This is a genomic window from Amycolatopsis nivea, assembly GCF_004522235.1.
GTDB lineage: Bacteria > Actinomycetota > Actinomycetes > Mycobacteriales > Pseudonocardiaceae > Amycolatopsis > Amycolatopsis nivea.
In genome coordinates this window covers 1-55649 of sequence record NZ_SDLT01000042.1, presented here as the reverse complement: position 1 = coordinate 55649, position 55649 = coordinate 1, and the positions used below count along the sequence as shown (strand labels likewise).

Annotated in this window: 53 protein-coding genes, 3 tRNA genes and 1 pseudogene (1 of these 57 running past the window's edge); 27 read left to right on the top strand and 30 right to left on the bottom strand. The window is 68.4% G+C overall.

Translation table 11 applies throughout. From position 1 onward, the window contains the following. On the bottom strand, positions 1-393 hold the 5' end (the start) of the coding sequence (locus tag EIZ44_RS36165; protein WP_134733611.1) for an enoyl-CoA hydratase/isomerase family protein. The gene continues 441 nt to the left of window position 1, outside the view; the window shows 393 of its 834 coding nt (coding positions 1-393); it begins with the start codon at positions 391-393; its stop codon lies beyond the left edge, outside the window. A gap of 122 nt (positions 394-515) precedes the next feature. On the opposite strand from EIZ44_RS36165, the gene EIZ44_RS36160 reads away from it, so the two are divergent. Further along, a complete protein-coding gene (locus tag EIZ44_RS36160) occupies positions 516-896 on the top strand; it encodes a winged helix-turn-helix transcriptional regulator (protein WP_037807737.1) in 381 nt (126 codons plus the stop codon). A 124-nt stretch (positions 897-1020) separates the two neighbouring features. Here the strand turns inward: EIZ44_RS36160 and EIZ44_RS36155 are convergent, their stop codons facing one another. Genes EIZ44_RS36155 through EIZ44_RS36145 form a run of 3 tightly spaced genes read right to left on the bottom strand, consistent with a single transcriptional unit; the run spans position 1021 to position 2431 of the window. Continuing rightward, positions 1021-1662, bottom strand: a complete 642-nt coding sequence (locus tag EIZ44_RS36155; RefSeq protein ID WP_134733609.1) for an AAA family ATPase — start codon at positions 1660-1662, stop codon at positions 1021-1023. A 1-nt stretch (position 1663) separates the two neighbouring features. Next, positions 1664-2029, bottom strand: coding sequence for a TFIIB-type zinc ribbon-containing protein (locus tag EIZ44_RS36150; protein ID WP_134663643.1), 366 nt, complete (start codon positions 2027-2029; stop codon positions 1664-1666). Positions 2030-2062: 33 nt separating this feature from the next. Next, on the bottom strand, positions 2063-2431 hold the full coding sequence (locus EIZ44_RS36145; protein WP_134733607.1) for a VOC family protein: 369 nt from the start codon (positions 2429-2431) through the stop codon (positions 2063-2065). A 94-nt stretch (positions 2432-2525) separates the two neighbouring features. Between EIZ44_RS36145 and EIZ44_RS36140 the strand changes: the two genes are divergently transcribed. Continuing rightward, positions 2526-2993, top strand: a complete 468-nt coding sequence (locus tag EIZ44_RS36140) for a CGNR zinc finger domain-containing protein (RefSeq protein WP_134733605.1) — start codon at positions 2526-2528, stop codon at positions 2991-2993. Positions 2994-4209: 1216 nt separating this feature from the next. Here the strand turns inward: EIZ44_RS36140 and EIZ44_RS36135 are convergent. Further along, entirely contained in the window at positions 4210-5508 is a 1299-nt protein-coding gene (locus tag EIZ44_RS36135) for a DUF445 domain-containing protein (protein WP_037807530.1), read from the bottom strand. A gap of 29 nt (positions 5509-5537) precedes the next feature. Here EIZ44_RS36135 and EIZ44_RS36130 point away from each other — a divergent pair, with 29 nt between their 5' ends. Together EIZ44_RS36130 and EIZ44_RS36125 are read left to right on the top strand one after the other, a co-directional pair. Continuing rightward, on the top strand, positions 5538-6704 hold the full coding sequence (locus EIZ44_RS36130; protein WP_134733603.1) for a pyridoxal phosphate-dependent aminotransferase: 1167 nt from the start codon (positions 5538-5540) through the stop codon (positions 6702-6704). A 441-nt stretch (positions 6705-7145) separates the two neighbouring features. Beyond that, positions 7146-8585, top strand: coding sequence for a hypothetical protein (locus EIZ44_RS36125; RefSeq protein ID WP_134733601.1), 1440 nt, complete (start codon positions 7146-7148; stop codon positions 8583-8585). A 438-nt stretch (positions 8586-9023) separates the two neighbouring features. Here EIZ44_RS36125 and yczR read toward each other — a convergent pair whose 3' ends face one another. Then, positions 9024-10463: a MocR-like transcription factor YczR gene (gene yczR / locus EIZ44_RS36120; RefSeq protein ID WP_037807524.1), complete on the bottom strand. Its 1440-nt coding sequence runs from the start codon at positions 10461-10463 to the stop codon at positions 9024-9026. Between the two features lie 61 nt (positions 10464-10524). Between yczR and yczE the strand changes: the two genes are divergently transcribed. Further along, positions 10525-11166 (top strand): membrane protein YczE, encoded by a 642-nt coding sequence (gene yczE, locus EIZ44_RS36115; RefSeq protein WP_134733599.1) that lies wholly within the window; start codon positions 10525-10527, stop codon positions 11164-11166. Here the strand turns inward: yczE and EIZ44_RS36110 are convergent. Next, positions 11163-11696: a Clp protease N-terminal domain-containing protein gene (locus tag EIZ44_RS36110; RefSeq protein WP_134733597.1), complete on the bottom strand. Its 534-nt coding sequence runs from the start codon at positions 11694-11696 to the stop codon at positions 11163-11165. The genes yczE and EIZ44_RS36110 overlap by 4 nt on opposite strands. After that, entirely contained in the window at positions 11696-11905 is a 210-nt protein-coding gene (locus tag EIZ44_RS36105) for a hypothetical protein (protein ID WP_009071860.1), read from the bottom strand. Before EIZ44_RS36105 ends, EIZ44_RS36110 begins: the two co-directional genes overlap by 1 nt. 471 nt (positions 11906-12376) lie before the next feature. Between EIZ44_RS36105 and EIZ44_RS36100 the strand changes: the two genes are divergently transcribed. Both EIZ44_RS36100 and EIZ44_RS36095 read left to right on the top strand, forming a co-directional pair. Further along, complete coding sequence (locus EIZ44_RS36100) at positions 12377-13141, top strand: PP2C family serine/threonine-protein phosphatase (RefSeq protein WP_134733595.1); 765 nt, start codon at positions 12377-12379, stop codon at positions 13139-13141. Positions 13142-13200: 59 nt separating this feature from the next. Next, positions 13201-13884 carry a DUF998 domain-containing protein gene (locus EIZ44_RS36095; RefSeq protein WP_037807517.1) on the top strand — a complete coding sequence of 228 codons (684 nt, stop codon included), beginning with the start codon at positions 13201-13203 and terminating at the stop codon, positions 13882-13884. On the opposite strand, the gene EIZ44_RS36090 is transcribed toward EIZ44_RS36095, so the two are convergent. Next, positions 13862-14890, bottom strand: a complete 1029-nt coding sequence (locus EIZ44_RS36090; RefSeq protein WP_134733593.1) for a D-cysteine desulfhydrase family protein — start codon at positions 14888-14890, stop codon at positions 13862-13864. The genes EIZ44_RS36095 and EIZ44_RS36090 overlap by 23 nt on opposite strands. Positions 14891-14938: 48 nt before the next feature. After that, on the bottom strand, positions 14939-15544 hold the full coding sequence (locus EIZ44_RS36085; protein ID WP_167754380.1) for a DinB family protein: 606 nt from the start codon (positions 15542-15544) through the stop codon (positions 14939-14941). Positions 15545-15610: 66 nt separating this feature from the next. On the opposite strand from EIZ44_RS36085, the gene EIZ44_RS36080 reads away from it, so the two are divergent. Genes EIZ44_RS36080 through EIZ44_RS36070 form a run of 3 tightly spaced genes read left to right on the top strand, consistent with a single transcriptional unit; the run spans position 15611 to position 18415 of the window. After that, positions 15611-16987 (top strand): amidase, encoded by a 1377-nt coding sequence (locus EIZ44_RS36080; RefSeq protein ID WP_134733589.1) that lies wholly within the window; start codon positions 15611-15613, stop codon positions 16985-16987. Continuing rightward, complete coding sequence (locus EIZ44_RS36075; protein ID WP_037807509.1) at positions 16954-17532, top strand: TetR/AcrR family transcriptional regulator; 579 nt, start codon at positions 16954-16956, stop codon at positions 17530-17532. Before EIZ44_RS36080 ends, EIZ44_RS36075 begins: the two co-directional genes overlap by 34 nt. Before the next feature lies 1 nt (position 17533). Continuing rightward, positions 17534-18415 (top strand): oxygenase MpaB family protein, encoded by an 882-nt coding sequence (locus EIZ44_RS36070; protein WP_134733656.1) that lies wholly within the window; start codon positions 17534-17536, stop codon positions 18413-18415. On the opposite strand, the gene EIZ44_RS36065 is transcribed toward EIZ44_RS36070, so the two are convergent. After that, entirely contained in the window at positions 18391-18927 is a 537-nt protein-coding gene (locus EIZ44_RS36065; protein WP_205673412.1) for a CGNR zinc finger domain-containing protein, read from the bottom strand. The two genes, EIZ44_RS36070 and EIZ44_RS36065, sit on opposite strands and share 25 nt — an antisense overlap. A 54-nt stretch (positions 18928-18981) precedes the next feature. Between EIZ44_RS36065 and EIZ44_RS36060 the strand changes: the two genes are divergently transcribed. Then, on the top strand, positions 18982-19839 hold the full coding sequence (locus EIZ44_RS36060) for an alpha/beta fold hydrolase (protein WP_134733585.1): 858 nt from the start codon (positions 18982-18984) through the stop codon (positions 19837-19839). Here the strand turns inward: EIZ44_RS36060 and EIZ44_RS45815 are convergent. The 3 genes and pseudogenes from EIZ44_RS45815 to EIZ44_RS36050 all read right to left on the bottom strand — a co-directional run bounded on the left by EIZ44_RS45815 (position 19798) and on the right by EIZ44_RS36050 (position 21666). Next, complete coding sequence (locus tag EIZ44_RS45815; protein WP_240691511.1) at positions 19798-20337, bottom strand: amidase family protein; 540 nt, start codon at positions 20335-20337, stop codon at positions 19798-19800. The genes EIZ44_RS36060 and EIZ44_RS45815 overlap by 42 nt on opposite strands. 74 nt (positions 20338-20411) lie before the next feature. Next, positions 20412-21158 (bottom strand): annotated as a pseudogene (locus EIZ44_RS45810) (amidase family protein); the annotation flags it as partial. 247 nt (positions 21159-21405) lie between these two features. Then, positions 21406-21666 (bottom strand): DUF397 domain-containing protein, encoded by a 261-nt coding sequence (locus EIZ44_RS36050; RefSeq protein WP_037712143.1) that lies wholly within the window; start codon positions 21664-21666, stop codon positions 21406-21408. 481 nt (positions 21667-22147) lie between these two features. On the opposite strand from EIZ44_RS36050, the gene EIZ44_RS36045 reads away from it, so the two are divergent. Beyond that, a complete protein-coding gene (locus tag EIZ44_RS36045; protein WP_037807502.1) occupies positions 22148-22384 on the top strand; it encodes a hypothetical protein in 237 nt (78 codons plus the stop codon). A 545-nt stretch (positions 22385-22929) separates the two neighbouring features. Here the strand turns inward: EIZ44_RS36045 and EIZ44_RS36040 are convergent. Continuing rightward, complete coding sequence (locus EIZ44_RS36040) at positions 22930-23778, bottom strand: SAM-dependent methyltransferase (RefSeq protein ID WP_037807500.1); 849 nt, start codon at positions 23776-23778, stop codon at positions 22930-22932. A 120-nt stretch (positions 23779-23898) separates the two neighbouring features. On the opposite strand from EIZ44_RS36040, the gene EIZ44_RS36035 reads away from it, so the two are divergent. Next, entirely contained in the window at positions 23899-25053 is a 1155-nt protein-coding gene (locus EIZ44_RS36035; RefSeq protein ID WP_167754378.1) for a glycosyltransferase, read from the top strand. Here the strand turns inward: EIZ44_RS36035 and EIZ44_RS36030 are convergent. Further along, the gene (locus EIZ44_RS36030) at positions 25013-25867 is read right to left on the bottom strand and encodes a helix-turn-helix domain-containing protein (RefSeq protein ID WP_037712135.1); all 855 of its coding nucleotides are present in this window, start codon (positions 25865-25867) and stop codon (positions 25013-25015) included. The two genes, EIZ44_RS36035 and EIZ44_RS36030, sit on opposite strands and share 41 nt — an antisense overlap. Positions 25868-26150: 283 nt before the next feature. On the opposite strand from EIZ44_RS36030, the gene EIZ44_RS36025 reads away from it, so the two are divergent. Then, on the top strand, positions 26151-27068 hold the full coding sequence (locus tag EIZ44_RS36025; protein WP_134733580.1) for an MBL fold metallo-hydrolase: 918 nt from the start codon (positions 26151-26153) through the stop codon (positions 27066-27068). A 56-nt stretch (positions 27069-27124) separates the two neighbouring features. After that, positions 27125-28561: an NADP-dependent phosphogluconate dehydrogenase gene (gene gnd, locus EIZ44_RS36020; protein ID WP_043840368.1), complete on the top strand. Its 1437-nt coding sequence runs from the start codon at positions 27125-27127 to the stop codon at positions 28559-28561. 55 nt (positions 28562-28616) lie between these two features. Here gnd and EIZ44_RS36015 read toward each other — a convergent pair whose 3' ends face one another. The 4 genes from EIZ44_RS36015 to EIZ44_RS36000 all read right to left on the bottom strand — a co-directional run bounded on the left by EIZ44_RS36015 (position 28617) and on the right by EIZ44_RS36000 (position 33082). Beyond that, the gene (locus tag EIZ44_RS36015) at positions 28617-29339 is read right to left on the bottom strand and encodes a Clp protease N-terminal domain-containing protein (protein WP_134733653.1); all 723 of its coding nucleotides are present in this window, start codon (positions 29337-29339) and stop codon (positions 28617-28619) included. A gap of 187 nt (positions 29340-29526) precedes the next feature. After that, on the bottom strand, positions 29527-30699 hold the full coding sequence (locus EIZ44_RS36010) for a 4-hydroxybenzoate 3-monooxygenase (protein WP_134733579.1): 1173 nt from the start codon (positions 30697-30699) through the stop codon (positions 29527-29529). Positions 30700-30711: 12 nt separating this feature from the next. Continuing rightward, the gene (locus EIZ44_RS36005) at positions 30712-31935 is read right to left on the bottom strand and encodes an NAD(P)/FAD-dependent oxidoreductase (RefSeq protein ID WP_134733577.1); all 1224 of its coding nucleotides are present in this window, start codon (positions 31933-31935) and stop codon (positions 30712-30714) included. Positions 31936-32002: 67 nt separating this feature from the next. Beyond that, positions 32003-33082 (bottom strand): erythromycin esterase family protein, encoded by a 1080-nt coding sequence (locus EIZ44_RS36000; RefSeq protein ID WP_134733575.1) that lies wholly within the window; start codon positions 33080-33082, stop codon positions 32003-32005. A gap of 89 nt (positions 33083-33171) precedes the next feature. Between EIZ44_RS36000 and EIZ44_RS35995 the strand changes: the two genes are divergently transcribed. Then, positions 33172-33852, top strand: coding sequence for a MerR family transcriptional regulator (locus tag EIZ44_RS35995; protein ID WP_134733573.1), 681 nt, complete (start codon positions 33172-33174; stop codon positions 33850-33852). Positions 33853-33998: 146 nt separating this feature from the next. Here EIZ44_RS35995 and EIZ44_RS35985 read toward each other — a convergent pair whose 3' ends face one another. Further along, complete coding sequence (locus EIZ44_RS35985) at positions 33999-35120, bottom strand: 5-methyltetrahydropteroyltriglutamate--homocysteine S-methyltransferase (protein WP_037807479.1); 1122 nt, start codon at positions 35118-35120, stop codon at positions 33999-34001. Between the two features lie 75 nt (positions 35121-35195). Here EIZ44_RS35985 and EIZ44_RS35980 point away from each other — a divergent pair, with 75 nt between their 5' ends. Both EIZ44_RS35980 and EIZ44_RS35975 read left to right on the top strand, forming a co-directional pair. After that, entirely contained in the window at positions 35196-36536 is a 1341-nt protein-coding gene (locus EIZ44_RS35980; RefSeq protein ID WP_037807478.1) for a nucleobase:cation symporter-2 family protein, read from the top strand. 254 nt (positions 36537-36790) lie between these two features. Further along, positions 36791-38221 carry a pyridoxal phosphate-dependent decarboxylase family protein gene (locus tag EIZ44_RS35975; protein ID WP_134733571.1) on the top strand — a complete coding sequence of 477 codons (1431 nt, stop codon included), beginning with the start codon at positions 36791-36793 and terminating at the stop codon, positions 38219-38221. A 370-nt stretch (positions 38222-38591) separates the two neighbouring features. Here EIZ44_RS35975 and EIZ44_RS35970 read toward each other — a convergent pair whose 3' ends face one another. Further along, entirely contained in the window at positions 38592-39122 is a 531-nt protein-coding gene (locus EIZ44_RS35970) for a hypothetical protein (RefSeq protein ID WP_134733569.1), read from the bottom strand. Positions 39123-39270: 148 nt separating this feature from the next. On the opposite strand from EIZ44_RS35970, the gene EIZ44_RS35965 reads away from it, so the two are divergent. Together EIZ44_RS35965 and EIZ44_RS35960 are read left to right on the top strand one after the other, a co-directional pair. Next, the gene (locus tag EIZ44_RS35965; protein WP_240691510.1) at positions 39271-40278 is read left to right on the top strand and encodes a rhomboid-like protein; all 1008 of its coding nucleotides are present in this window, start codon (positions 39271-39273) and stop codon (positions 40276-40278) included. 117 nt (positions 40279-40395) lie between these two features. Beyond that, a complete protein-coding gene (locus EIZ44_RS35960; protein ID WP_134733566.1) occupies positions 40396-43101 on the top strand; it encodes a sensor domain-containing protein in 2706 nt (901 codons plus the stop codon). Here EIZ44_RS35960 and EIZ44_RS35955 read toward each other — a convergent pair. Continuing rightward, a complete protein-coding gene (locus EIZ44_RS35955; RefSeq protein ID WP_037807467.1) occupies positions 43095-43895 on the bottom strand; it encodes an arylamine N-acetyltransferase family protein in 801 nt (266 codons plus the stop codon). The two genes, EIZ44_RS35960 and EIZ44_RS35955, sit on opposite strands and share 7 nt — an antisense overlap. 157 nt (positions 43896-44052) lie before the next feature. On the opposite strand from EIZ44_RS35955, the gene EIZ44_RS35950 reads away from it, so the two are divergent. Beyond that, positions 44053-44886: a hypothetical protein gene (locus tag EIZ44_RS35950; protein WP_037807464.1), complete on the top strand. Its 834-nt coding sequence runs from the start codon at positions 44053-44055 to the stop codon at positions 44884-44886. A gap of 301 nt (positions 44887-45187) precedes the next feature. Here EIZ44_RS35950 and EIZ44_RS35945 read toward each other — a convergent pair whose 3' ends face one another. The 5 genes from EIZ44_RS35945 to EIZ44_RS35925 form a co-directional block, all read right to left on the bottom strand. Then, positions 45188-46921, bottom strand: coding sequence for a glycoside hydrolase family 9 protein (locus tag EIZ44_RS35945; RefSeq protein WP_240691509.1), 1734 nt, complete (start codon positions 46919-46921; stop codon positions 45188-45190). 205 nt (positions 46922-47126) lie between these two features. Beyond that, positions 47127-47200, bottom strand: a tRNA-Phe gene (locus EIZ44_RS35940). 31 nt (positions 47201-47231) lie between these two features. After that, positions 47232-47305: transfer RNA gene (locus tag EIZ44_RS35935), tRNA-Asp, on the bottom strand. 14 nt (positions 47306-47319) lie between these two features. Continuing rightward, positions 47320-47392, bottom strand: a tRNA-Glu gene (locus EIZ44_RS35930). 292 nt (positions 47393-47684) lie between these two features. Further along, positions 47685-47936 carry a hypothetical protein gene (locus tag EIZ44_RS35925; RefSeq protein WP_037807458.1) on the bottom strand — a complete coding sequence of 84 codons (252 nt, stop codon included), beginning with the start codon at positions 47934-47936 and terminating at the stop codon, positions 47685-47687. 451 nt (positions 47937-48387) lie between these two features. On the opposite strand from EIZ44_RS35925, the gene EIZ44_RS35920 reads away from it, so the two are divergent. Continuing rightward, positions 48388-48807, top strand: a complete 420-nt coding sequence (locus EIZ44_RS35920) for a hypothetical protein (RefSeq protein WP_037807455.1) — start codon at positions 48388-48390, stop codon at positions 48805-48807. Positions 48808-49394: 587 nt separating this feature from the next. Here the strand turns inward: EIZ44_RS35920 and EIZ44_RS35915 are convergent. After that, positions 49395-49598 (bottom strand): cold-shock protein, encoded by a 204-nt coding sequence (locus tag EIZ44_RS35915; protein ID WP_003097368.1) that lies wholly within the window; start codon positions 49596-49598, stop codon positions 49395-49397. Between the two features lie 457 nt (positions 49599-50055). On the opposite strand from EIZ44_RS35915, the gene EIZ44_RS35910 reads away from it, so the two are divergent. The 4 genes from EIZ44_RS35910 (at position 50056) to EIZ44_RS35895 (ending at position 52788) form a co-directional block, all read left to right on the top strand. Next, on the top strand, positions 50056-51264 hold the full coding sequence (locus EIZ44_RS35910; protein WP_134663772.1) for a L,D-transpeptidase: 1209 nt from the start codon (positions 50056-50058) through the stop codon (positions 51262-51264). A 171-nt stretch (positions 51265-51435) separates the two neighbouring features. Then, positions 51436-51729, top strand: a complete 294-nt coding sequence (locus EIZ44_RS35905) for a hypothetical protein (protein ID WP_037807446.1) — start codon at positions 51436-51438, stop codon at positions 51727-51729. A 7-nt stretch (positions 51730-51736) separates the two neighbouring features. Next, positions 51737-52282, top strand: a complete 546-nt coding sequence (locus EIZ44_RS35900) for a SigE family RNA polymerase sigma factor (RefSeq protein ID WP_037807444.1) — start codon at positions 51737-51739, stop codon at positions 52280-52282. 5 nt (positions 52283-52287) lie between these two features. Next, entirely contained in the window at positions 52288-52788 is a 501-nt protein-coding gene (locus EIZ44_RS35895; protein WP_134733562.1) for a hypothetical protein, read from the top strand. 343 nt (positions 52789-53131) lie between these two features. On the opposite strand, the gene EIZ44_RS35890 is transcribed toward EIZ44_RS35895, so the two are convergent. After that, a complete protein-coding gene (locus EIZ44_RS35890; protein WP_134663774.1) occupies positions 53132-54490 on the bottom strand; it encodes an MFS transporter in 1359 nt (452 codons plus the stop codon). Between the two features lie 204 nt (positions 54491-54694). On the opposite strand from EIZ44_RS35890, the gene EIZ44_RS35885 reads away from it, so the two are divergent. Continuing rightward, the gene (locus tag EIZ44_RS35885; RefSeq protein WP_167754377.1) at positions 54695-55273 is read left to right on the top strand and encodes a PaaI family thioesterase; all 579 of its coding nucleotides are present in this window, start codon (positions 54695-54697) and stop codon (positions 55271-55273) included. Positions 55274-55649: the final 376 nt, after the last annotated feature.

The window sequence follows — 55649 nt, the reverse complement described above, 5'->3', positions numbered from 1 at the left end:
CGCGAAGGCCAGGTCCGCGGCCGCGACGAACTCCGCCCCGCCGCCTCGCGCCAGACCGGCAAGCTGCACGATCGTCACCTGCGGCTGCTGCCGCAGAAGTTCGCCCAGCGCTTGGAAAACGTTGAGCCCCACGGGAATCTCGGGAGCGAACTGGTCGAACGCGTCCGGAGTGTCGACCAGAGACATGTCGACGTGCGCGATGAAGAAGTCCGGATCGGCACTGTCGAAAACGATCACGCGCGCGGAATCGTCAGCTCGCAATGTGAGCAGCAGCCGCCTGAGGTCCGCCATGAGAGCGACGTCGAGGACGTTGACGGGCGGGTTGTCGATGGTGACGCGGACGATGCCGCCCTCGCGGCGAACGCGCAGGGTCGGGTAGTCGTCGGGGTGCATTCGGGTCTCCGATACGTATCCGGCAGGCAGCTAGGTTCCTGATGTATACCTAGGCTCGAACGCGGATCGACCAGCGTCAATAACGCACTTTGGGCATCGCAAGGATCATGGAGGATACCGAGATGGCCGCTCCCGACACCGGCACTGTCTACCGGGCCGACTGTCCCAGCCGCCCGATCCTCGACCAGATCGCCGACAAGTGGTCGATGATGGCGATGGCGGTCCTGGAGGAGCCGCGCCGGTTCAACGACATCAAACGTCGGCTGGAAGGCGTGACCCAGCGGGTGCTGACCCAAACCCTGCGCAGGCTGGAACGCAACGGCATGATCGTGCGGCGAGTACTGCCGACGTCCCCGGTCGGAGTCGAGTATTCCCTTACGCCGCTTGGCGAATCACTGCGCGAGCCGTTCGGCAGGCTGTACGACTGGACCGTCGCGCACACCGGCGAAATCCACGAATCCCAGCAGCGCTACGACGAACGGCTCCGCGCGGAACAATCGTGAGGCGTCGCTAGGTCCGACCCAGCCAAAATCCTGCTCACGCCCTGATCTCTAGGTCCGACCCAGCACACGCACTGATCCTTAGGTCCGACCCAGCTCACGCGCCGATTCCTAGGTCCGACCCAACTCACGCGCCAGTCCCTAGGTCCGACCCAATTCTGGCCCGGACCCACTTCTCCACCGCCGTAACGACGTCGTCGAGCGGAGCCTCCGTCGTGTCGATGGACTCGACCTGCCCGCGTATCCACAGGTTGAACTCGAGCATCTCCTCGATCCGCGGCTCGTCCCATTCCCGCCACGCCGGCCGGGCGCGCAGCCGGAGCCGGAGGGTCTCGTTGTCCGCGACCAGCGCCAGATAGTGCACATCCGAGAAGAAAACGCGCTCTGGCAACGGTTCCAGCTCCTGCGGCGCGACCGTCCCGCACAGCACGACCGGCCGTCCGTTCTGGTGCAGCATCGCCGCCATCCGCAGCCAGGCCCCGCGAAACGCCGGGTTGCCGGGGACGTCGTCCTGCAGCGCGCCGGTCCACAGCACGTCCTGCTCTAGCACGACGGCCTCACCCGCCAACCGCTGCGCCAGCTTCGGCCCGACTGTCGATTTGCCGCCCGCGCTCGGCCCCGTCAACGCGAACAACGGCAGCCGCCGGAACTGCCACCGGTGTCCGCACTCCACACACCGCAGAAGGTCCGCCTCGACCTGTGGACAACTCGCACGGTCGCCACAGGCCGGACAGATCCGCAGGTCAAGCGCTACTGGAACGGTGGACAACTCAGTCGAAGAGATTCTCGAGGAAGCTGCGCTTGCGTCGTCCGCCGTACGGGCGCGGCGAATCCCCGTAGCCACCGCGGTACGGCCGCGGCGAGTCCGCGTGTCCGCCTCGGTACGGGCGCGGCGAATCGGCGTGCCCACCCCGGTACGGCCGGGGCGAATCCGAGTGCCCGCCTTGATAAGGGCGCGGCGAATCGGGACGGCCGTAAGGCGGTGGCTGCTGCCGGTAGAAAGCGCTCTCGGCACCGGCGATCTGCTCCAGCTCGCCGCGGTCGAGGAAGATCCCGCGGCAGCCGTCGCACTGCTCGATGTGGACGCCGTTCTTGTCGACAGTGCGCATCATGTTCTGACACTTCGGACAAATCACGCAGCCGACCCTACGCGGATTCGCCGCGCCGTGTCAGCAGGCGCAGAGGCAGAACGGGTGGCCGACCGGATCGGCGTACACGCGGAAGGTCTCCGGGGAATCGTCGAGCAGCTTCGCGCCCAGCCCGAGAATGCGCTGGTGAGCGGCCTCGAGATCGGGAACGTCGAGGTCGAGGTGCGCCTGCTGCGGCTTGTCCTGCGACGGCCATTCGGGCGCGCGGTAATCAGCCACCCGCTGGAATTCCAGCCGAACGCCGCCGCGCGGGTCGACGAGCGTGGCCCAGTGGTTGTCCGGAGCGATCTTAGGTTCGTCCCACTCAAGCAGGGAGCGGTAAAACCAGGCGAGTGCCCCTGGGTCCGGACAGTCGAACGCAACGCCGCCGAAAGTCGGAATCGCACCCATGTTGCGGCCATCCTCTCCTAGTCTCGTAACCAGTAAATGTAGTATGGAGGTTAGTGAGCCAGGTCGCAACCAATATCGCCCGTACACTGGGCAGGTGCACACCGACGCTTCCTTGGTGGTCGCCTTCCTGAACACCGTCGACATCGAACAGGGCGACGACCTGCTGGACGATCCGGAGCTCTGGCGACAGTGGGCCGCTGACCACGACGTGTCACCGAACGATCCCGCCGAAGCCCGCGCCGTACGCGACAGCCTGCGCGCCGCCGTCGGCGATCCGCGGCTGCCCGCGACCACGTTGGACGTCCCGCTCCGCTTCACCCTCACCGAAACCGGCCCGACGCTGCTCACCCCCGACGCCGTCACCGCGACCCTGGCCGCGACCACCCGCCTAGCCATCCGCGGCGACTGGGTCCGCCTGAAAATCTGCCCCGCCGACGACTGCCTGTGGGCCTTCTTCGACGAATCCCGCAACCGCTCCCGCACCTGGTGCTCGATGCGAGTCTGCGGAAACCGCGAAAAAGCCCGCTCCTGGCGCGCCCGCACGGCGGCTGTGCACAACTGACCCCCTGTGGACAACTTGTCCACACACACCACATGTGCACGTGCAGATGCCCCGGATCCCCACAAGTTGTGGACAGCGATTAGGCCATCACCGTGAATTCCTGTGGATAACCCCGGGGATAACTCAGCTTCCTGTGGACAACTGGTTTGAACAAGCCACGGCTGTGGTATAGGACGCCGCGCATCCGACCGACCACCCGCCGCAGCCAGTCGAGGCCGAGGAGAACCACGGAGGGCACTGCACCCGAAGCGCCGGGACACCCGCGCTTTCGAGCCGCCACCCACGGAGCTTCGCGGTGACCAATCGAGCACTGGCTCGCTGGCGAATTCCGCTCAACCACAACAAAATCCCGCGTCGAGTGCCAGCCCGGATCCAACGGCGACCCCGACCCGCCGCGACCGAGTCAGCCGACCGCCGCGCGGCAACCACGCCACCCTGAACCGCACCAACCAGACCAACACGGCCAACCACCGTGCGGCGACTGCACCACTCTGAGCCGCCCCGGCTTGACTAGATCAGCCAATCACCGACCGGCAGCTGCGTGATCCCGAGACGCACCCGCCAAGCCAAGCCGCCCAACTACAACCGACCGGCAACCGCGCACTCCCGAACCGCACCCGACAGGCCAGCCACCCGGCGGAAACCGCCGCGCTGAGAGCGAGCGAATCCCCTCCGCTGAACGACGTCCGCGCAATCCCGAACCGCACCAGCCGGGCTAGCACCGCCACCCGCGGGCTGCGAGCCGGGAGAGATCGAATTCCCGCCGCCGGGCGGCAACCACGCAATCGCGAACGACACGGTCAGGCCAACACTGGCAGCCGCCAGGCGACAACCGAGCAATCGCGAACGACACGGTCGGGCCAGCACAGGCAGCCGCCGGGCGACAGCGGCGCGGTCCTGAACAGCGCCGGACGCGCCAGCACTCCCGACCGCAACTGGCATCCGTGCGAGCCCCAACCGCGCTGGTCAGCGCAACAGACCCGACTGCCAACCGGCAACCGCGCCGTCTCGAATGACACCGGCCGGACCAGGCCAGTACAGACAATCGCCAACCGCGGGCAGGCGGATTCCCGCGGCCAAACGCCGCCCGCAACCCAACCGGCAACCGCTGCCGACGTCCCCTGGCTGATGGCCGCGAGCAGGCGAACTCCGCCCCGACAGCCGCCCCCAACCCCAGCCACCGCGGCCAACCCACCGCCCGCACAGCGCAACAACCTCAAAAAAGCAGCTGCGCCACCGCGTAAATCACCAGCCCAGCCAGCGCACCAACCACAGTCCCGTTGATCCGGATGAACTGCAGATCCCTCCCGACCTGCAGTTCGATCTTCCGGGACGTCTCCTCGGCGTCCCATCGCTCCACCGTGTCCGTGATGATCGTCGTGATCTCGCGGGAGTAGTGGGTCACCAGGTAAACCGCCGCGCTCTCGACCCAGCCGTCCACCTTCGACGTCATCGACGGGTCGTCCACCAGACGCTTGCCGAGCGACTCCAGGCCTCCGCGAACCCGCTGGCGCAGTTCGCTGGAAGGGTCCTCCGCGGCGTTCAGCAGCATCTCCTTGGCCGTCGCCCACGCGTTGCCGATCAGCTTCTGCACTTCGCCGTGGTTCACGATCTGGCCCTTGACCTGCTCGGCCCGCTCCATGGTCTTCGGGTCGGTCTGCAGGTCCTGCGCGAACTCGCCGAGGAACTTGTCCAGCGCCAGGCGCATCGGGTGGTTGACGTCGGTCTTGACCGCCCAGGCGAACGTCAGGACCTCGCCGTACACCTTGTCCGCCAGCATTTCGTCGACGAACTTCGGCGACCAGCTCGGCGCGCGGTCCGAGACCACGCGCAGCATCGTCTGGTGGTTGTCCCGGACCCATTCGTAGGCGCGGTCGCACATCAAATCCACCAGCTTGTGGTGCGCGCCGTCCTCGAAAACGCCTGCCAGGATCTTGCCCAGCGGCGGGCCCCACGGCTTGTCGATCACGCGCTTGACCACGGCCTGCTCCATGATCGCCTGCACGTCCTCGTCGCGGAGCACCGTGACCGCGCCGCGCACGACGGTCGCCAGTTCCGACGTCACGCGTTCCGCGTTGTCGCGCTGCGAGAGCCAGCCGCCGAGCCTGCTCGCGACCTCGACGCGGCGGAGCTTGTCGCGGATGACGTCGGGAGACAGGAAGTTCGAGCCGACGAACTCGCCGAGGCTGTTGCCGAGCGCGTCCTTCTTGTTCGGGATGATCGCGGTGTGCGGGATCCGCAGTCCGAGCGGATGCCGGAACAGCGCCGTCACCGCGAACCAGTCCGCGAGCGCGCCGACCATGCCCGCCTCGGCCGCGGCGCGCACGTAGCCGACCCAGCCGCTCCAGCCCGCCGACTCCGCCCAGCTCGTCAGCAGGAACACGATCGTCGCGCCGAGCAGGAAGGACAGCGCGACCAGCTTCATCTTCCGCAGGCCGCGCCGTTTCGCCTCTTCGCCGGCGGTGCCGCCGGGCGGATCCGCGGGCGTGACCTTGGCAGGGGTGAGTTGCTCCACACCGCCATTGTCCGTGAGGATGCGTTCTCGTGCGTGAACCAGCTCTCGTCCCCCGCCTCCGCCCGTTCACCTCGACGGTCTTCGCGGAGATGACCGCGCTCGCCGTCCGGCACGACGCGGTCAACCTCGGCCAGGGCTTCCCGGACACCGACGGGCCCGCCGGGATGCTCGAAACGGCGAAGAACTCCCTGTTCGGCGGCGACAACCAATACCCGCCCGGGCCGGGCCGTCCGGAGCTGCGCGCCGCGATCAGCAGGCACCGCCAGCGCTACGGAGCCACTTACGACCCGGACACGGAGATCCTGGTCACCGCGGGTGCGACCGAGGCCATCGCGGCATCGCTGATCGCGCTGACCGAGGCTGGCGACGAGGTGATCGTGGTCGAGCCGTACTACGACTCGTACGGCGCCGCGGTCGCGATGGCGGGCGCGCAGCGACGCGTCATCGGGCTGGTCGAAACCGAGAACGGACAGCTCGAACTCGACCTCGACGCACTCCGCGACGCGATCACGCCCAAAACTCGCGCGGTGCTGCTGAATTCGCCGCACAACCCCACGGGCACCGTGTTTTCGCGCGCACAACTGGAGGAGGTCGCGCGGCTGTGCGTGGAGCACGACCTCATCGCGGTCACCGACGAGGTCTACGAGCACCTCGTTTTCGACGGCGCCGAGCACCTGCCGCTCGCGTCGTTCCCCGGGATGCGCGAGCGGACCGTCGCGATTTCGAGCGCGGGCAAGACCTTCAACTGCACCGGCTGGAAGATCGGCTGGATCTGCTCGACGCCGGAGCTGGTGGCCGCGGTGAAGGCGGCGAAGCAGTTCATCACGTTCGTCTCCGGCGGGCCGCTGCAGCCGGCCGTGGCGTACGCGCTCGACAACGAGCTTGAGTGGGTCGAAAACCTGCGCGCGAGCCTGCAGGAGAAGCGGGATCGGCTTTCCGCTGGTCTTGCCGATGCGGGATTCGCAGTACGGCCGAGTGCGGGAACGTACTTCGTGACGGCTGACGTGCGTCCGCTCGGTTTCGAGGACGCCGCCGAGCTCGCTTGGACGCTTCCGGAACGCGCCGGAGTCGCCGCGGTACCCGTCAAGGTGTTCACGGATCACCCGGACGAGTGGAAACATCTGCTGAGGTTCGCGTTCTGCAAGCGCAACGAGGTGATCGACGAAGCCGTCGAACGCCTGCGGAAACTCGTCTGACGACTGGCGCCCGGGCCCGGTTCGCCCCTGCGGGAACGAGATACCGAGCGTGTCGCGGTGGCCGAAACATCGGGTCAACGCCCGAATTCGCGCCGCGGACGGGCCGCCCGGATGGCCGCATCTGGCCCGGTTGAGGCGACGCAGTGTGATCGACTAAGGCGGATCGGACACCAGAGCCGGTGCGGACGTTCCGCCTTACGGGGTGGATCGAGCGCGGGAGAGATGAAACACTCGCGTCCGGTGCTAGAAAGAGGGCAGCCCCGGGGGACCTGCGACCTGGCCGGAAGACAGCCCCAGCAAGATCAGTCTCGTGCGGTGGCACGAGCTTCAGGCGCGGACGGTGGTGGTGGCGTGACCGGCATGGCGCATTCGCGCGGCCTCGCACATCCCGTGGCGTCCGGCTTCAGTCCACTTGGGAACGCGGGTCCCGCGCTGCTCGGAATGGCCGACCGCGCTTCGAACCGCACCGAGCGGAACTCCTCTTTCGCGCGCGCGGGCGCGCGACGACGGCCCCGAGCCTGGGCTGCTCCGATCGCCCGGCCCGCCGCCCGGATCGCCGTCGCCGGCGGACTCACCCTGGCCGGATGGCTGCTCGGCGCGGCGTTGTCGCAGGCGAACGCGGCGGCGGACGAGCACATCGACCGCCCGGCCGCTTCGGCTCCCGACACCGAACCGGAGCACCGCTACGCCGGAACGGCCACGTCCGGCACCCTCACCTGGGCCATGCCCGGCACGCAACGCGCCTCGCTGCACCGGTTCCACATCTCCGCCGACGACTACCGGCCGGACGTGAGCTTCCGTCCGGCCGCTGTGTCCGGCAACGGCCCGGGCCACCACACCAGCATCGCGGTGACCCGGCCCTCGACCAAGATCACCAAGCCAGCCAAGGCAAAGAGCCCGGGCGCGGCGAAACACCACGCACCGGCGAGCGACCCCGCGTCCGACGCGACCACTCAGCCGGTCAGCAGCCCGAGCAGCGAGCCCGGCCAGAGTTCGCCCAGCGCCGAACCCCAGCAGGGCCTGCCCAGCAGCCCAAGCAGCACCAATCCCGAACCCCAGCAAGGTCTGCCCAGCAGCAAGCCCAGCAGCACCAATCCCGAACCTCAGCAGGGTTTACTCGGCAGCACCAGCAACGAGCCCAGCCAAGGTTCGCCCAGCAGCCAGCCCGAGCCGGGCTTGCTCAGCAGCATCAGCAGCGAACCCGAGCCGCAGCAAGGGCTCCTCGGCGGCCTTCTCGGTGGCACCAGCCACGATTCCGGCCCGGGCCTCCTGGGCGGGCTCCTCGGCAGCCCCGAAACCGGCCACCCGGGGCTCCTCGACGGCATCCTCGGAACCGTCAACGACACCGTCGACACCACCCTGCACACCACGGTCACCTCGGTCGACACCGTGATCGACGCCGCGCCGGTCCGGGTTGTCGAGCCGCCGGTCGCCCCGGTCGAGCCGACTCCGGTCGCCAGCGGGTCGGTCAGCGTCTCCGTCCCGGCGGGCAAGCTGGCGAAAGAGCCGGAAGCGCCGGTTGTCGTGCAGGTCAGCAAGCAGGCGCCGGTCGTCCACTCCGCGCCCGCCCGTGTCCTCGCCGCGCAGCCCGCCGCGAAGCAGGAGACCCAGCCCGCGCCGCCGGTGAAGGAACGCAGCCAGGCCGGCGGCGGCAGCAGCGGTGGCGGCGGCGAAGGTCTTCCTTCGGCTCCGGCCGCGCCTGCCGCACCCGCGTCGACTGTCTCGCCGGGACACGACGGGCACGGCGGTCTGCGCCAGCTGTTCGCGCTGGCCGGCGACGGCGACACCGTCACTCAGCTCAAGCTCATCGGCGTCAGCCGCGACCACGAGGTCGACGGCGCGGGCAGGGACGCCGCCCTGCCGACCACCTCCCCGGACTGACCCTCCAACCGGTTATCCGGGGAGAGCTCCGTCCACCTCAAGATCAACTTCTTGATCGCGCGCGCCCGTTCGCTGCGCCGGACTCACCCCTTCGCACCAGTGCTACTTCGATCAAGGGGCTGAACCATGACCGCACTTCCCGACCGGCCGACCGCGCCCGGCCGGATCGGGTCCTGGTCCCGGCGCCGCGCTGCCCCCGCGGCGCCGGGACCCACCACGGGCGTGCTCCGGAGGCTTTCGCTCACCGCGCCGAGCGAAAGCCTGCGCCAACCGAAGCCCGCCTGAACCGAGGGCGCTTCCCGGCACTTCGAGGGGCTGTGCCGGGAAGCGCCTCGGACGATCGGCCGGTGCGCCGGACAGGTGACCGCCACCATCCCTGGAGTGGCTGGATCCCATCCGGTGCACCGGCTGTTCATTTTTCGGAGACGAAAAACCGCGCTAGGTCACCGCAATCCGTTCCGCGGGCACGTCCGCGCAGCCGCGCACCGAAGCCGCCGCCGCGCTCACCCGCCGCACCGCCTCCGGCAATTGCTCGCGCGGAAGCCCGAACGGCAGCCGCAGCCAGCGTTCCAACCCGCCGTGCACCCCGAACCTCGACCCGGGCGCGATCTGCACCCCGTGGTTCGCCGCCGACACCGCCAGCCGCGTGCTCATCGGTTCCGGCAACCGGCACCACAGCGACAGTCCGCCGGAAGGCACCTGGAATGTCCACTCTGGACAGTACTTCCGCAGTGCCGCGACCGTGATGTCCCGCTGCTCCCGGAATTCCGCCCGCCGCCGGGCGAGCACGTCGTAGCCTTCCGGTTCGAGCAGCGCGGCCAGCACGAGCTGGTCGAACACCGGCGCGCCGAGGTCGACCGCGAACCGGGAGGACTGCAGTCGATCGAGCAAATCCGTCGACGCCCGGATCCAGCCCAGCCGCAATCCGCCCCACTGCGATTTCGCCGCGGATCCGACGCTCAGCACCAGATCCCCGCCGAACGCGGCCAGCGGCGGCGGACCGTCCACCGGATCGCCCTCGTAATCCAGTTCCACCAACGATTCGTCGACCACGACCGGCGTCCGCGACCGGGCGAGCAGCCCGCCGAGCCGTTCCCGTCCGGCCGCGTCGAGGCGCAGCCCGGTCGGATTCTGGAAGTCCACCACGAGGTAGCCGAACCGGGGCGCGGCCTGGCGCAGCGCGGCCTCGATCCCCGGCAAATCCCATCCGCGCACCGGATCGAGCGCGACCGGAACCGGCAACGCGTGCGTCGCGCGGACGGCGTCGATGGCATTCGGATACGTCGGCTGCTCAAGCAGAACCCGGTCACCGGGCCCGCTCAGCATCCGCAGGCAGAGGACGAACGCGGAGTACGCACCGGACGTCACCAGCACCTGGTCCGGCGACGTCGGCAGGCCGCGCGCGGTGTAGCGCTCGGCGATCCGCTCCCGCAACCGCGGCAGTCCGCCGGTGAGATAGCCGTTTCCGCTGACGTACTCGACCAGATCGCGCCGCGCGGTGTCGAACGCGGCCATCAGCCCAGGCACAGCGGGCGGCGCGGCCCGCGCGAGGTCGAGAAGGTCATCCCGGACCGCCTCGGCCTCGTCGCGGTTGCCCACACCCGCCACCCACGACCCAGCCCCGCGACGGCTGGCGACCAGACCGTCCGCGCGAAGCCGATCGAGCGCCGCCCCGATCAACGTGCGGCTGACCCCGAGCGCGTCGGCGAGTTCGCGCTCGGCGGGCAGCCGCGTGCCGATCGGCAACTGCCCGTCGAGCACGTGCAACTCGACCGCCGCGGCGAGATCGGTCGCACCCTGCCGGGAGCCACGCTGCCGCCATTCCCCCAGCAATATGGCCAATCGCCGTCCCGAGATGCGGCCGCCCAGAGGTTCCATAAGGCCAATTATCGCGCATTGGCCATGGCATACCAGGCCAGTTGGCGCCAATAGTGGAGAAGTGGCAGTTACCGACCTCAGTCCCCTCAGCATCCGCCGAGCCCCCGCGCGCCGGGGTGTCCAGCTGCTCGCCGGCCTCGCGCTCTACGGCGCGAGCATGGCCATGCTCACCCGCGCCCGCCTCGGACTCGACCCGTGGGACGTGCTGAACGACGGCCTGACCAAGATCACCGGGCTGACGTTCGGCACGATCAGCGCCGTCGTGGCGGTGTTCGTGCTGCTGCTGTGGATCCCGCTGCGGCAGCGCCCCGGCATCGGAACCGTCGCGAACATCGCGGTGATCGCGGTGGCGGTCGACGCGGTGCGCGCCGTGCTACCCGACCAGCACGTGCTCGTCTGGCAGATCCTGATGCTGGTCGGCGGCGTAGTCCTGAACGCCGTCGCGACCGCGGTGTACGTCGGCACCCGCCTTGGCCCCGGCCCCCGAGACGGGTTGATGACCGGCCTGCACGCCCGAACCGGCTGGTCCGTCCGCCTGGTCCGGACCGGCATCGAGGTACTCGTCCTGGCCGCGGGCTGGCTGCTCGGCGGCGCGGTCGGCGTCGGAACCGTGCTGTACGCCCTCAGCATCGGCCCGCTGACCCAGGCCCTGCTCCCGCTGGTCACGTGGCGCACCGGGGCGGACCAGCAAGAACAGCATTAGCGCTTGCCGACGGCCTGCCGGACCGCCGGATAATCGATCCCGCGTGCCGCGAGAAAGTCCGCCACCGGACCGCGCTGTTTCACGAGCGCGAGCAGCAGGTGCTCCTGCCCCAAATGCTTGTCGCCGAGGTCATGCGCCTCCCGCACGCTCATCTGCAACGCGTTCTTCGCGTCCTCAGTGAACGGCAGATGATTGCGCCGCGTGGGCCGGCTCGCCTGAGCAAGCGCACCCGGCCCATGCGTCTGCTCGACCCGCTCGACAATCTGATCGACGTCGATGCCGAACTCGGTGAGCGCCTCGGCATCGGCGTCACTGATCCCGCCACGGCGGCGCACCCGGGCAAGCTCAGCGAAGACGTCCTCGCGCGACACCCCGAGATCTCGCAACAACCGCACGGCCTCGCCGTTCTCGATCCGCGCCAACCCAGCGAAAACCGCCTGCGCGGAAATCTCCCGAGCCCCCGCCTCATGCGCCGCGGCCTGCGCCTCGACCACCGCTCTCCGGGCGTCATGGGTGAACTTCTCGAACATCAATGCCTCCCGTACTTCTTGTGGACGGCCTGCCGGCTGACCCCCAACTCGGCCGCGATGTCCTGCCAAGACCAGCCGTGCATCCGCGCACTGCGCACCTGCACCGCCTCCAACTGCTCAAGCAACCGCCTCAACGCAGCCACCGCCCGAAGCCCCACCCGGGGATCCCGATCACCAGCGCGAGCGGCCAAATCCGTCGCTTCCGTCATGATGTCAATCTAGGTTGACACACGGCGCCTGTCAACCCGAGTTGACAGGGCGGGTGAGCCAGCGATGCGNGCGCCTGTCAACCCGAGTTGACAGGGCGGGTGAGCCAGCGATGCGCCCCAATGCGGCATTGGGTGCGTCAGATGCACCGAACGCCACATTGGGTGCGCCACATGCACCCAATGCCATATTGGGGCGCTAACCCCCACCCAAACCGCAACCGCAGCACCCAACCATCAAGGCACCCAGCCGCACCGATGCACCCAACGAGCGAGGCACCCAGCCCCTCCCCCAACCCCGATACGAAGCCTCCCTGCGGTTCGGGGGTGCTTGTCAAGGCATCTTTCCCGCCTTGACAAGCACCCCCGAACCGTCAGCACAATCAAACTTCGGGGTGCCCCACGCAACCACCAAGCGATGTCGCCGCCAGGCGACGAGAAGTCCCGAACAACAACCCGAGCTACAGTCGACCAGTGCCCGAGATTTCGACCGCCGAGCGAGCCGGAGTCGGTTCCGACGGCAACCCCCGCCCCACCGAAGACCACATCGCCCTCCTCGACCAAGCAATCCTGGTCCTGGACGGAGCCACCTCCCCGAGCCCAGACCTCCCCCCAGGCGGCTGGTACGCCCACCTCCTCCGCGACCAGCTGGCCAACGAACTCCGCACCGCCCCCCACCAAAACCTCAGCCAAGCCCTGGCAACCGCAATCACCGCCGTAGCCGAGGACAACGCCCTAACCCCAGGCAACGCCCCCTCCAGCACAGTCTCGATCCTCCGCTGGAACGACCACGAAATAGAAGCCCTGGTCCTGGCCGACAGCCCCATCGTCGCGTTTGGACAGTTCGGCACCGACGTGGTCGCCGACGACCGCCTAGTCTCCCTCCGCAACAACGGCCTCCTGCAAACCAGCGCCGACGTCCGCCGACGACGCAACGCCGAAGACGGCTTCTGGGTAGCCGAAGCCGACCCGGCCGCGGCACACAAAGCAGTCCGCCGCAGCTGGCCCCGCGCAGCCGTCGACGCCGTCCTCATCGCCACCGACGGCGTAGCGATCGGAGTGGACGAATACGGCCTCTTCACCTGGCCAGAAGTCCTGCAGCTAGCCAAAAACAAGGGCCCCGAAGCAGTACTGGACGCGGTACGCGCCGCGGAAAACGACGATCCGCACGCCGTCCGCTGGCCGCGCGCCAAACGGCACGACGATCAGGTGCTCGTCCTCGCCGACTTCTCGGGGTAGGGGCTTAATCAGGGGTTTTCCCTGATCACGAAACGCCGCGGAACCGCCAATCTGGCTACATGGGGAACACACGAGGCGTCCGGGGATGGCGCCTGACCGCGCTCGCTGCGATCGCCTGGGGGCTGTTCACGATCACAGTGCTGCACATCATCAGCTCGCACGACCCGATCTACGACACGCTTTCGAGCTACACGATCACCGACCGCGGGGAGGGCATGCTCGGGGCGAGCGTGCTGTCGGTGGCCGTCGGATCGCTCGCGGTGCTCGGCGCGCTGATCGCAGGCGGAGTGCCGATGACGTTCAGCACCAAGGCTTTGCTCATGCTGTGGGCGGTCGGGCTGGCGGTCGCCGCCGTTTTTCCGGCCAGTTACCCGCAAAGCCCGAATCCGCTCAGCGGCGACATCCACCTGTACTCGTGCCTGATCGCGTTCGCGAGCCTGCCCGGCGCGGCGATCACGATGCTGGAACCGTTGCGCGGCACGGCGGAGCGCGTGTTCGTGGTGCGCTGGCTGAAGTTCGGGCTCGCCGCGGTCGGGTTGTTCGCGCTGAGTTTCCTGTTCGTCCGTCTCGACGAAGCCGGGGTGCAGCCGTTCCACGCGCTCACCGAGGTGCTGCCGGTGGGCGCGACGCAGCGGCTCACGCTGATCGCGAACGTCGCCCTGCTGCTGGTCCTGCTCCGGATCGCGGTGCGGACCGAAACCGCTCGCGCCGCGGTGCTCGTTACTTCCGCGCCTCGGCCATGAACTCGGACGCGTAACCGAACAATCCGGGAAGACCGCCGGTGTGCACGAACACGACGGTCTCCTCAGGCGAATACCGTCCCGCCGCCGCCCATTCCACCAGGGCGGCGGCGGCTTTTCCGGTGTAGACCGGGTCGAGCACCACGCCTTCGGTGCGGCCGAACAACCGGATCGCTTCCCAGGTCCCCGACGCCGGAATGCCGTAGCCCTCGCCGATCGTCGTGTCGTTGAGCCACACGTGCGCCAGCTTCGGTGGGTCGAACCCAAGCAACTCCGCGGCCCCGGCGGTGAGCTGGGACAAGTTGTCCACAGCCTCGTTCAGCGGATGGCTGACGCAGGCGATATCCACCTCCAGCGAACCGAGCAGCTCCGTGCCGAGCGCCAGTCCGGCCGCCGTGGCCCCGCTGGCGTGCGGGCTCACGATTCGGGCGTGGTCCAGACCCTGCTCAACCAGCTGGGCAGCGAGCTCGCGGGTGGCATCCACATAGCCAAGAACACCGAGTGGGTCGGACCCACCGACCGGGATCGTCCGCACTTTCCGGCCTTCGTCCGCTGCTTCGGCAACCAGCCCTTCGTACGTCGCGGCCGATTCCTCGCCGGACGCGCAGACGTGCACCCGCGCGCCGAAGAGCAGGTCAAGCGGGACATTGCCGGACCGTTCGTACGCGTCACCGGAGCGCGGCACCTCAGCGGTCAGCACCAGTTCGCAGCGCAAGCCGAGCCGGGCGCACGCCGCGGCGGTCTGACGGCCGTGGTTGGTCTGCAGCGCGCCGAAGGTGATCACGGTGTCCACACCGTCGGCGAGCGCCGCGCCGAGGTGGAAGTCGAGTTTGCGCAACTTGTTGCCGCCGACGCCGAGCGGATGGACGTCGTCGCGCTTGAGCAGCAGCCGCGGGATGCCGAGCGCTTCGCCCAGCCGCGGCGCGGGGACCAGCGGTGTCGGCCCGTGGTGGAGGCCGGCGCGCGGAAAGCCGTCGAAGGAGGGAAACCGGGCGAAGTCGAACGTCATCGATCCTCCGTGCGCTGGCGGGGCTGATGGTGGGCAGTTTAGGTGGCTTTATCCAGCCGTGGCCGGATCCGCGGCCCTCGCCGCCCGCTCGATTTCGGCCCGCCGCGCCTCCCAGAAGGCCGCGTCCCGGCCGCGTTTGGCCATGGCTTCCAAGTCCATTTCGACCGCACCGTCCAGCTGCTCGCGCAGGATGTCGGCGTGCCCGGCGTGCCGATTGGTCTCGGTCAACATGTGGACAAGGACGTTGAACAGCAGCACGTCCGGCCGCGGCCACCACGGCACGTGGCCGGGTGCGTCGATGGCGAGAGCGGCGATCGTCGCGTCGGAGTGTTCGCAGACGCGCTGGTAGCGGCTGGTGATTTCCTCGCGGGTCTCGTGCTCGGTCGCCCACAGGTCGCGGCCGCGCTGTTCGAGGTCGTCCCAGCGCGGAACCGGCTCGGGAAACGGGCGGCCGAAAACCTCGCCGAAGTACCGGGCCTCGGCGACCGCAAGGTGTTTGACCAGCCCGAGGAGGTTGGTGCCGGTCGAGGTCAGCGGACGGCGGATCGCGTACTCGGACAATCCGTCGAGCTTCCGGAGCATCGTCTGCCGGACCTCTTTGAGGTCGCTGTGCAGGTACTCCTTCGCGAAGTCGTCGATCACGACTCCGAGCATGCCCGAACTTCCCGGCCGTCGCCGTGATACGTTCGTTCGAGCGAACGAGAGAACGGGGAGCCGCCGATGCCTTCCGCGACAACCGAGTTCACGACCCTTGCCGCCCAAGCCGCCGCGCTCGAATCCGGCGAGGTCACGGCCGTGGAGCTGACCGAGCTCGCGCTCAAGCGGGCGCACGCGAGCCAACCCGTGCTCAACGCGTTCCGCGTGCTGCGCGACGAAGCCGCGCTCGCCGAGGCCGCCGCCGCTGATCAGCGCCGCGCCGACGGTGACCGCGCGCCGTTGCTCGGGGTGCCGGTCGCGATCAAGGACGACGTGGACATCGTCGGCCTGCCGACCGCGTTCGGCTGCCCGGGCGAGTTCCCGGCAGCGACGGCGGACGCGCCCGCGGTCGCGAAGCTCAAGCAGGCCGGCGCGGTCATCATCGGCAAGACCAACACGCCTGAGCTGGGCCAATGGCCGTTCACCGAGGGCACCGCCTTCGGCGCGACGCGCAATCCGTGGCAGCCCGCGCACACGCCGGGCGGGTCGTCCGGCGGATCCGCCGCGGCGGTGGCGGCCGGGATCGTGGCCGCCGCGCTCGGGTCGGACGGGGCGGGATCGGTGCGCATCCCGGCGGCGTGGACCGGACTGGTCGGCATCAAAACCCAGCGCGGCCGGATCCCGACCGGCAGCGAACTGTTCTACGGCCTCACCGTGCTCGGCCCACTCGCCCGGACGGTCGCCGACGCGGCCACCCTGCTCGACGTCACCGCGGGCACTGGCACCTCGTTCCAGACCGCCGCCCAGCGCGAACCGGGACGGCTGCGGATCGGCCTCTCCACCCGGATTCCCTTTACCGCCACCAAAACCAGGCTCGACCCAGTGGTCGAATCGGCGGTGCGCCAGACCGCCGAGACGCTTGCGGGGCTGGGCCACGAGATCGTGCCGGTCGAACCCGGATACGGCTTGATCGGTCTCACCTTCCTGCCGCGCTCGCTCACCGGCGTGCGCGATTGGGCCAGGCGCGTACCGGAGCCGTCCGCGCTCGACCCGCGCACCCGCAGCAACGCCCAGCAAGGCGGCCTTCTCGCCGGACCCGCGCTGAAACTCGCTCGCGCGCTCGAACCGGTGCTGCGCCGCCGGATCGGCGGGGTGTTCGGCGACATCGACGTCCTGCTCACGCCGACCACCGCCACTCCGCCGCCCGTGATCGGGTCTTTCGACGGGCTTTCCGGCTGGCAGACCGACCAGTCGATGATCGCCGCGTGCCCGTACGCTTGGCCGTGGAACGTGCTGGGCTGGCCCGGGGTGAACGTGCCCGCCGGGCTGACCGCGGACGGGTTGCCGCTCGGCGCCCAGCTGCTCGGCCCGTCGCATTCCGAGGAGCGGCTGATTTCCGTTGCCGCGCAACTGGAAGAGGTGCAGCGGTGGCCGGACCGACGTCCCGAGCCGGGGTGGTGACCACTCGCGACGCGATTCTTCGCGCCACCCTGAAGGTGGTCGGCGAACAGGGCGTCGGCGGGCTCACCAACCGGCGCATCGTCGCCGCTGCCGGGGTTTCGCTCGGCACGCTGACCTATCACTTCCCCAGCCAGACCGAGCTCCTGCGCGAGGCGATGCTGCTGTTCGCCGAGGAGGAAACCGCGAAACTGGCGGGAATTGTCGAGGCGTACCGGGAACAAGGGCTGAGCCTCGAACAAGCGGCGACCGTCGTGGAACACGTAATCAAGCAATTGCCGTTCGGCACGGACGAACTCGCGCCGCACGAGCTGTACCTGCAAGCCGCGCGCGACCCCGGGCTGCACGAAGCGTCCGCGAAATGCTTTGCGGCATATGACGAATTGGCCATTACGATTCTGACCGCACTCGGCCTGCCGGAGCCGGAACGAGTAGCCGGGCCGGTGGTCGCGCTGATCGCCGGGCTGCAGTTGCGCCGCCTCGCGACCGGCACGGACGTTCCGGCTGCCGAGCCGTTGATGATGCTGCTGCACGGTGCGCGAGGCTGACGTGGCTCCGCCGGTCGTTCGCGGTACCGCGGCTTGGCGCTATTTCGGCGACTTCCGCGACGCGCTGCTCGCGGGACAGGTGCTCGTACTGCAGGTCGCGCATCCGGTCGTCGCGGCCGGGGTGCGGGATCATTCGGACTACCGCGAGGATCCGTGGACCCGGCTGATGCGCACCGTCGCTTCGCTGTCGATCTACGTTTACGGCGGGACAAAGGGCGCGCAATTCGAGGCCGAACGATTGCGGAAACTGCACCGCTCGTTCACCGGTATCGCCGATGGCCGTCGATACAGCGCGCTCGATCCTGGCGCGTACGCATGGGTGCACGCGACGCTGGTGATGGCTCCCGTTGACGCACAACGGTTCTTCGGCCGCCCGATGTCCACTTCGGAGCTTGACGAGTACTACGCGCAGATGTGCGGCATCGGCCGGATCCTCGGCGTCCGCGAGCGGGATCTGCCGCCGACGTGGCCGGAGTTCGAGCGGTACTACCGGGAGACGATCGCCGGGTTCGGTCCGAACGAGACGATCAGCACGCTGTTCGAGACCATCGACACCGCAGGGAAACCATTCGCCCGCATGTCGGACCGCCGGTGGCCGAAGCTCCAAAAAGGATACTCGACCGGGCAGCTGTTCCTGATCCGCACGCCGGACGTTCCCCTTCGCCCCGGCCCCGCCAGCGCAGCCCCCCGCCCTCCTCCGGGGGACGGCCCTTGTCCAGTCTATCCGCCCCCACCGACAACCCCGCCCACTACGGCCGGGTTGTCCACAGCGACCGCGACTTGGGGAAAGTCTCGCGCCCACCGCCCCATGCGAGTGGTCGGAAAGCTGAATGTGTGGCTGCGCGCGCACCCGTGGGCCTATCGGTTCTTCGTCCGTTCGTAGTGCGCCCGCGCCTTCGCCCGGTTCCCGCAGCGCGACATCGAGCACCACTGGCGCGTCCGGCGAGGCGACGTGTCGACAAATCGCAAGCCGCAGTCGTCCGCCGAGCAGATGCGGATGTCTTCTGCACCGGTAGCGAGATCGACGGCGTCGGCGGCCAGCACCGCGAATGCCGTCGCTATCGGGTCCGCGGGAGTGGGCGCTTCCCGCTGCAGCACACCGTCCTTCAACAGCAGCCGATCCGGCTCGGGGGCAGCTGCGAGGGCGTCATTGACCAGGCGGACGTCGGCAACCAGCGGCTTGGCGGTCAGCAGCCGGTTCACCGCCTCGCGCAGGTCTTTTGCCGCGGCCAACTGGGCGGCAGTCACCGGCATACGACCGAATCCGGCCAGCTCAAGCCATTCCGCCAGTGCGTCCGGGCCGGTCAGCAGCTCGATGCCTTCCGAAAGATGCCGGGAGCGCAGCGTGTTCACCAGGTGCAGACACGGCCGTCCAGCGTCGAACACCCAATCCATGCCGCTCATTCTAACCATTGAAACCGGTGAGAACGCGCGCTACCGTCTAACCCCATGAGCCGGTTAGAAGCAGCCATGGCCCAAGTAGCCGACCTGCGCATGCACTACCTCCGCGGCGGCGACGGCCCGCCGCTGTTCCTCCTGCACGGCTGGCCGCAGACGTCGCACTGCTGGCGCCGCGTCGCCGGACCGCTGACCGAGGCGTACACCGTGATCGCCCCTGACCTGCGCGGATACGGGCGCACCGACAAACCCCGCACCGGTTATGACAAGCGCACGATGGCCGCCGACGTCGCGAAGCTGGCCGAACAGCTCGGGTTCGACCGGGTCGCAGTCGCGGGGCACGACCGCGGCGGGCGCGTCGCTCATCGGTGGGCGCTCGACCGCCCGGACCAGGTCGAACGGCTGGCCGTGCTGGACATCGCGCCGACGCGAGAGATGTGGCGCCGCCTCGACCGGGACCTCGGGAAGGCGTACTGGCACTGGCTTTTCCACCTCCAGCCAGACCTGCCGGAACTGCTGGCCGGGCAGAACATCGCCGCCTACCTCGGGTACTTCTTCGAGCGCTGGACCTTCCAACGCCACGGGCTGCCCGCCGAGGACGTCGCCGAATACGTGCGTGCCTTCGAAGCCCCCGGCGCGCTCCGAGCCGGTTTCGACGACTACCGCGCCTCATTCCCGGACGACGCCGAACTGGACGACGCCGATTACGCCGCCGGGAAACGCCTCACCCAGCCAGTACTGGCGATGTGGGGCAAGGCCGGACTGCTCGGCAGCCTGCCCACGCTCGACATCTGGCGCGACTACGCGGACAACGTGACCGGCATCGGCCTCGACGACTGTGGGCACTTCCTCCCCGAGGAACAACCCTTACAGGTCGTGACGCATCTGCGGGAATTCCTGGCCAGCTAACGGAATCCGTGCGAACCCGGCCCCCACTGTCCGCTCGATCGCCGCGCCGACGCGGAATGCCGTGCCGTCGTCGTACTTGCCCGCGACGACCTGGACCCCCGTCGGCACGCCGTTGCTCGCCCAACCGGACGGCACGGCGAGCACCGGATGTTCACTGCCGACGTTGAACGCCGGAGTGAGCGAAGCGTCCGAAAAGTGTTCCAGCGCAACACCATCGACCACGACCTGCTCGGAAAGGTAGTCCTCGCCAGCGGCGAACGCGGTGGCACCGAGGGTCGGCACGATGAGTGCGTCGAACCGCTCGAACACCGCGTCGAGGCGTTCTCGGATCGCCGCTTCGACGGCGCGGCCGGTTTCCGCGTCCACAATGTTCTCGACGCCTTTGCGCGCGAAAGCCTGGCAGTACGGGGTGATGACGCCCGGGTTCTGCCGGTCCAGCTCCAAGACCTCGGCGGCCAAACCGGTCCCGAAGTGCGCCCACAAGGCCTGTTTGACCATGGCGAGCGCCAGTCGATCTCGATCTCCGTCACCACCGCACCGGCAGACTCCAGCGCATGCGCGACGGCGCGGGTGTTGGCGGCGACCTCCGAGGCCACTGGGAAATCGCCAGGCACCGGACAGCACGCGACGCGGAGCCCACGCACGTCGCCCACCTCAATGCGAACGGCGGGAAGTCGCGAGTGCGGGTCGCGCGGATCCTCGCCCGCCATGACGTTCTGCAGCAACGCGCAATCGGCGACGGTCCGAGCCATCGGGCCGTGGTGGTAGTAAGTATCCAATCCGGCGGGCGGGAGGACGGGATTGCGCCCGTGCGGCGGTTTGAAGCCCACGACGCCGGTGAAGGACGCGGGCGCGCGGAGCGAACCGCCGATGTCCGATCCGGTGGCGAGGTAGGCGGTTCCGGCCGCCAGCGCCGCGCCAGAACCGCCGGACGAGCCGCCCGCCGCGGTCTGGAGGTTCCATGGATTGCGCGTGGTTCCCCAGCGTCGCGTGTGGGACAGCGGCATGCAGCAGAACTCGGACGTCGTCGTGCGAGCGTGCAGAATCCCGCCGGCCGCCTGGATGCGGCTGAGCCCGATCGCGGTCTCCCGCGCCACCCGGGGCGAGCGCAGGAGGGTGCCTTCGGTGACGGGGTGCCCGGCCAGGGGCTGTTCTTCCTTCGCCGCGATCGGCAGTCCTTCGAGCGGCCTCGGCTGACCGCCGGGCGCGTACGCCTTCTCCGCGACGGCCGCCGCCCGCAACGCCTGCTCGAACATCTGCTCGGCGAACGCGTTGACAACCGGCTCGACCCGCTCCTCGCGCTCGACGACCGCGCGCATCACCTCCACCGGCGAGAGTTGCCGGGTCCGGAAGAGGCGCAACACTTCGCCGGCGGGGAGGTAGTGGAGTGGGGTCATGGCGCGCTCCGTGGGGTCGGGGCGCTCAACCTACTCAGACGGCGACCCTCGCCAAGCCGACATTGAACCCACACCGCCCGGCGCCCACGGTGACCGGAGCGCCGCCACACTCCACCCGATCGAGTGACTGTTTGCGAATCGCTCTCAGTCGAGACCTCGTCGTGGTGGACTACTCACTCGGCGGCAGGTCGAACTGACCAGCCTTGACCGCGACGAGGAAGGCGTCCCACTCGCCACGGTCGAACACCAGCACCGGGCTCGCGGCGAGCTTCGTGTCGCGCACGCCGATCAGGCCGGGACGGGAGAGGTTGACCTCGACACAGTTTCCGCCGTTGGGCTCGCTCGCGAACGACTTCGCCCAGGCCGCGGCCGCGAACAGCGACTCTGCCGTGTCCGGGTCGTAATCCTGGGGCGACGGATAATCCGCCATGGGTCGTCCACCTCCGAGCCTTGTGCAGGGCGTGCGCTCTGATGCACGTCCCCGGCTTCTTTGCGTCACTACGGAGCAAACCGCAGGGCCAAGCGGGTGATCAACTCGACCCGATCTCGACATGAAGATTATTCCAGGAGTAGGATTAATCGCAGCGATCGGGGCGTCAGTGGTGGGTGAATGGCTTGCGACATTCAGCCCAACACCGGCAGCACCGGCCCGGGCACCCGGCCCGGGCGGCGGAACAGCCGCGAGATATCGGGAGGAGTGCGGATGCGAGCCGACCTGTGCGAACCGGTGAGCCGATCCGCCAGCCTCGCCGGAATCGGCGCTGGTCCAGGTGCTGCGACGACCCTGCGGAGACACCGCAACGGAGCGGTTTCCCTGGTGCCCGGCGTTGACCCGTCGAGCGCGAACCACCCCGATCCAGCCGGTGCCGACCCGCGCCGGTTCCCGTTATCCGAACTGGGGGTGTGATCCCATGGCCGTACGGCTCACCACGCTTTTCCGCCGTGAGGACGAACACACTCGCGGCCGGCGTGGGATCAATCACGAATTGCGCAACCGGTTCGGGTTCAGCCTGATCCAGGCCCCGCTGCGCAGCCCGATGGTTGTGGACACCGAGATCGAAGTACCGGCTCCGCGCCAAGCGGACACCGTCCACTCCACCCGCCACTGTCGCGAGACACGAGTACCGATTCTCCACGGGCTCGGCTGAGCCGAATCCCGCATCGTCCACGCTCCCCGGAATTCGTTGCCCGGGGAGCGTTTTCGTGTCCGGGGTCGGGTTGCGCGGAGGTCCAGACCATTAGCGGTCTAGACCATGCGCTGGGCTGGGTGCATCCGGCACCACATCGGGTGCTTCGTTCATGCCGCTCGCCGCCATCGGTGGAAGCGCTGCGGTGCTTGATCAGCGCACCGAACGCCACATTGGGTGCGTCGCATGCACCCAATGCCACATTGGGGGTTTCTCTGCGGTCGTCGCGTGCGGCGGCGTTGCGGCGATACGCAGCATCAAGCGGGTCGCGCCCATCGACGAGGGACGGCTTCACCCGCCGCGCTCGCGGAGGTTTCCGCCCCTCCCTCAGCGGGCGGGCACCCGGCGGCAAGGGTCCGTGAAGGGCTCCTTGAGGGAATCTGATTCCCTCAAGGAGCCCTTCACGGACCTAACGCGAGAGACGGAGCTGGCGCACACCGCGCTACTGAAGAAAACCCCAACGGGTCGTCAGCGCCGGACGGTCACGGCGAGCCGGAACGGCAGCGTCAGGGCTTACGGCCCAGCGCGCAAATCCCGCCGCTGAACGAGGGGTCGTCCGACATCCGGTCGCCCGCGCTCGAATCGCCCGCTTCCGGGTGCCAGGCCGACACCCACGAGATGCCCGGCTCCACCAGTTCCAGCCCGGAGAAGAACTCCCCGAACTCCGCGCGCGAGCGGTAGTGGAACGGGGTACTCGACTGCTGGTACTGCTTGTGGATCGCGTCGCGGCGTTCGCCGTCGTTCGTCGGGACGCCGTCGTCGGTCAGGTGCGAGGACAGGAAGTACGAGCCGGACGGCAGCAGCGACAGGTACTTCTGCACGATTTCCAGCGCGGGCTCGTCGCGGCCGATGAAGTACAGCACTCCGACCATGATCAGGCCGATCGGGCGCTTCGGGTCGAGGACGCCGGTGTCGAGCGCGCGCGGCCAGACGTCGGCTGGGTTGCGCAGGTCGCCGTGCAGCACCGCGTGCCGGTCGGCGACTCCGTCGCGTTCCAGCAGGATCTGCGAATGCGCGACGGCCACCGGTTCGTTGTCGACATAGACACAGCGCGCGTTCGGGTTCACCGAGGTGGCGATCTCGTGCACGTTGCCGACCGTGGGCACGCCGGAGCCGATGTCGAGGAACTGGTCGATGCCCTGTTCGGCCATGTATCGCACGCCGCGGCCGAGGAACTCGCGGCCGGCCCTGGCGATGGTCTTGATCATCGGAAAGGTCTGGACCGCCCGTTCGCCGAACTCGCGGTCGATCGCCCAGTTCGCGGTGCCGCCGAGGAACCAGTCGTAAATCCGCGCCGCGTTCGGCCGATCGAGGTCGACGCCCTCCGGGGCTTCCGGATCCGGTGCCTGAGTCATCAGCTTCCCCTTCCGTGCGGGTACCAGTGTGCCCACTCGCCGCGGTCGCGCGCCGCCGCCCCCGGCAACCGCCCGAAAATGCCACGACTCCGGTACATCCGGGCCACTAGGTTGGGATGGATGCGCATTCTTTTCTCGTTCGTCGGCGGTCGCGGCCACTTCGATCCGATGGCGCCGGTCGCGCGAGCGCTTGCCGCACGCGGCCATACCGTAGCCGTCGCGGGCGGCGGTTCGCACGTGCCCGCGCTCGCCAAAGCCGGGTTCACGACCTTCGCGGTCAACGAGCCACGCGAAGCCGAGGCGACGCGGCAGCCGATGCCGCCGGTCGATCCGGCGCGCGACGACTGGGAAATCCGGGAACTGTTCGCCCGCCGCGCGACCCGCAAACACGTGCCGGTGCTGCTGGAGCTGGCCCGGGAATGGCGACCGGACCTGATCGTCCGGGACGAAGTGGACTTCTCCGCCGCGATCGCCGCCGAGGTGCTGGGTCTGCCGTGCGCCACTGTCCTGGTGCTCGCCGCGGGAACGTTGCTGCGCAAGGAACTCCTCGCCGAGCCGCTCGCTGAAGCTCGCGCGGCGCACGGTCTGCCGGACGATCCGGAGCTCGAAATGCTGACCCGCGGCCAGGTGCTTTCGCCGCTCCCGCCGTCCTTTCGAGACCCCAGCTCGCCGCTGCCGCCCGGTACTTTCTCGTTCCGCCAAGGAGATCCGGTCGCACCGCGGCAACCCGCCGGGAAACCGCACGTGTACTTCACGCTCGGCACCAACTTCAACCTCGAGTCCGGCGACCTCATCGAGCGCACCCTCGCCGGGTTGGGCCAGTTGGACGCGGAGGTGACCGCCACCGTCGGCACCCAGATCGACCCCGCCGAGTTCGGACCGCAACCGGCGCACGTCCGGGTGGAACGGTTCGTCCCGCAGGCCGAACTGTTGCCGCGCCTCGATTTGATGATCTCGCACGCCGGGTCCGGCAGCGTGATCGGCGCGCTCTCGCACGGTCTGCCGTCGCTGCTCTTCCCGATGGGTGCCGACCAGCCCGGCAACGGCCGGCGCTGCGCCGCGCTGCACGTCGGCCGCGTGCTCGACCCGGAAACGTCCACTCCGGACGAAATCCGCCAAGCCGCCGCGGAGTTGCTCGCCGATCCCAGTTACCGCGAGGCCGCGCGCCGCGTACAGGCGGAGATCAACGCCCTGCCCGCCGCCGAAGCCACCGTGCCCGTGCTCGAAGCACTGGTCACATCATCTGCGAACGGTAGCTTTCCGCCAGCTCCTTGAGGAACTGCCGCGTCTCGCCCCGCTCCAAGGCGGCGCCGCGCAGGCGGTCCCACGAGTCCACGAAGATGTTGAAGTCCTTCACGTCGTCGAGGTACAGCCCGCCCGCGGAGTGTTCGATGTAGACGAAGTCGCGGGTGCGGTCCGGGAACCGCATGATCGTGAAGTCGTTGGGCACCGCGGCGAGCTTCGCGCTGAAGGGCAGCACGTGCACGTAGACGCGCGGGTGCCGGTCGAGCGCGAGCAGGTGCTCCACCTGGTCCAGCATCACCGCGGGCGCGAACCCGCCGGGTGCGCGGCGCAGCGCGCCCTCGCTGATGATGAACCGGTAGTACGGCGGCTGCTGCTGGTCGAACACCGCCTTGCGGTCCAGCCGGTTGCGCACCAGCGACGTGACGTCGGTGGCTCCCGCCTCGGTGAACTGCTTGAGCATGTAGTGCTCGGACTGCAGCGGCCCCGGCACGCGCTCGCCGTGCCAGGTAAGGATCTCCGCGGCGGCCGGCTCGAGGTCGGTGAAGGTGCGGAACCAGTGCGGCACCACCGACCGGTAGCCCGACCAATGGCCGCGCTGCCCGGCCGCGGCCCGGGCCAGGTTCATCAGAGTGTCGGCCTCTTCGCCGTTGATCCCGAACGCGTTCAGCATGGTCCGCACATCTCCGAGCTTGACCCCCACCGCACCGGACTCGATCTTGTTGACCTTGCCCTGGGTGCAGCCGAGTACCTCGGCGACTTGCTGCTGCGTCATCTTCGCGGCGTTTCGAGCATGCCTGAGCTCATTGCCGAGCTGCTTGCGGCGCGAGGTGACGGTGCTCGCCATCTCCCCTTGCTCTCCTGAACCACTACTGCCGACGGGCTCTCCGCCGGACCGCGAACTACGAACCACCCAGGCCACTGCGACCCAACGGAGTTCGATGATGACACCCGGCAGCGTTTCAGGAAATGCGCGAGAACGCCAGTCACCCGGCATGTCACCCTGCCGGAGCAGTGGATTCCCGACGCCCCGGACATCCCCGCTACTCCATTCGGACTAAGAGGAGACTTCCGGGCACAGCTGAGCCGCGGACTCCCCGCGCCAGCGGCCGGGACGGCATAGTGTCGGCGTGATCGATCGATCCCCCGGCGCGGCGAGCGTCAAACAGCTGGCAGACGGCGCGTTCGGCTACGTCCAGCCCGACGGTTCCTGGTTCATCAACAATTGCGGCTTCGTCGACGCCGACGGGCACGCTGTGCTTATCGACACATGCGCGACCGAACGACGTACGCGGGCCCTGCTCTCGGCCGTCGGCGACACCGTCGGCCCGGTCACGACGCTCGTCAACACCCATCACCACGGCGACCACACCAACGGCAACTATCTGGTCGGCGGCGCCACCGTCGTCGGCCACCGCAAGACCCGCGAGACGCTGCTGGCCGACGGGATCCAGCGGTACGAGGGCGTCTTCACCGACAGCGACTGGGGCAAGCTCGAACTGCGCGTGCCCGACCTGGTCTTCGACGACACCGTCACGCTCTACGCCGGGCAGACCCGGATCGACCTCATCCACCCTGGCCACGCCGCGCACACCACCAACGACGTCCTGGTCTGGCTGCCCGAACAGCGGCTGCTGTACGCGGGCGACCTGGTGTTCAACGGCGGCAGCCCGTTCGCGCTGATGGGCTCGGTGGCGGGCTGGCGGGCCGCGCTGAACGTGATCCGCGAACTCGATCCGGCGGTCATCCTCCCCGGTCACGGCCCGGTGTGCGGGCTCGAAACGGTGGACGCGGTCGACGACTACCTGGAGTTCGTCCAGCGCGCGGCGGAAACCGGCAAGGCGGCCGGGCGCTCCCCGCTGGAACAGGCGAAGGCGACCGACCTCGGCCGGTTCGCCGAGCTGACCGAGCAGGAGCGGCTCGCCGGGAACCTGCACCGGGCGTACGCCGAACTCGACGGCGAAGGGTGGGGTGCGCCACTCGATCTGGTGGCTCCGCTGAAGGACATGCTGGCCTGGAACGGGGGCCCGATCCGCTGCTTCTCGTGAGCACCGGTTTTGTGGCTAGGCTCGGAATCCGGCAGAGGTTTTCGGAAAGGTTTCGGATGAGCAAGAAGGCGAGCATCGGGGTCACCGGCCTCGCGGTCATGGGCCGCAACCTGGCGCGGAACCTGGCCCGGCACGGGCACACGGTCGCCCTGCACAACCGCTCCGAGGAGCGCACCCGCTCGCTCGTCGAGCAGTTCGGCGACGAAGGCGACTTCATCCCGGCGTACTCCGCGCAGGAGTTCGTCGACGCGCTGGAGCGGCCGCGGCAGATCGTGATCATGGTGAAGGCGGGCGGCCCGACCGACGCCGTCATCGAGGAGTTCGCGCCGCTGCTGGAGCCGGGCGACGTGATCGTGGACGCGGGCAACGCGCACTTCGCGGACACCCGCCGCCGCGAGCAGGCGCTGCGCGAACGCGGCCTGCACTTCGTCGGCACCGGCGTGTCCGGCGGCGAGGAAGGCGCGCTGCACGGGCCGAGCATCATGCCCGGCGGGTCGAAGGAGTCCTACGAGTCGCTCGGCCCGCTGTTCGAGGACATCTCGGCGAAGGTCGACGGCGAACCGTGCTGCACGCACGTCGGCGCGGACGGCGCCGGGCACTTCGTCAAAATGGTGCACAACGGCATCGAGTACGCCGACATGCAGCTGATCGCCGAGTCGTTCGACCTGCTGCGCGGCGCGGCGGGCTACTCCCCGGCGGAGATCGCCGACGTGTTCGGCACCTGGAACACCGGGCGGCTCGACTCGTACTTGATCGAGATCACCGCCCAGGTGCTCAAGCACGTCGACGGCGCGTCCGGCAAGCCGTTCGTCGACGTGGTCGAGGACGCGGCGGAGCAGAAGGGCACCGGCCGCTGGACCGTGCAGATCGGGCTCGACCTCGGCGTGCCGATCAGCGGCATCGCGGAAGCCGTGTTCGCGCGGTCGCTGTCCGGGTCGACGGGATTGCGCTCGGCCGCACGCGGCCTGGGCGGCCCGAAGCGCACGCCGCTCACTGGGTCGGCGCTGGAGACCTTCGCGGACGACGTCGAGCAGGCGCTGTACGCGTCGAAGGTGGTCGCGTACGCACAGGGCTTCAACCAGATCCAGGCAGGCGCCGCGGAGTACGGCTGGGACATCGACCTGGGCCGCGTCGCGTCGATCTGGCGCGGCGGCTGCATCATCCGGGCGAAGTTCCTGAACGACATCACGTCCGCCTACGCCGCGGAGCCGGGCCTCCCGACGCTGCTCACCTCCGGCGGTTTCCGTGCGGCGGTCGAGAACGCGCAGGACTCGTGGCGCTCGGTCATCTCGACGGCGGTCCGCCTGGGCATCCCGACGCCCGGCTTCTCGACCGCACTGGCGTACTACGACGGCCTCCGCGCGGACCGGCTGCCGGCCGCGCTGGTGCAGGGGCAGCGCGACTTCTTCGGCGCGCACACCTATCGGCGGGTGGACCGTCCCGGTTCGTTCCACACGCTGTGGGCCGGGGACCAGTCTGAGGTCGAAGCCTGATTTTTTGGTGCTGTGGAAGGGCTCTCCCCGGTATTCGGGGAGAGCCCTTCTTTTGTCATTTCTGCATGGTGCTGAGAATTTCCGCGAGGAATTCCTTGATCTTCGTTTCGGCCTTTTCCTTGTCGACCCCCAGTGCGGCAAGGACTTCGTAACCCGCGCCCTCGCCCTGTTCCAGCAAGGCAAGGAGAATGTGCTCGGTGCCGATGTAGTTGTGCCCGAGCCGCAGCCCCTCGCGCAGAGTGAGTTCGAGAGTTTTCTTGCCCGCAGCCGCGAACGGCACCTTCTCGGGAGCCCCGTCGACCGGCTCCGGCAGCCTCGCCTCGGCGGCTTCCCTGACTGCATCGAGGGTTATCCCCTGCGCGACAATCGCTCCCGCCGCCAATGCGTCGGGTTCGGAAAGCAGGCCGAGCAGAAGGTGCACGGTGTCGATCTCGGGGCTCTTGTTGTCGATGGCCGCCTGCTGAGCCGCGACGACCACGTGCCGCGCGCGGTCGGTGTAGCGGCCGAACATCCGTTGTATTCCGCCGGCTGAATCGTCGCTCTTCGGAACGAATCTCTTCTGGGCGGCTTGTTTGGTCACGCCCATACTGGCCCCGATGTCGGTCCAAGACGCCCCGCTACGGCGAGCTTGGTCGACGAAGTGGCCGATGAGGTGGTCAGCGACGTCGCCGAGATGCTGGCCGACGTAGACGGCGTCGGTGAGCTGGGCGAGGGCGTCTTTTTCGTTGTTGGCCTTGATGGCGCTGATGAGGTCGTCGAGCTTCACTGAGTCGGTCATGGCGTCAACTGTAGGTTGACGATCGGGGTGCGTCAACCTTTGGTTGACCAGGTTGACGAGCCGCAAGACTTGTCGTCGACCGGCCGCGACAGCGCGCAACTCAGGCATGGCCCGCGGCATGCTCACCACATGCTCAGATTCGATCCAAGTGAGCATGTAAGTGAGCAAGTAGCCGTCTGTAGCGCCCTCAGGCGAACGGCAACCCCACGTAATTCTCCGCCAAACTAGTAGCCGCCGCCCTAGACGAAGCCGTATACCGCAGCTGCGACAGCTGCAACTTCCGAGCAAACGCGTCCGCCCCCGGGTCCACGTGCAGCATCGTTGTCATGAACCACGAGAAGTGCTCCGCCCGCCACACCCTTCGCAGGCAAGTGTCCGAATAGGACTCCGCCAGCGACGAATCCCCTTGCAGCAAAGCCACCAAAGCCCGCGACAGCACCACCACATCCGCGACTGCCAGGTTCATCCCCTTAGCCCCGGTCGGCGGCACGATGTGCGCCGCGTCGCCAGCCAGGAACAACCGGCCATGGCGCATTGGCTCGGCTACGAAGCTCCGCATCGGCGTGATGCCCTTGTCCAGGATCGGCCCCTCCTGCAGGGTGAACTCACCATCGACCGCCAGGCGCGTCGACAGTTCCGTCCAGATCCGGTCATCCGACCAGGCCGCCAGGTTCTCCCCCGGTTCGACCTGAAGGTACAGCCGCGTGACGTCCGGGGAGCGCATGCTGTGCAAGGCAAATCCCCGCGGATGATGGGTGTAGATCAGCTCCTCGTGCGACGGCGGCGTCCGCGCCAGCACGCCCAGCCAAGCGAAGGGATACTCCCGCTCAAAAGTAGTCAGCACACCGTCCGGAATGGACGGACGGGACACGCCGTGGAAACCGTCGCAACCTGCTACGGCGTCGCATTCCAGGGTTTGCCAGGAACCAGAGGAATCCCGGTACTGCACAACGGGACGCGAAGTGTCCACTGAGGACAGTGAAACCTCGGAAACCTCAAAGTGCAGCGGCAGATCCGCGGCCTCGTGCGCGTCGACGAGGTCCTTCACGATCTCCTGCTGCCCGTACACCGTGATCGCCTTGCCGGTCAGCTCGGTGAGTGCGATGCGGTGATCGGCACCGTCGAACCGAAGCGAGAAACCCTCGTGCGGCAAGCCTTCCGCGGCCAATCGACCGCCGAGGCCGATCTCGGTGAGCAAGTCGACCGTCGGTTGTTCGCAGACGCCGGCGCGCACGCGTTGCCGCACGTACTCGCGGTCGCGGGCTTCGAGCACGACAGCCTCGACACCCGCCTGGTGCAGCAAATACGACAGCAGCAACCCGGCCGGGCCGGCACCGATCACGGCGACCTGCGTGCGCAACGGAACCTCCGATCAAGCCGCGGTGCGCGACTTCAGGTGTGCTTTCAGATCAAACGAACTGGCTTCCAGATCCGCGTACGCCGGATGCGGTTCCGCTGCGAAAAGCCGGCGCGCGGCGATGTGGTCCGGCGCGCGGTTGACCGATTCGACGGCGATCAGCACGTCGTCGCGGAAGGACAGCACGGAGAACTTCCCGGCCGTCCGGTCACCGGTGACCACGGTCCGGTCCGCGGCGTCGAGGATGCCCGCGATCTGCAGTTTCGCGCCGGTCTGGTCGGTCCAGAACCACGGCAGGCTGTCGTAGCGCGCGGGTTCCCCGGCGATCGCCGCGGCCACCGAACGGGCCTGGTCAACGGCGTTCTGCACGGATTCCAACCGGGTCGCGGCACCGGCCTGGACGCACGGGAAGCACGCGCAGTCGCCGATCGCGAAGATCTTCGGGTCCTCGGTGCGCAGGTGCTCGTCCACGACCACGCCGTTGCGCACCTCGAGCCCGGCCGCCTCGGCCAACGTCGTCTCCGGCAGCACGCCGACCGCGACGACCACGAGGTCCGCAGGCAACCGTCGTCCGTCGGACAGCTCAACCGACTCCACGTGGCCGGACCCGTGCAGCGCAGTGACCCCGACGCCCAGCAACAGCGTGTGCCCAGCCGCCCGGTGGTGTTCGGCGAAGAATTCCGAGATCTCCGGCGACGCGACCCGCGCCAGCAGCCGGTCCTGCGCCTCCACCACGGTGACCGGACGGCCGGCGTGCGAGGCGAACTCCAGCCCGATGAACCCGCCGCCGATCACCACGACCTCGCCCGCCGCGTCCAGCGAAGCCCGCAGCCGGTCGGCGTCCTCGCGGGTGCGCAGCATCAGCACGCCGTCGAGGTCGGCGCCGGGCACCGGCAGCGCACGGTTGCGCGCGCCGGTGGCCAGCACCAAATGGTCGTAACCCAGCTCCGTACCGTCCTCGAGCCGCACTTTCGCCGCGTCCCGGTCGATCGCGGCGACCCGGCCGCGGACCAGCTCGATGTCTTTCTCGGCGAAGTAGTCCTCCGGTCGCAGCACCAGCTGCTCGACGCCCGCGCTGCCCGCCAGGTACGCCTTCGACAGCGGCGGCCGCTGATACGGCACCCCCGGCTCGTCCCCGATCAGAACCACGCGGCCGGCGAACCCCTTGTCCCGCAAGGACGCCGCGGCCTGGAAGCCGCTTTGCCCGCTGCCCACGACGAGAACGGTCTCGGTGCTCATCTCGCTCCTCCCGACATCCCGGGCTCCATCTGAGCACACCTCGGCCAAGATCGTCGAGGAGCGGCGGTCACACCCGGTGCAGGAACGCGATCGCGTCCGCCGCCTCGACCGCGTCGAACGGCAGATACCCGCGTCCGTCGCCGGTCCGCGCGGGCAGATCGGGGTCGATTCCGGCGGTTTCGACCAGTTCACGGTCCTGGACCGTCGCGGCGAGATACGCCTGCAGCGTCCCCGGCGCGGGGTCCTCTACTCCATCTGACGAGCCGAAATCGGTGGCAATGAACACATACCGGGCACCGAGCCGGTGCGCGACCTGCGCGCCCGCGCTCCACCATTGCGCACCCATCATCGAGGCCGCGCGCCGTTGGAGGTGCTGGTTGTGCGCGGAGACGAAGGCGCCCGGCAACGCGAGCAGGTTGTCCGCCATCATCGCGTCGCGCTGCGCCCCGAGGCGGCCCATCCGTTCCGGCGAGGTGTCGGCCATCAGCGAGTGGTAGCGGCAGAGCCCGACCGCGGTCCGGGCGAGCAGATCGCCACCGGCGGGCAACGCGGGGCGAGCCCGTTCGAAGTGGGCCGCGAGGTCGTCGGCGATTAACCGCAGCTCACGCGCGTCCGGACTGTCCCCTTTGGACTTCGCGCCGTCCCACATCGCCGCTTCGCTCGCCCAAGCCGCGTCGTCGCCAGCCAGCCGCTCGATGGTCGCGACGTCGTGCGGTACGTCGTCGAGATGGTCGGCCAGGAAGCCATGCAGTTCGGTGAGCACCGCGCGCGGGCTGGGTGCGCTGGCCATCTCCAGGGGAGCGTCGAAGCCGTGGAAGTGCACCTGATCTTCGGGCGCGCGCCCGGCGTTGTGGGCCCGCATCCACTCGACCAGCGCACGGTTGGAGGGGAACGCTCCGAAACCGTGGCTGAACCCGGTGGCCAGCACCTTGTCGAGGTCGCCCTCGCCGGTGGTCACGTAGCGGTCGACGAGGCGTCCGGCCAGGCAGTCGCTCTCCAGCGCGATCGAGCGGTAGCCGTGTTCGAGGACGAGGTGCTGGAAGATTTCGTTGCGGAACAACGGGAACGCCTCGGTCCAGTGCGTGGGCTCGCCCAGACCGAGCAGGGTCGGCGAACGGTGGGCGAGGAAGTCGTCGAAGGTCTTCATTGCTTTGACCGTATCGTTGAACTCTCTGTTGGCACTTTTCCGCGAATCACCTGGTTGAATAGCACGGAAACCCTCAAACCGGAGGTGACATGCGTCCGAAGGACCTCGCCCGCGAGCACGGCTTGTCGACCCAGGCCGTCCGCAACTACGAGGAGGACGGCATCCTCCCGCCCGCCGAACGCGGACCGCAGGGCTACCGGACGTACACCGAACACCACGCGCAAGCGTTGCGCGCCTTCCTCGCCCTGCGCCCCGGCTTCGGCCACGCCCGCGCGGCAGCGATCCTCCGCGCGGTCAATGAGCGTTCGGAAGACACCGCGTTCCAGCTGATCGACGAGGGCCACGCCGAACTGCTGCGCGACCGCGGCACCCTCACCGAGGTCGAACACGCGCTGCGGAACCTGACCCAGGAGCCGGACGTCCGCGAGACCGTCCCGTCGATCGGCGCGCTCGCGCACCAGCTGTCCGTGCACCCCGCCACGCTGCGCAAATGGGAGGCCGCCGGGATCCTCCAACCGGACCGCGACCGAGCCGGAAACCGCCGCTACCCACCCGCCGCAGTCCGCGACGCCCGCCTCGCGCATCAACTCCGCCGCGGCGGCTACCCGCTCGCCCGGATCGCCGCGGTACTGGAGCAGGTCCGGCATGCGGGCGGGGTCGCGCCGCTGGAAGAAGCCCTGCGTACCTGGCGTTTCCGGCTCAGCGCCCGGGCGCACGCGATGCTGGACGGGGCCGCCCAGTTGTCGCGCTACCTCGCCGAACGTCCGTGAGGGGACCCCCGAGGGAATCTGATTCCGTCAGGGGTCCCCTCACGGACCTGGTCACTCCGGCAGCACGAGGCGCATCCACTCGGCGGCGAACCGTTCGAAGTCCGCGATCTTCTCCGGGTCGATCACGTAGTCGACAACGCAGGTGATCACGGACGGCCCCAGACCCGCTCCGCCGTCGAGACGATCAGCTCCAGCTTCCGCAACTGCTCAGTGGCGGTCAGGTCGTTTCCCTCCTCCGTGGAGGAAAACCCGCATTGCGGCGACAGGCACAGCTGGTCCACGTCCACATACCGCGACGCTTCCTCGATCCGCCGCACCAGCGCGTCCGGGTCTTCCAGCTCTGGCCGTTTGCTGGTCACGAGCCCGAGCACGACCCGTTTTCCCTTCGGCACGAACCGCAACGGCTCGAACCCGCCGGAGCGTTCGTCGTCGTACTCCAGGAAGAAGCCGTCCACCGCCAGCTCGCCGAACAGCGCCTCGGCGACGAACTCGTAGCTCCCGGACGCCACCCACGACGAGCGGAAATTGCCGCGGCACAGGTGCGTCGTCACGGTCAGGTCGTCCGGTTTCCCGGCGAGCGCGGCGTTGATCGTCGAGATGTTGCGCAGGTGCATGGTGTCCGGGTCGCTGCCCATGCGGGCGACGAGTTCGCGCTGCTTCGGGTCGTTGAGGTACGCGAGGCTGGTGTCGTCCAGCTGCAGATACGTGCAGCCCAGCGCGCTCATCGCACGCAACTGTTCCGCGTACGCCGCGCTGAGGTCGGTGAAGAACTCGTCCAGCTCCGGGTACACGGTTTCGCTCACCGCCGCCCGGCCGCCGCGGTAATAGACCATGCTCGGCGACGGGATGGTCAGCTTCGGCGTGATGCCCGGGTCGGTGTGCGCCTTCAGGAACTCGAAGTGGTCGGCGAAGATCGGCTCGTCGAGCCGCACCTTGCCGTCGACCTGCAGCCCCGGCGGGCTGAACTCCAGGTCGCCGGCCAGATTGTGGAATTTCACGTGCAGCCGCTCGTCGCTGCGCGAGACGCCGCCGAGCGCGTAGATGAAGTCCATGTGCCAGGAGGACCGGCGGAACTCGCCGTCGGTCGCCGATTCCAGCCCGGCCGCCTTCTGCATCTTGACGACGTCGCGGATCGCGTCGTCCTCGACGGCTCGCAGCTGTTCGGCGGAGATCTCCCCAGCCGCGTGGTCGCGCCGCGCTTCGCGCAGCACCGCCGGCCGCAGCAGGCTCCCTACATGATCGGCACGGAACGGAGGTCGTGCAGTCATGTCTGGCATGGTCACACACAAACCGGCGGTATGTGCAGCGATAATCCGGCGGGACCCACACCGAAGGAGCCGCTCATGACCAACGCCGCGCACCCGGTCGACCGGGGCCTCCCCGCCGGACGGCTGCTTCTGCTCGGACTGCAGCACATGGCGATCATGTACACCGGCTGCATCGCCGTGCCGCTGGTCATCGGCAGTGCGCTGCACCTGGACAACGCGTCGATCGCGCTGCTGGTGAACGCCGACCTGTTCGTCGCCGGACTGGCCACTTTGGTCCAGTCGGTCGGCATCGGGCGGCTGTTCGGCGTGCGCCTGCCGGTCGTCGCGGGCGCGACGTTCACCGTGGTCAACCCGATGATCCTGATCGCCGCGCAGTACGGCCTCACCGCGGTGTACGGCGCGATGATCGCCTCCGGCGTCTTCGGCTTGCTGATCGCCCGGCCGTTCGCCGCGCTGATCCGGTTCTTCCCGCCGCTGGTGTCCGGGACGTTGCTGCTGGTCATCGGCATCTCGCTGCTCGGCCCCGGCACCGCGATGATCGGCGGCCACGACACCGGCGACCCGTCCTACGGCGATCCGGCGAACCTCGGGCTGGCGTTCGGCGTGATCGCGCTGGTGGTGCTGTTCACCCGGGTGCTGCGCGGCTTCCTCGGCCAGATCGGCCCGCTGGTCGCGCTGATCGCCGGCGTCCTGATCGCGATCCCGCTCGGCCGCACGCACTTCTCCGGCGTCGGCGACGCGAGCTGGTTCGGGCTGGCCTCGCCGTTCCACTTCGGAGCGCCGACGTTCCCGGTCGCCGCAGTGGTGTCGATGTGCGTGGTGATGCTGGTGTCGTTCACCGAGACCACCGCGGACCTGATCGCGGTCGGCGAGATCACCGGCCGTCCGGTCACGCCCGCCGACCTTTCGCGCGGCCTCGCCACCGACGGCCTGTCCGCGATCTTCGGCGGTTTTATGAACTCCTTCCCGGACACCGCGTTCGCGCAGAACGTCGGACTGGTGCAGATGACCGGCGTCCGCAGCCGCTGGGTGGTCGCGACAACCGGCGGCATGCTCGTCGTGATGGGCCTGGTGCCGAAGATCGGCGCGTTCATCGCCGCGATCCCGGAACCGGTCGTCGGCGGCGTCGCGGTGGTGATGTTCGCGATGGTCGGGGTGGTCGGCGTGCAGACCCTCAAGAAGGTCGATTTCTCCGGCAACCACAACGCTTTCGTGGTCTCGGTCGCGCTCGGCGTCGGCTTGCTGCCCGCGTTCGGCCTCGACCGGTTCGGCAACTCGGTGTTCTTCCAGCACTTCCCCGCCTGGCTGCGGACAATCTGCGGCAGCCCGATCACCGTCGCCGCCGTGCTGGCTTTTGTGCTGAACCTGCTGTTCAACCACCTCGGCCGGAAGCGCGAGGAAGACCTGCTGCCGTAAGCAGCCGGTCCGGGAGCTTGGCTCCGATACCCGGCTCGATCGGCCTGTTCAGCAACACCCGCAGGACATCGGGTCGACCGAACCCCTTGCCCCACAACCCTTTCGCGGTACCGCCGTTCGGCCGCAGCCCGTGATCATGTCCCGCCGCCCTAGATTTCTCCGACCGTTCGGGCAGTTCTTCCCGCGCCCTATTCGCGCACCACCTCAACCATGACACCTTGTGCCCCAAACGACCTCCGGACAGAAGAGGGCGCATGGACGGCACTTCCCTCATTCTCAATTCCGCCGAACGGACCAGAGCCGCCGAACTTCTGGCCCGGTTCACCGACAGCTACGAAAATTCACTCACCAGTCGCCCGATCGCCCCCGACGCGGACCGGGAAACGCTGGCTAAACTGTTAGCGGAACCGTTCCCGGAAGAAGGCCTTGGCGTAGAAGCGTTCTTCGCCGACGTCGTCGACCGCATCGTGCCCTACACCACCACGATCGCGCACCCAAGGTTCCTCGCCTACGTACAGGGTCCGCCAAACGGCATCGGTGCGTACGCCGAAGCAATTGCCGCAGTGCTGAACCAGAACTGCAATCTGTGGCAGATCTCCCCAGCCGCCAACGTAATCGAACGCTCCGTCATGGACTGGCTGGCCGGCCTCTTCGCCCTGGGCCCGGCTTCCGGAGGCATCCTCACCAACGGCGGTTCCGGAGCCACAATGGACGCGCTCACTACCGCCATCGCCGACCGAATACCAGACTTCCGCGAACGCGGTCTCCAAGAATCCCGCGCCCCGCTAGTGCTTTACACCTCCGACGAAGCGCACCGCAGCGTAGTCAAGGCCGCCGCCCTGCTAGGAATCGGCCTGGACAACGTCCGCACAATCCCCACCGACGCCCATTTCCAACTGCGTGTCGACCTGCTAACCCGAGCGATCGCCGAAGACCGCGCCGCCGGAAAAGAACCGTTCTGCGCAGTAGCGACCGCAGGCACAGTCACCACCGGCTCGATAGACCCCATCGGCCCCATCGCAGACCTCTGCGAAAAAGAAAAACTCTGGCTACACGTAGACGGCGCATACGGCGCCCTTTTCGTCCTAGCCGATTCAACCCGCGACGCACTGCTCCCGCTGTCCCGGGCAGACTCCATCACCCTGGACCCGCACAAGCTGCTCTTCGCTCCGTTAGAGGCGGGAGCCCTGCTGGTCAAGGACATGGCGAAGCTGCGCAACGCCTTCGCCTTCTCCTCGTCGTCGTCCTACCTCACCGCAATCGACGACGCCCACCTGCTCGACTACATGGACCACGGCCCGCAACTTTCCCGCAGTTTCAAGGCTTTGAAAGTCTGGGCTGCCCTGCGCACCTTCGGCGTAGGCACCTTCCGCACAGTCACCGAACGCTGCCTGACCCTGGCCACCCGCCTAGGCGCCCACATCGCCGCCGCCCCCGGGTTGGAGTTGATGAACCCAGTCACGCTCACCGCAGTCTGCGTCCGAATGCCCGGCCGCAACACCGAAGCACACGCAGAACTCCTCACCAGACTCCACGAAGAAGGCACCGCAATGCTGGGCCCAGCCAAGGTAAACGGGCAGGCCTGCGTCCGCGCCTGCGTCACCAACCACCGCACCACCGAGGCAGACATCGACCTACTGGCCAACCGCCTAACCGCTATAGCCCGCACCCTGCCCGAGCAGTGAGGGCCACCCTCACACCCCCTGATTCCCTCAGGGCCCCCCTCACGACCCTAAAACCGCAGCAGACACACCCAACGAGCGAGGCACCCACACCTCCCCCGCACCCCGATACGAAGCTCCCCTGCGGTTCGGGGGTGCTTGTCAAGGCATCTTTCCCGCCTTGACAAGCACCCCCGAACCGTCAGCACAATCAAACTTCGGGGTGCCCCACGCAACCAACGGGCGCAATGTCGCCGCCAGGCGACGAGCCGAATCACCCCACAAACACCAACGGCCCCCGCCTGCGGATCCAGCCCAACCCTCCGCAACACCACGTAACGCGCGTAACGCGCGTAACGCGCTGACGCGCTGACGCGCTGACGCGCTCAGACCCCTAAAGGCAAATAATGTTCAAAACACAAGGCGGCTCATGGCTGCTCGACGAAGCCGGCTGGCTCGAACTCGACGGCGCCGACGTGCTCGTCGACGGCTGAGTCGGCCCAGTCGGACCGGTCGTTTCCGGCCGCTCACTCGACGACGGACGCGCCGGAGCGGAATCAGCCGGGTGCTCGGCAGTGCTGTGCTCGCCGAACGGATTGACGTTCGCCTTGGTCGAAGGCGCGTCCCCCGCGCCGACAGTGCCCTGTTCGGTCTCCTCGCCGGTGGGCGTCGGCGGGTTGGTCTCGTCGACGCCGCCCGCGCCGCCGGTGCGGTCCGGCATCTCGATCACGCGCATTTCGGTGATCCGGGCGGCCCCGTCGTTCGCGGTGGTCCCGTACGAGACGAGCATGGCCGCGGCCCCGCAGCCGACGATCACCGCGAGCATCACCGAAACCATGCGCCACCTGGACCGGGACGGCGGCGGGATCCGTCGTTCGTGTCCTTCGCGCACCAACAGCTCGGCGACCGAAACCTCGTCGTTCACCAGCGAGACCTTTCACCAGGAGTGGCCTATTCCTACCGGATGCGGCCACCGAACGGGTGACAAAGAGAGAAACCTTCTACCCAGAGTGCTCACTCTAGCGGGTGTGAATCACAGCGCATTCACAGCTGCGCTTAGCCAAAATCCCAGCATGCCCAGCCACTCTGGACGCATGTCGCTGCGCGAGCCGGACCCGGCGCCCCGCCCGGCACGCAGTGCTGCCACCACCGGAACTCCCCGGAAGTGGCGCTCCTTGACGTGGCTGCGCGGACGGACGCCCGCCGTCCAGCCGGTCTCCGTCCCGATGGCCGGGAAGCCGGAACCGGGCAACCCGGGCACCGCCGCGGGAGCAACCCCCACCAGAGCAGGCGGCACCCAGTTGGTCGAGATCATCGACGGGTCCTCGCGACCGACGGCGACGGCCGTGCTGACCAAGAACGACCCGGCCGCCAGCTCGCTCGAACTCGTCCAGCCCGTGCCGAGGCTCCCCTTCCTGGCCGCCGTCCCCGCGAGCTGGCGGCCGAAGCGCGCGTGGCTGAGCCTCGTCCCCAGCCCGCGAGCCACGCCGTTCACGTTCGGCTACCTCGTCCTGCTGCTCGGAACCTCGCTGCTCCTCCGCTTCGGCAGCTCGAAGCTCACCGACAAGCTCCTCGCGGTCTCCAGCACCGACGCGCACAACATGGCGCGCCACCCCCTCACCGCGCTCCTGACCAGCGCGTTCTGGATCGCCGACGGCGGCTGGCTGCCGTACGCGGTGATCTTCGCGATCGCTGTCGCCCCGTTCGAGCGGCGGTTCGGCGGGCTCCGGACGGCGCTGGTCTTCTTCAGCGGGCACGTGCTCGCCACGATCGCTACCGAACTGCCGGTCATGGCCTTGATCCACACCGACGTCCTGCCGCATTCCGCGGGCCGCTGGCTCGACATCGGGGTCAGCTACGGCTTCCTCACCACCGCCGGCGTGCTCGTCGCGCTGCTGCGCGGGAGGGCTCGGATCGCCGGGATCGTGGCCCTTGAGCTATTCGTTATCGGCGTCTACGTGACCGACGATCCGGCCAGTCTCGCCTCCGTCGTGACGGTCCTCGGACACGCCTGTGCGGCCCACTTCGGCCTGCTCGTGTGGGGTCCGCGACTGCGCAGCGTGCCCCGCATCGCCCGATAGCACCCACCTTCATCGTCCGGACGAGTGACGCAAGCAGCTCCCCGTGCGGATATACACAGGCTTCACTCGGTGGTGTAATCGACGGGCCATACGCCGACAAGGGGGATCGGAAGCACCATGGAGGCTGACGCCCTGGCCGGTGAACCGGGTGGGATCACCCGGCGCGCCCAGCTAGCGGGCCTGCGGCCGGACGCCGGCGCGGGGGTCCTGTTCTCCCTGCGCGCCTCCGAACCGGCGACCCTCACCTGGCTGCCCGGCCTCGACGCGGTGCTCGGCCTCCCCGGCGCGACCGGCAAGGAGCTGTGCGACCGGCTCACCGAGCTGCTCCGCCCGCTCACCGCGAACCTCCGCCGCACCCCGCCCGGCCGCGATTTCGAACTCGAGCAGCCGCAGGACGGCCCCGACGGCACCGCGCGCCGCATCCGGCTGCGTGCGCGGACCGTCGGCGAACAGGACCACACGACCGGCCTGCTCGGCGTCGCCTCGGCGGTCGCGGAGACGGTGCCGGAGAAGTCCGACCTCGCGGAGCTGTCCGACCGGTACCAGCTGCTGATGGAGCAGAGCCCGGACGCGATCTGCGTGTACTCCGGCGGCGTCGTCACCTACGCCAACCAGGCGGCGCTCGACCTGTTCGCGGCACGGGCGGCGCACGAGGTCGTCAGCCGCGAGTTCGCGGACTTCGTGGCTGCCGAATCCACGGACCTGCTGGAGGATCCCAGCGCGGAACCCCGCGAAGCGGTGCTGAAACGGTTGGACGGGAGCAAATTCGTGGCGGAAACCGTTTCGGTGCGCACCAGCGACTCGAACCCGCCGTCGTTCCAGGTGGTGATCCGCGACAGCACCGTCAAACACGCCGCCGCGGCCGCCGTCCGCGCGCAGGAAGCGCTGGTCACGCACGTCAGCGACGCCGTCGTCACGATCACCGCCGAGGGCATCGTCACCGGCTGGAATCCGGCCGCCGAGACGGTCTACGGCTGGCCCGCCTCGGAAGCGCTCGGCAGGCGGGTGCACGAGGTGCTCGGCATCGACCCGTCCCCGGCCTCGCTCCGCGACGGCGACGTCGAGCAAACCCACCGCTGCCGGGACGGCTCGCCTCGGCAGGTCCGGGTGTCCGCGACCGAGACCGTCGACGGCTTCCTCCTGGTCTGCACGGACGAAACCGCACGTCGCCGCGTCGAACAGCACTACGCGACGGTCGTCGCCGCGCTCGACGAGGGCGTACTGGTGATCGGCCCGACCGGGCTGATCCAGTCGGCGAACCCGGCCGCCTGCCGCATCCTCGGCGTCCCCGAAGCGGACCTGCTCGGCGTGCCGTGCACGACACTCGTGCTGTTCGACGAGGACGGCAACCGGATCCCCGACGACGAGCTGCCGTCCATGCACACGCGCCGCACCGGGATCACGCACAACGGCCTGGTCGTGCGCCTGCGCCGCCCCGACGGCCGCGACGTGTGGGTGTCGCTGACCTCGCGGTTGCTCGATTCGGACGACCCGAGGGGCGTCTCGGTGGTCACGTCCTTCACCGACATCACCGAACGGCGCGCGATCAGCGCCCGGCTGGCCCACGAGGCGACCCACGACCCGCTCACCCGGCTCGCCAACCGCACCCTGGTGCTGGACCGGCTCGACCGCCGCGACGGCAGCGAGGCGGCCGCCGTGCTGTTCCTCGACCTGGACAAGTTCAAGCTGATCAACGATTCCCTCGGCCACCCGGTCGGCGACCAGGTTCTGCGCATCGCGGGCGAACGGCTGCGCCGGGCCACCGGTCCCGACGACGTCGTCGGCAGGCTGGGCGGCGACGAGTTCGTGGTCGTCACGTCCGCGACGACCGGTCCCGCGCAGGTCGGCGTGTTCGCCGCACACCTGCGTTCGGTGCTGGCGGAACCGGTTTCGGTGCACGGCAGGCAGTTGCACCTGGACGCGAGCATGGGCATCGTGCTCGTGGAACCGGACGACCGCCGCAGCGCGGAGGATCTGCTGCGCGACGCGGATGTCGCGATGTACCAAGCGAAATCCCGCGGCCGCGGCCGGTTCGAATTCTTCGACGTCGCCCTGCGGAGACGCATGCAGCGGCGGTTGCGAATGGAGCAGGACCTCCGCGACGCTGTCCACAGTGGACAGCTATGGCCCGCTTACCAGCCGGTGGTCGACCTGCGCACCGGCGAAATGGTCGGCGTCGAGGCCCTGCTGCGCTGGACCCACCCGAAACACGGCGCGATCTCGCCCGCGGAATTCATCCCGCTGGCCGAGGAAAGCGAACTGATCAACGTGCTGGGCAAGTACGTCCTGCGCGACACCACGCGCGAACTGGCCGCGCTGCGCACCGGCCGGGGCCTCGACTTGAGTCTGAAGGTCAACCTCTCGGTCCGGCAGCTGGACGACCCGCACCTGGTGCCCGCGGTCCGCGATGCCCTTGCCACCACCGGCTTGCCGCCCGGATCGTTGACGCTGGAAGTCACCGAAAGCGCCCTCATGCGCGATACGTCGGCGGCCGCGGAAGTGTTGTCCGCCTTGCGTTCTCTGGGCGTTCTGCTGGCGATCGACGACTTCGGCACTGGCTATTCGTCGCTGGCCCAGCTCCGTCGGCTGACACTGGACACGCTCAAGATCGACCGCTCGTTCATCACCGGAATCGCCGATTCCCGCGACGCGGCCGCGATCGTCACGAGCATCATCGCGATGGCGCACGCGGTGGATCTGACGGTGGTGGCGGAAGGCGTCGAGACGGCGGAAGAGCTGGCGCTGCTGCGGGAGCTCGGCTGTGACCAGGCCCAGGGTTACCACCTGGGCCGGCCGTTGGCTGCCGCGGAGTTGTTTCAGTAAGTCTCGAGCAGCGCCGCCAGCTCGTCCTCGGTGAGGAAGACGTCGAGGTCCTCCAGGGTCTTGCCGAGATCGACCGGTTCGATCGTGCGCGTTTCGACCGTGCCGTCGGGGTGGCTTTCCTGGTACTCGCGGCCGAGGAGCCTGCGGAACCGTCCCGGTTCGAGCCGCATCACCACGACCCGCCCGGTGAACGGGGACTTCGGGTGCGTGGACGTGTAGTGGTGGAACACCTGGTAGTCGAGCGGTCGGCTGTGCACGAGGGGAAGCACTTCGTGCAGGTCTTCCCACCCGTCGCCGTCCTGCTTCTGGAGCACCCACCAGCCGTCGCGGAGAGTCATCCGATGCGCCCACCCGGCTTGGTCCACTTCGGCCCCGTCGATCAACGGCATCGGCACCAGGATTCCGGCGCCGAACCCGACGTCCACGAGAAACTGTTGCCCCTCAACGGTAATCACGAGCGTCATGTGCGTGTACGGCCCGCTCTTCCGCGGCTGCACCCGCGCGACCGTGCGCTGCACCTGGTAACCCAACTGCTCGGCGACGGCCGCGAACAACCCGGCCTGCTCATAGCAGTACCCGCCCCGGCGACGTCCGACGAGCTTCTCGCTGACGACGTCCAGCTCGATCCCGCGATGGCGGCCGATCACCACGTCGACGTTCTCGAACGGGATCGCCTCGACGTGCGCCCGCGCCAACCGCCCCAGCGCGGCTACGGACGGTTCCTCCCGCCGCTGTCCGATGCGCGCGAGGTAGGCGTCGACGTCTGCTGCCTCGATGTTCCATTCCCCAGTCATGCGATCAGTGTGCAACCTCCAGCTAGCTCTAGGTCAATAGTCACCCAGGGTCACAACGGTTGTGACTGGCACCACTCTCTGGTGTGATGTACCCCCGATGCCTACCAGTCAGTAGCACACGTCCGAGTGAGTGCTGGCCTTTCTCGAAGGGAGCCCGATGAAGACCCCTCGACCACTGGCCCGGGCCAGTGCGGTGACGGCACTGGCGACCGCCGCCGCATTGCTGCCCGCGACCGCGTGGGCAGCGGCCCCGACCTGGGCCCCGGCGGACACCGCCGCCGTGCACCCCGGGGTGCAGACGCACACCAACGGGGCGCAATGCACCTCGAACTTCGTGTACAGCAACGGAACGGATGTCTTCCTCGGACAGGCCGCGCACTGCTCCGGCACCGGCGGCTCGACCGAAACGAACGGCTGCTCCGCCGGTTCGCTCCCGCTCGGCACCCCCGTCGAGATCGCCGGGGCGAGCAAGCCGGGAACGCTCGTCTACAACTCGTGGCTGACCATGCAGTCCCGCCACGAGGCGGACGCGAACACGTGCCAGTACAACGACCTCGCGCTCGTGAAGGTCGACCCCGCGGACGTGTCGAAGGTGAACCCAAGCCTGCCGTTCTGGGGCGGACCGACCGGCGTGAACACCACCGGCACGAAGCAACTCGCCACCGTGCTCAGCTACGGAAATTCGGAACTACGCGGCGGAATCACCCAGCTGTCCCCCAAACAGGGCACCAGCCTGGGCGACACAGGCGGCGGCTGGAGCCACACGGTATTCACCGTGACCCCCGGCATCCCCGGCGACTCCGGCAGCGGCTTCCTCGACCGCGACGGCAACGCACTCGGGGTGCTGAGCACGCTGAACCTGCTGCCCCAGCCGGGGACGAACGGTGTTGGCGATCTGTCGCGCGAGCTGGAGTATGCGAGCGCGCACGGTGGGCTTGGGACTGTGCAGCTTGTCCCGGGGACGACTAAGTTCCGGGGGCCGTTGATCTAGGGCTCGATTTTGCGGTTGGTGGCGTGCCCGGCACGATTCAGTTCGTGCCGGGCACGCATCACGTTCTGTGGCTTAGCGAGTGTCTACAACAGGCTGTGGCCGGACAAAACCCGAGCTGGGCACGACGAGACTCCGCGCCACAGCCCGGCAGACCGGCTACGACAAGCCGAGGCCCAGCAAGCCCATGCCAGCACTCCAGGCTCGCGGCACGCACCGCATGCGAGACGCCACAGCCCAGCGACAAGCCGGGCAGTAGGCAAGCTCGCGTCAGAGACGATCCGGTTCCGCGCCGTTGCCTGGATCAATCTCCCACCGCGACCGCGTACAGGTACCACGTCGAGTGGGGCAGCCACTGTTCATCCCACCGCCAGTCGTCGTCCTTTCCGGTGACCACGTAGCCGCGGTCCCAGGCGATCCCGCTGCCGTCCTCGTTCAAGCCGGTGATGCCGTTGACGATTCCGCCCGCCGTGGGCAAGAACTGCCACGACCCGAGCCAGCTGTACTGCGGGTTGGCGTGGCCGCTGCCGTCAAGCATGCACACGCCGTACGGGTTGCTGCCGCAGATCCAGTTCAGCTGATCAGCCGCGTACGACCGCAGGCGTGCCGCGAACTCGCCGGGAAACCGGGGCGCAGCAAGGCGAGCGGCGGTCGCCAGCGAAGCGATCCGCGCGTTCTCCCCCTGCCACCACTGGTCCTTCACTCGCGGAGTGACGTTGTGCGGGAAGAAAAATGAGCTATACCTCTTACCCTCCCCATCTTGCACAAGATTCCGCGCATACCCAAACGGGTTAGGCACCTCGGCGGTCACCGCAAGCTCGAACTCCAGCGAGCGCCGCACCACCTTCAGCACGTCAGAAACCGTTGCCGCGTCAGCGATCTCGGTGTACGCGAGCAGGCTGATCACCGGAAGGCCAGCGTCCGAGGGATGGAAATAAGGCCGGTCGCCGTCGTCCGCGCGCCAGTAGTCTCGGTAGGACTTCCAGGAAGCCAAGCGCTGCAACAGGTTGTGCGCCCGGCGATCCGCTGCTTCGCGGGAGACTGGATTCTTGGTCACCTGGTACAACTCGACCGCCGCCAGCAACGCACCGTAGTCGTCCTGGATGTTTTCCTTGCCGTCATTGGTCATCTCGACGTTGTGCTGCTCCAGGTATTCGAACGCAGCTTCCGCCGTCGCCAGATACTCCGCGTGCGAGTAGTCGCCCGACGTGTCCAGCGTGGTCGCCGCGGCCAGCGCTGCGATCGCGACCCCGCCGCCTTCGCGGTAGTTCACCTGGACGGGGTTGCCGTCGCTGTTCGCCAGTACGTACCGCAGCTTCGGATCCTTCGGCGGTCCCGGCTGGATGACCGAGGTGACGAAGGTGCCGCCGTCGAGTTTGACCCGGTGCAGGTAGTCGGCGCCGAACAGCGCTTCGTCGGCCAGCCAGGTCCGCAGTTGGGTGAAGTTGGTGTCGCCGCGCTCGGTGAGCCGCTGGTATGCCTTGGCCAGCACCCATGCGGTGAGCGGGATCTGGAGAGTATTGAAGTAACTGCGGTCCGACAGCTGCGTGAAATGCTTGCCGAAGTCGCCGGTCGCGTCGTACCAGGCGCCGTGCGCGTCCATGACCTGCGTGCCCTTGGGGCCGATCGGCGCTTGCCGGTCTTGGCGGTCGAACCGGTCCGAACTGCGGGTGCCCTTGAAGTAATGCACGACGTGGGAGAGCGTGTAGCGCTCGAGCACCAGCTGGTCGATGCGAAACGGCTGCGACCGCCCGTCCGCGGCGAGCAGGACGTACTCGCCTTCGGTCTTGAGAGCGGAGAAGTCCGCGGTCCAGTAATGCCGGTCATCCCATCCCGGGACCTGAGCCGCCGGTCGCGGGCTGCCGGTGAAGATGACCTTCCCGGTGGCGAGGTCCGCGACGGTGAACCTCGGGATCGCCCGGGGCGACTCAGCGGCGAGCACCGCCCGCTTGGGCGCGCCCGGCGCGTAACCGACGTTGTTCGCGTAAACCGCCACCCCGGACCGTGCCTCGACGGCCTCCGCTCCGAACGGCGTCATCACCCCGACCCCCACCGCCGCCGATCCGGCTAGAAAACCTCGACGTCCCACATCTCCCGGCATCCTCGACCTCCAGTGGTCCAGACCTTTTGAGATGTCCTCGAGGCTAGGGAGCGCTCCGAAGGTTTGGCAAGACTGCTTCCGAAGGGAAGACCGAGACGACGAAAAAGCCCCCATCCGCTGGGATGGGGGCTGAAATTCGCTGTGGCCAGGGCCGGGGTCGAACCGGCGACCTTCCGCTTTTCAGGCGGACGCTCGTACCAACTGAGCTACCTGGCCGGGAACGCCGGCTAGGAGCCGAACGATCTTGCGACCCTGACGGGACTCGAACCCGCGACCTTCGCCGTGACAGGGCGACGCGCTAACCAACTGCGCCACAGGGCCTTACTGGTACTGCGTACTCCCAACGGGATTCGAACCCGCGTTGCCGCCTTGAAAGGGCGGAGTCCTAGGCCACTGAACGATGGGAGCCCGATCGGTTTCGGTGGACCGACCGACCGCGCTCTCAGGTGTTCCCCTGGGAGCGATTACAAGCATAGGGCACGTTCCAAGGGCTTTGCACGGGGGGTTCATTAAGCGATCGGCGAGCCTCCGACCTGCGGTAACGCCAGCGCCAACGCCCCACCCGCGCCGCTTCCCGCCGATCGGCCGCTGCGAAGCCGGGTCGGACGATCGGTGTGCGCCACGCCACTCTACGCCGGAGACGAGCGCACGCCGAGAGTCCAGGCCGCCGAAACCCACACAGCTCCGGCCGTCCAGCCGCTCAGCGCTGTACAGGCGCCTGACCGTCGTCACCCGGACTCAGCCCGAGCATCTCCAGCAACTGCGCGCAGTCCTCGACGTCGAGCGCACCGGCCGCGACGGCCAGGCGGGCTCGGCGGACCTGGTCGTCGGAGACCCGTTGCCCTTCCGACGACCCGCGCTGCGCCGGCACGCCGCCGGACAGTGACGTGCTTCCCCCGTCGGCACCTTCGTACCGAAGGAGGAACTGACGAACTTCGACCGATCCGCTCATGGCCCCTCCATGCGGTTCGCAACAACTGGCCGCGAGGCTAACCAGCGGCGAGCAGCACCGGCAGCCCCCCGGAGAGTGAACCTGCGAACACTCTCCGAAGCTTCCCTGGTAACGCATTCCAAGATCGCGCAGAACGATTTCTCCCGGCTTCCCCTCGCCGATCCCCGGAACTCGTGCAACAATCGGTGTTGCTGACACACCCCCGGTCAGCGCCTGTGGAGATCCCCTCCGACCCCCGCGTTCCTCCCCCTGGCGCGGGGGTCTCTCCATTTCCGCACACCGGCGCTGACCTGCGGATCTACTCTCCGTACCCCTGATCAACAGACAGTCGCGAAATGTGTTTACCGACTGGGCTGAACAGGTGATCGAATTAGGCTTGCCGGGCACGGAAATGCGTGTGTCGTGGCTCACAGTGGTTTCTTTGCCGAGACCCAACCGTTATCGTGACCGCGTGCCTCTTCCCTCCCTCGGCCGCCTCAGCAGCCGCACGAATCTCAAAGCCGTCTCGAGCGGGCGGCATCGCAATGCCGCCAAAGCCGCCGGCGACGAAGTCGTCGAGGACAAGGAGCTCACCAGCTACCTCGCCGCGCTCGCCCCGGACTCCGACCCGGAGAGCACCGGGACCGGCAGCCGCTTCGGCGACGCGCAGGTCTACCAGCTGCGGATGAACCTCATCGCCAGCCAGCAGCTCAAGGACATCGCCGTCGCCAGGAACCTGACCCCGCAGGCCCTGGCGCAGGAATGGATCCTGGAGCGCCTCTCGTGGGAGGGCCAGGCCGCCTCCGCCCAGGAGCGCCGCCACTCCGACGCGATGACCGACGAATTCCACTTCCCGGCGGAGACGTTCGAGCAGCCCCTCGTCGGGCGCTGATCCCCGCCCCCTGAACGAAAACCCCCGGCTTCCCCCGACGGCCGGGGGTTTTCCCTTTCCAGGGGTCGCCGGAGGGCCGGAGTCCCGGTGAGCGGGACGCTCTCGGATTCCGCCGCCGACGACGCGGTCTTGGCCGCGAAACGGACGGCGCGGCGGATAGCTCGCGACAAGGGCGACAGCCGAACCCACTCCTGTCGAGCGGCTGCACGATCGCCTGCCAAGAGCGGCACAGCGGGGCTCGTGAGAAGCCAACCCGCCAACTCCAGCGACCGACCCGGCCGCCAGCAACCCGCCACAGGGGGCCAGCGCCACCCGATCGGGTCGGATCACGCACGCCCACTCGCAGTGGGGCAACCATCCGATCCGGCGTCGCCCGTACGTGCCGGGAGCCTCGCCGAAACCCGCCCTCGACCGGCGACCCCCGAACCCGAGCACCCGGCAACCGCCGCCCCAACACCCGCCAGGATCAACCGCGGTAACCGTCGCTCCAAACATTCCCCACAACGGAAGCCGCAATGAAAAAAGGCCCCGACGGGAAATCCCGTCGGGGCCCTTCTTTCAGGCCTGAGAAAACGCGCGGGCCTGACTCAGATCGCACGGACCTTCTGGGCCTGCGGGCCCTTCTGCCCCTGGCCGACCTCGAACTCCACTCGCTGGTTCTCCTCGAGGGTGCGGAAGCCGCGTCCCTCGATCTCCGAGTAGTGCACGAAAACGTCGCCTTCGCCGCCGTCCTGCGCGATGAAGCCGAAGCCCTTCTCCGCGTTGAACCACTTCACAGTGCCTTGCGCCACCGCTGTACTCCTCGTAACAGATCCGCTTCGAATGCCACCGAAGCGGCACCCAGGCCGTCCCGGGCGGTTCCAACGAGACGAGCGAAGAGCTTTTCGGCCCCACGGCTCGCGTCAGAAGTTCCGCGAGTGTGAAGCCACGAACACGCAAAACGACGGCCTGGTCAGCAGCCTACCGGGATCTCACCAAATCTGAACCCCGTTGATCGCAAGGATCGGTTCCGACGTGCGCGCGTCACCGGAACGTCGTATCGCTGCCTACGCACCGAAGTCGGACGCGCGGCTACGCTGATCCAGTACACCCAGCGCACTTCGGGGATGCACAGTGCGCGGTCGTTCGAGCCGCTTCCGTGATGGTCACTCGGTGCAATGTGATGCTGGTCACCCCGTTTCCGGTGAACGTGAAGGTGTCTCGGGACGTCTGGGTGTTCGGGGTACCAAGGGGAGATTGGGGATCGGTGTGACAATCCGACACTTCGCACGCCGCCGGGCCGGCGTCGCGGTGCTGGGCTTGGTCGCCGCGCTCACGCTCGGGGCGTGCAGCGGCGGCGGGTCGAGCGTGAACGCGGGCGGGACCGCGGGCGGCGGGCCTACCGAAGCGCCGGCCACTCCGGTGAAACCGGCGGCCGTGGCGCTCACGCCGGCGTCCGGGGCGGGCAACGTCGCGCCGGGCGAACCGGCGAAGGTGACCGTCGCGAACGGCACCATCGGGAGCGTCACGCTCACGAACGCCGACGGCAAACAGGTGCAGGGACAGCAGTCCCCGGACAAGAAGAGCTGGAGCAGCACCGAAGACCTCGGCTACGGCAAGACCTACACCTGGTCCGGGCAGGCCACCGGCGAGGACGGCAAGCAGGTCCCGATCAACGGTTCGTTCACCACGGTCAAACCGCGCCGCCAGATGCAGGGCAGCCTGAACGTCGGCGACGGGCAGACCTACGGCATCGCGATGCCGATCGCGCTCACGTTCCCGAGCGCGGTCAAGGACAAGGCCGCCGTCGAGCGCGCGCTGTCGGTGGAGACCACGCCGAAGACCGAGGGCGCGTGGGCGTGGCTCAACGGCGACACTTCGGTGCACTGGCGACCGAAGGAGTACTTCAAGCCGAACACGAAGGTCGTCGTCTCGGCCAACATCTACGGCGTTTCGATGGGCGACGGCGTCTACGGCAAGCAGGACGTCTCGGCGAGCTTCACCATCGGCCGCTCGCAGATCGTCAAGGGCAACACCCAGGAACACACCATGCAGGTCATCCGCGACGGCCAGCAGGTCATGGACTTCCCGGTGAGCTACGGCCTCGACTCCGACCCTGGCCGCGTCACGCACAGCGGCACGCACGTGGTCATGTCGAAGCACTCGACGTACTCGATGAGCAACCCGCGCTACAACTACACCGACGTGAACGTGCCGTGGGCGGTCCGGATCTCCAACAACGGCGAGTTCATCCACGGACTCGCCGGGTCGATCTGGGCGCAGGGCAAGAAGAACATCTCGCACGGCTGCCTGAACCTGTCGCCGGCGAACGCGAAGATCTACTACGACAGCGTCCTTCCCGGCGACCCGGTGGAGATCTCCGGCAGCACCCAGCAGCTGGGCGCGAAGGACGGCGACTACAGCGACTGGACCTACGACTGGGCGTCGTGGACCAAGCTGTCGGCGCTGGCCGCCTGACCGCGAACCGAACCAGCGTCAACCGGACGGCCGGGAGCTCTCGAACGCTCCCGGCCGTTCGCCTGTCCCGGCCGGAAAAAAAGAAAACCCGATGCAACCCCGGCGACCGCCGACCGCATGACTAGAGCAGAGAAGCGCCACCCGGCGCTCGCCTGAACCAGGAGGAAACTCGTGCGTGTTCGCTTCGCTCTCGCCATCGGTTCGCTGCTGCTCGCCGGAGGCGCGCTGACCGGCGGCGCGGTCGCTTTCGCCGCGGACGGCCCGCCGTCGGTGCAGCCGGCCCCGGCGCAGACCGCCCCGGCCGAGCGGCCCACCGCGGCGCCGGCCCCGGCTCCCGCGGACCGCCAGACCACCGCCGCGCCGAAGGTCGCCGCGCCGGGTCAGCCCGCGAAGTCCAAGCGCGTCCCGACCGCGGTGCCCGCGGGCCCGACCGGCGACCTGCACCTGCCCTCGGTCTGGGGCTGATCGCCCGGTGCCCTCCCGCTCCCGTCCGGCGTCCGGGCAGAGCTCGCCGTGGGACGGCGAGTTCGCCCGGTACTTCGGCGAGCGCGCGCACAGCCTGCGGTCCACCGCCTACCTCCTCTGCGGGGACTGGCACCGGGCCGAAGATCTCGCACAGGCGGCGCTGCTCAAGCTGTACCTCGCCTGGCCGCGGCTGGCCCGGCACGACGCGCTCGACGCCTACGCGCGCAAAATCGTGCTGCGCACTTTCCTCGCGGAAAACCGCCGCAGCCGCTGGAAACGGGAGCGGCTCACCGACGCACCACCCGACGTCCCGGCTCCTGCCGCCGAGACTGAGCACGACCAGCTGATCCAGCAGGCACTCGCCGCGTTGGCCCCGCGCCAGCGCGCAGTGCTGGTGCTGCGGTACTTCGAGGACCTGTCCGTCGAGGAGACCGCCGCGGCGCTCGGCTGCCGGACCGGCACAGTGAAAAGCCAGGCCGCGCGCGGTCTGGCTACCCTGCGGACCCGGCTGGGCCCGCATTTCGAGGCACTGCCCGTCCCTGGAGGGAGGTGAACGAGATGGTCTCCGATGATGCCGACGATGTGCGCGCGCTGTTCGCACGGACGCCGGACGGCCCGCCCCTGCAGGTCGACGCCGCGGGCGTGATCGTGCGCGGTGCTGCCGTCCGCCGCAAGCGCAAGCGCTGGGCGGTCGCGGGCAGCTCCGCCGCGACGGTCGCGGTGCTCGTGGTGGCCGGTCTCGCGGTGGGCAGCCGCGGGACCGAGCAGCCGCCGGTGATGCCTGCCGGACCGGGACTCGCCACCGTCTCGCCCGCCCCGTCCAGTCCGGTCGCGCCGAAGAAGGTCCCGTCGGGTCCGGCCCAGGTACCGACGCCCGGTCCGGAGGTGAGCCCTGGCTCGCCGGACCGGCAACCGCCGGTGGAGCCGTCCGGTCCACGAGCGGGCACGTCGCGGGCGCCCGCACCGCCGCGGGCGTATCCGACCACCACCGACCGGGCACCCGCGTCCATGCGTTCACCTGCGGGAAGCCCCTCGTTACCCAGCTCGACCTCCGGCTGAAACGCTTTCGCGGCAAGAGTGGCCGACGTCACCAGATCAAGTGGGTTTTCGACGAAATATCCCGGGCTTTCGGGGCGATGTTCTCAGTGGCGGCCGGAGCGGCCGTCGAACCAGTCGCTCAGCCGGCACAGGATTGGCCGGCCCGAGAACCTGAGGAGGAAGCACCATGGTGCTCGTTGCACTGATGATCGAAACCGTTGTTGCCGTCGTGGTCGCCGGTGGCCTGGCAGCTTGGGCCCGCAAGCGCTTCGCTCCGCAGGCGGTCGAGGCGACGCAGAACAGCTGACTTGGACGCGAAAACCGCCCTCTGTCCGCAATGGACGGAGGGCGGTTTTCGTTTCGCTTACTTGCTGGCGCCGGCGAGCTTGCCGCCGTGGTCCGCCGTGTCGATCTCCTCGATCGGCACGCGTGCCGTCTCCGGGATCTTGATGATCGGGACCAGCGCGATGAGCGCGGCGATGATCAAGTAGTACGCCGGCCAGTCCGCGTTGCCGGTGCTGCCGATCAACGCCGTGACGATCACGCCGCAGGTGCCGCCGAACAGCGACGTCGAGATGTTGTAGCCGATCGCGAACGAGCCGTACCGCACGCGCGTCGGGAACATCGCCGGGAACGTCGAGCCGATGACCGCCAGCATCAGCGCCAGCAGGATCGCCACGACCAGGAAGCCGACGATCAGCCACAGCAGGCTGCCGCTCTGCATCAGCTTGATGCTGGGCCAGCTCAGCACGATGAACCCGATGGCCGCGGTGAGCAGCAAGGGTTTCCGGCCGATCCGGTCGGACAGCGCGCCCAGCGGGATCAGCAGCGCGAACTGCACGATTTCCACCCCGATGATGATCAGGCTGGACTCGGTGTCGCCGATCTTCAAGGTGTCGGTGAAATACGTCGGCATCGTCGTGAGCAGCATGTAGTCGGCGATGTTCAGCAGCAGCACGATCCCGATCAGGTTCAGGATCATCCGCCAGTTGCGCTGGATGGTCTCCTTGAGCGGAGCCTTCTCCGACTTCTCGCCCGCCGCCTCGAGCCTGCGGAACTCAGGCGTGTCCTCGAGCTTCGACCGCAGGTACAGACCGATCGCACCGATCGGAAGCGCGATGAAGAACGGAATCCGCCAGCCCCACGAGTCGAACTGCTCGGTCGACAGCGACAGGTAAGTGATCAGCACGACCGAGTTGCCGAGCACGTAACCGGCGAGCGTGCCCATCTCCAGGAACGAACCGAAGAACCCGCGCCGTTTCGTCGGCGCGTATTCCGCGATGAACGTCGCCGCGCCGCCGTACTCGCCGCCGGTCGAGAAGCCCTGAATGAGCCGCAGCAGCAAGATCGCGATCGGCGCCGCGATGCCCATGCTGTAGCCGCCTGAGTACGTCGGCAGCACGCCGACCAGGAAGGTGCAGCCGGACATCAGCAGAATGGTGAGCGCGAGAACCTTCTGCCTGCCGAGCTTGTCCCCCAATGGGCCGAAGAACGCTCCGCCGAACGGTCGTACGATGAAGCCGACGGCCAGCAGGGCAAGCGATTTCAGCACCGCGTTGCCCTCGCCGGGGAAGAACAGTGTCCCGATACTCGTCGCGATCGCGCCCGAGGTGAATACGCCGTAGTCGTACCACTCGGTCGCGTTACCCATCGCGGACGCGATCACCGCGCGTTTGACTGTTCTCTGATCGACCTCGGGTTTCCCCGTCTTTGGCTCACTCATCCCGGCGGTGACCTCCTCCTGCACACGTCCCGGTCCATCCGTTGGAGCACATTTCCCCAGTCTTGACCTGTTGAACCAAGCTGGCAGGGTGAGTCGCGAAATTTCTACCGTGCGGAATTTTCCGACTACCCTGCGCTCAGGAAATGCGCCCGCGCCGGTCAGGGCGGGTGCCGACGGGTCCTTCCGCCGGGTTAACGTCGTCCCATGAGTCCTGTTTCCGGCCCGTGGCCGCCGGTGCCGGTGGAGCCGCCGGAGATCCACCCGAAGGCCCCCGCCCCCGGCACCGAACTAGGCGCCCACTTCGCCGAATGCTTCGGCTGCGGCGACGAGGTAGACGACGGCCTGCACCTGCGCTCAGCCATCGGCGAGGGCTACACGGTGCACTCGAAGTTCACCGTGACGTCGGCCCATCAAGGCGCCCCCGGACTCGCCCACGGCGGCCTGCTGGCCTGCGCCTTCGACGAGGCACTCGGCTCGGCTGTCGGCAACCTGCTGCACCGCCCCGCGGTAACGGGAAAACTGGAGACGGACTTCCGCCGCCCAGTACCGGTCGGTTCGACGCTGTACATCAAGGCCCGCCTGGACGGAGTCGCAGGCCGCAAGATCTACGTCAGCGCAGACGGCCACCTGGACGCCACGGACGGCCCCATCGCGGTGAACGCCCGAGCAGTCTTCATCGCAGTGGGCTTCGAGCACTTCAGCACCCACGGCGACCCGCAGGCGTTGGAAAAGCTAGCCGAGCAGCACCGACGCAACAAACGCGAGTGGGACATCAACCCCTGATCCAGCTGCTTTGCGCCCCTCCCGCGGTTCGTGAGGGCCACCCTCATTGACTCTGATTCCCTCAGGGTTCCCCTCACGACCAGCCGCCGCCCGTGAGGGGCTCCTTCACGGACTTGGATTCCCTCAAGGAGCCCTTCACGGACCGCCCCGCCGTCCGCCCGGGATGCCGCCCCAATGCGGCATTGGGTGCGTCCAACGCACCGAACGCCACATTGGGTGCATCCCACGCACCCAATGCCACATTGGGGCGCTAACCCCCACCCAAACCGCAGCCGATGCACCCAACGATCAAGGCACCCACCCCAAAACCCGCACCGGTGCACCCAACGAGCTAGGCACCCTGGGATTGACCCGTTTTGACGGACAGGGTCGTTGA

What these genes read in the sequence shown, in the direction of transcription:
- EIZ44_RS35955 (WP_037807467.1), bottom strand. Translation starts at nt 43,895, where the DNA reads ATGACTGGGGAATGGAACATCGAGGCAGCAGACGTCGACGCCTACCTC.
- EIZ44_RS35965 (WP_240691510.1), top strand. Translation starts at nt 39,271, where the DNA reads ATGCCCAGCCACTCTGGACGCATGTCGCTGCGCGAGCCGGACCCGGCG.
- EIZ44_RS36045 (WP_037807502.1), top strand. Translation starts at nt 22,148, where the DNA reads ATGGCCGTACGGCTCACCACGCTTTTCCGCCGTGAGGACGAACACACT.
- EIZ44_RS35895 (WP_134733562.1), top strand. Translation starts at nt 52,288, where the DNA reads ATGGTCTCCGATGATGCCGACGATGTGCGCGCGCTGTTCGCACGGACG.
- EIZ44_RS35925 (WP_037807458.1), bottom strand. Translation starts at nt 47,936, where the DNA reads ATGAGCGGATCGGTCGAAGTTCGTCAGTTCCTCCTTCGGTACGAAGGT.
- yczR (WP_037807524.1), bottom strand. Translation starts at nt 10,463, where the DNA reads ATGGAACCTCTGGGCGGCCGCATCTCGGGACGGCGATTGGCCATATTG.
- EIZ44_RS36015 (WP_134733653.1), bottom strand. Translation starts at nt 29,339, where the DNA reads ATGACCGACTCAGTGAAGCTCGACGACCTCATCAGCGCCATCAAGGCC.
- EIZ44_RS35960 (WP_134733566.1), top strand. Translation starts at nt 40,396, where the DNA reads ATGGAGGCTGACGCCCTGGCCGGTGAACCGGGTGGGATCACCCGGCGC.
- EIZ44_RS36040 (WP_037807500.1), bottom strand. Translation starts at nt 23,778, where the DNA reads ATGACTCAGGCACCGGATCCGGAAGCCCCGGAGGGCGTCGACCTCGAT.
- EIZ44_RS36110 (WP_134733597.1), bottom strand. Translation starts at nt 11,696, where the DNA reads ATGTTCGAGAAGTTCACCCATGACGCCCGGAGAGCGGTGGTCGAGGCG.
- EIZ44_RS36105 (WP_009071860.1), bottom strand. Translation starts at nt 11,905, where the DNA reads ATGACGGAAGCGACGGATTTGGCCGCTCGCGCTGGTGATCGGGATCCC.
- EIZ44_RS36080 (WP_134733589.1), top strand. Translation starts at nt 15,611, where the DNA reads ATGCCTTCCGCGACAACCGAGTTCACGACCCTTGCCGCCCAAGCCGCC.
- EIZ44_RS36125 (WP_134733601.1), top strand. Translation starts at nt 7,146, where the DNA reads ATGGCCGACCGCGCTTCGAACCGCACCGAGCGGAACTCCTCTTTCGCG.
- EIZ44_RS36085 (WP_167754380.1), bottom strand. Translation starts at nt 15,544, where the DNA reads ATGCTCGGAGTCGTGATCGACGACTTCGCGAAGGAGTACCTGCACAGC.
- EIZ44_RS36005 (WP_134733577.1), bottom strand. Translation starts at nt 31,935, where the DNA reads ATGAGCACCGAGACCGTTCTCGTCGTGGGCAGCGGGCAAAGCGGCTTC.
- EIZ44_RS36145 (WP_134733607.1), bottom strand. Translation starts at nt 2,431, where the DNA reads ATGGGTGCGATTCCGACTTTCGGCGGCGTTGCGTTCGACTGTCCGGAC.
- EIZ44_RS36000 (WP_134733575.1), bottom strand. Translation starts at nt 33,082, where the DNA reads ATGAAGACCTTCGACGACTTCCTCGCCCACCGTTCGCCGACCCTGCTC.
- EIZ44_RS36065 (WP_205673412.1), bottom strand. Translation starts at nt 18,927, where the DNA reads ATGGATTGGGTGTTCGACGCTGGACGGCCGTGTCTGCACCTGGTGAAC.
- EIZ44_RS35975 (WP_134733571.1), top strand. Translation starts at nt 36,791, where the DNA reads ATGGACGGCACTTCCCTCATTCTCAATTCCGCCGAACGGACCAGAGCC.
- EIZ44_RS35980 (WP_037807478.1), top strand. Translation starts at nt 35,196, where the DNA reads ATGACCAACGCCGCGCACCCGGTCGACCGGGGCCTCCCCGCCGGACGG.
- EIZ44_RS35950 (WP_037807464.1), top strand. Translation starts at nt 44,053, where the DNA reads ATGAAGACCCCTCGACCACTGGCCCGGGCCAGTGCGGTGACGGCACTG.
- EIZ44_RS36030 (WP_037712135.1), bottom strand. Translation starts at nt 25,867, where the DNA reads ATGGCGAGCACCGTCACCTCGCGCCGCAAGCAGCTCGGCAATGAGCTC.
- gnd (WP_043840368.1), top strand. Translation starts at nt 27,125, where the DNA reads ATGAGCAAGAAGGCGAGCATCGGGGTCACCGGCCTCGCGGTCATGGGC.
- EIZ44_RS36160 (WP_037807737.1), top strand. Translation starts at nt 516, where the DNA reads ATGGCCGCTCCCGACACCGGCACTGTCTACCGGGCCGACTGTCCCAGC.
- EIZ44_RS35945 (WP_240691509.1), bottom strand. Translation starts at nt 46,921, where the DNA reads ATGACGCCGTTCGGAGCGGAGGCCGTCGAGGCACGGTCCGGGGTGGCG.
- EIZ44_RS36090 (WP_134733593.1), bottom strand. Translation starts at nt 14,890, where the DNA reads ATGACGTTCGACTTCGCCCGGTTTCCCTCCTTCGACGGCTTTCCGCGC.
- EIZ44_RS36050 (WP_037712143.1), bottom strand. Translation starts at nt 21,666, where the DNA reads ATGGCGGATTATCCGTCGCCCCAGGATTACGACCCGGACACGGCAGAG.
- EIZ44_RS35890 (WP_134663774.1), bottom strand. Translation starts at nt 54,490, where the DNA reads ATGAGTGAGCCAAAGACGGGGAAACCCGAGGTCGATCAGAGAACAGTC.
- EIZ44_RS45815 (WP_240691511.1), bottom strand. Translation starts at nt 20,337, where the DNA reads ATGGTCAAACAGGCCTTGTGGGCGCACTTCGGGACCGGTTTGGCCGCC.
- EIZ44_RS35985 (WP_037807479.1), bottom strand. Translation starts at nt 35,120, where the DNA reads ATGACTGCACGACCTCCGTTCCGTGCCGATCATGTAGGGAGCCTGCTG.
- EIZ44_RS36095 (WP_037807517.1), top strand. Translation starts at nt 13,201, where the DNA reads ATGGGGAACACACGAGGCGTCCGGGGATGGCGCCTGACCGCGCTCGCT.
- EIZ44_RS36060 (WP_134733585.1), top strand. Translation starts at nt 18,982, where the DNA reads ATGAGCCGGTTAGAAGCAGCCATGGCCCAAGTAGCCGACCTGCGCATG.
- EIZ44_RS35995 (WP_134733573.1), top strand. Translation starts at nt 33,172, where the DNA reads ATGCGTCCGAAGGACCTCGCCCGCGAGCACGGCTTGTCGACCCAGGCC.
- EIZ44_RS36035 (WP_167754378.1), top strand. Translation starts at nt 23,899, where the DNA reads ATGCGCATTCTTTTCTCGTTCGTCGGCGGTCGCGGCCACTTCGATCCG.
- EIZ44_RS35885 (WP_167754377.1), top strand. Translation starts at nt 54,695, where the DNA reads ATGAGTCCTGTTTCCGGCCCGTGGCCGCCGGTGCCGGTGGAGCCGCCG.